Genomic DNA, 57,671 nt, shown 5'->3' on the forward strand with positions numbered 1-57,671 from the left:
TGCCCGGCGATAGTCCCAGGCCATCGCGCGGTGGTACTCGCGGCGGTCGATCGTACCATCACTGTTGCGGTCCCAATTTGCGAACAGGATATTGCGTGCGGCCTGAAACGCCTGCTGTCGGCCCTTTTCATCGGCGATGAACTCAAAGCCGAAGTCCCATTGGGTAAATTCGCCGTGCGAGATGGCACCATCTTCATTGCTGTCAATGGAGACGAAAATCGAGCGACCGAAGTCCACGAATTGCCCCATGTCGATTTCAGTCGTCGAGTCGTCGCCGATTGATCCATAGATCAGGTCCGACAGCTCCTGACCGGGGGTGGTTTCAGTGGACTGGGCGGCAAGAGGAGCTGCGACCGGCGCAATCAAGGTCAACAGCAGGGCGAGGGTGGATTTTGAGTTCATCATTCTAGCGCTCCTTCGGGTTGATTTTATAGCGAGCCATTTATTTTGTTACATGCATTCCGAATCATCGTTGCTGTGGTATATTATATAGTGAGCTATTTATAAATAAATAGCCTGCAATGCAATTTAATTGGGGATGTTATGAAACCGCCAAGAGAGACGTCTGCCGGATATCTGTTCAACCATCTGGCGCGGCTGTTTGCACAGGCGCTGCAAGAGCGGATACAGCCGTTGGGACTGTCGATTGGTGTGTTCCCGATCATGCTGCACTTGTGGGAAGAGGAGGGGCTGACGCAGAAACAGCTGGTCCAAAGGGTTGGGATTGAACAGGGCACCATGGCCAATACGCTCAAACGGATGGAGCGCGATGGTCTGGTCTTCAGTCAGCGGGATCTGAGTGACGGGCGGCGGCGGGAAATACGCCTGACAGAGCACGGATGGTCTCTGCGTAGCCCGGCATTGCGGATTGCGGCGGAGCAGAACACCTATATGCTGTCTGGTCTCACAAAAGAGGAGCAGGCGCAGATCCTGGCTCTCGTCACCAAGATCATCCGTAGTGTCGAAAACTCCGTGATCAGCGAAAAAGAAGCCCGTGCTGACAGGGCCAGTTCTCACAGGGCCAATGGAGAGACGCGGTGAGCCGCGCTTTGCGGCGTTATTGCATTCTATGCTATGCACTGCTACCGGTGGCGCATGACCTTTGATAAAAATACCTCAGCCGGATATCTGATAAATCAACTGGCGCGGCTTGCCTTTGAGGGGCTGCGCAGGGAAATCGAACCGCTGGGCATTGTGCCCGGGCAGTTCCCGGCGCTGCTGGCGCTTTGGCAGCGCGATGGTCAGACCCAGCGTGAACTGGTGGCCAAAACGGATGTCGAACAGGCAACCATGGCCAATACGCTGAACCGGATGGAGCGGGATGGGTTGATTGTGCGGCAGGCGCATCCTGAGGATGGGCGGGCTCGGGTGATCTATTTGACGGAGAAAGCCAAGGCGATCCGTGATCAGGCTTACCGGGCGGCCGGGGATGTGAACGGCGTAATGCTGGCCGATCTGTCGGAGGCGGAACGCCGAACATTTATCGACCTGCTTCAGCGGATGGTCAAAACCCTGCGCGCGGGGGATTTGGGCTGAGGCTGTCCGCCCCCTGATGGCCCGGCAGCAGCCGGAGCAAGGGGGGCAGACCAGTTTCACGTTTGTCAAAAGCTCCTAGTAGCCGGTGAAGGATTCAACCCGGATATCCTGCTCTGCCACGCCGCAGCGGCGGTGAGCATTTTCTGCGTGGCGGTCACCATGCCCGCAGGGCCGACGCAATAGTAGATCGGCGCATTGAGATCGCTGAGGTGGCGGCGGAGCATGTCCTGATCGATCTGGCGGGTCTCACCGCTCCAGCTGTCATCGGCGTCCAGATCGGTCATGGTGGCGATCAACTGGACGTTTGAATTGGTCTTCTGCAGGTTCTCCAGTTCGCTGAGGAAGGCAGAGGCAGCGGGGGCGCGGTTGGAATAGAACAGTGTGATTTTGTGGTCGCAGTTGGTCGCCGTGACGTCCCGCAACATCGACATGAACGGGGTAATCCCGATGCCACCGGCAATGAAAACCGCAGGTCGGCTGGTATCTTCGTGCAGAGTGAAGGTGCCGGAAGGGCTGGCGACCGTCAGCTCAGCCCCGTCGGGCAGCGTGCTGAGGCTGCGTTTAAAGGCGCTGTCGCTCAGCCGGGTGGCGACAGTGATCTGCGGCTCATCCGGTGCGCTGACGATGGAGAGGATGCGGGACCTGGCTTTGCCATCCTCTGCGGCATTCGCGATGGTCAGGCGGATCCATTGGCCCGCCTGATGCTGAAATCCCGCGGGTTTGGTCATGTGAAACGCCATCGTTCCGGTTGCGATTGTCTCGCTGCTGGTCAGTGTGACCTGAGTGGCTGGCGCGGCCTTTCCTGACAGGCGAATGCCATCGCGCATGTTCAGCCCCATCAGGACCAGATTGGTTGCCCCCGCCAGCAATTCGACGACCTGCAAGCTGTAGAAGGTGGCATCGAATTGTCCGGCTGCGGCCCGGGATTCGAGAAAGAAGGCCATCGGCACCAGCACCAGCAGACCGTTGGCGCCAATAATAGGCATCCGCTTCTTTTTGGCCGAAACCAACGCCTCATTGCGCCCGCTGGCCAGCGAGAACCCGGAGCCGCCGACAATCGCCATTGCCGGGATCAGGATGAACATGCCCATCAGTATGGCTGATTTTACGGTTGCGACGGTCGCGTGAGAGCCAAACAGTTCAGACAGGACAGTGGATGTCCAGAACAGCAAGATGGTCAGAAAGCCGATCGTGCCTGCGATGGCGTGGATGCGTGTTTTCATGGCGGGTCTCCATGCTGGGTAAATTACAATGCCTGCTATTAATATAAATAGCAAACTATGTAATTGCAATGATGTTTCGTCGCTGTTTTCGAAGGGGCGCGCTGAGCGAGCTGTTCCAACTCCGATGACCGAAGGTGCGGTGACAGGTCAGCGTTTCTGTCCAATTGTTTCGCGTGCGAAACATTCGGGCAGGGGTGTTGATACTTTTTCTGGGCGTTGCGCAGGGGGCGGGCGCAGATATCTGGTGACGCTGCAACAGATGTTTCGGCGGGGTTAACCGGACGCGGCCAAAGGGGACGATTGCTACTTTGCGATCTTATGGTGGTGTGGGCGTGGTTTGCTGCGCTTGATGCGTGCGAAACTTGCGGTTTCTGCACCGGCTTCAGAGCTTTTGCAGCCGGGATTGGTATCAGGTCTTGCCAGCAGAACTCAGCCCGGCTAACCCCCAATCACCCAGCGAAAAGTCAGGCAGAACATCAACCGCAAAACAAGCGGAGACGGGACATGATTCTGCGACGCACTGCTGTGTCGACCTTTGCCCTGCTGGCCTCTGTGCTCGACAATGGCTGAAGTTGTCGAACTGGAACCAATTATTGTAACTCAGGACTCCGGGGATGCCTTCTTTGGCAAAAGCGTGTCCCTTGATACCGGCACGGTAGCCAAAACCGGGGATGCCATTGCCGAGACGCCGCGCTCGGTCACGGTGGTCACCGCTCAGGAGCTGGCGGAGCGCGGTGCCCAGAATGTGGAACAGGCGCTGCAATATTCTGCCGGGGTTGTTGGCGGCCAATGGGGGCTGGACAGCCGCGCCAACTGGTATCTGGTGCGCGGCTTTGACGCCAGCACCCTGCACGACGGGCTGCCCGCGCGTTACGGGTTTTACAATGACACCAAGCCGGAACCCTTCCTGCTGAACAGCGTCGAGGTGCTGAAAGGCCCGTCCTCCGGGCTGTATGGCAGCGGCGCAGTGGGCGGGGTGGTGAACACCACATCCAAAACCGCCGCACAGGAGGCCGAAAACCTGTTTCAGCTGCAGGTCGGATCCCATGATCGCAAACAGGCGGCGGTGGATGTCAGCGGTGATCTGAACGCCAGCGGCACCCTGCGCTATCGCTTTGTCGGTCTGCTGCGGGATGCCGAAACACAGGTCGATCATTCGCAGGATGACACGGTTGTTCTGGCGCCCTCGATCACCTGGCGGCCCAGCGAGGATACAGAGCTGACCATTCTGGCCAACTACCAGAAAAGCGATGGCAGCCCGCTGATCCAGTTTGCCTCGATGGCGGGTACGCTGTTGCCTGCAACTGGCTTTGGCAATGGTGATTACCTGCCCAACAGCCTGTTTGTGGGGGAGCCGGGGTTTGATACGTTCAATACAGAACAACGGGCCATCACGGCGATGTTCAAACATCGTTTCAACGCGGTTTGGAGCCTCAACGCCAATGCGCGCTATCTGGAGAGCGACGGTGAATACCAGCATGCCTGGTGGGCCTTCGATAACTTTGGCTCTGGGCGCTACAACCCGGATGGCACCATCAACCGGACCTTCTACCGGGCTGAAAACACGCTGAAGACCTGGGGGCTTGATGCCTATGGCACGGCGGAATACCGGCTTGGTGGTTTCGATATGCGGACCATTGTCGGAGCGAGCTATACACGCGGCCATTATGACAGCGACACAGGTTACGGCGCACAGGTTGGCCCGATTGATCCGTTCAACCCGGTTTATGTCGGTTACCCGACGATTGCGGTGACGGACACACCCGGGACATCCATCACCGAAACCGGCGCGTATGTGCAGCAGCGTGCCAGCTATGATGACCGGCTGTTTGTCGATTTTGGTCTGCGCTATGGCAAGATCGAGAGCGGGCCGAGCAATGGCAGCTTTGGTGCGACCAGCACCGCGGCCAGTGACAGCGAATGGACCGGCAATGCGGCGGTGATGTACCGCTTTGACAACGGCATCGCCCCCTACATCAGCTACGCCGAAAGCTTCCGTCAGGATGCGATTGGCAGCGATGTGAATGGCAAGGCGTTTGAGCCGACCCGTGGTGAGCAGTATGAACTGGGTGTGAAATTCCAGCCTGCAGGCAGTGATACGCTGCTGACGGCGGCGGTGTTCGATCTGACCAAATCCAATATGACGGTGGCGGATCCGGGCAATCCGGGCTTTCAGGTGCAGACCGGTGCCGCCTCGGCCAAGGGGTTGGAGCTGGAACTGTTCCACCGCTTTGGTGATCTGACAGTGGATGCGGCTTATACCTATCTTGATAGCGAAGATGCCGAGGGCGATTATATCGCGCAGGTGCCGAAGAATGCCGCCTCGCTGTGGCTGAACTACGCCCCCGAAGCGGGTGCCTTGCAGGGTTGGAGCTTTGGCGGCGGCGTGCGCTACAACGGCGAAGCGTGGGGGGGAACCGGGACCTATCTGACGCCGTCCTATACGCTTTATGATGCGGCTGTTTCCTACGGTCAGGACAATTGGCTGGTGTCGCTCAATGTGCAGAACCTCACCGATGAGCGTTATGTCACGACCTGTCAGGGCGGTGCCTGCTACTTCGGCGACGGGCGAAACATTGCCCTGACACTGACATCGAAGTTCTGAGCCTTAGCCACGGCTAAGGGGAACGGCAACTGCGTCCGCAAGATCTGCGGGCGCAGTTTTTTTGTGCCGTTTGGGCCACTTGGGTGAGCAGAAAAGAAAACGGCCCGCATGAGAATTGCGGGCCGTTTGGACATTGCCATGGACCTGACGGGTTATTTGGAGAAGGTCATCGGCAGGTTGAAGGTCATCTGGTTGAGAGACAGCTGCTTGGGGGCGGCAGGGAACTTGCGGGCGCGGGCAACGGCCTGAAGGGCGGCCTGGTCCAGCGCTGCATTGCCGGAAGATCTGGCGATCCGGTGGCTGATTAGCTGGCCGTTGCGCGCCACGGTGATGCGCACAATGACCTTGCCATTGCCTCTGGCGCCAGAGGGGTAGCGTTTGCGCCGTTCGACGCGGGCGCGGATTTTTGCGCCCCAGATGGATTTGAGTTTCGCCTGTTGCCCGGCCTGTGCCGTGGCAGCGGCGGCGCGTCCGGCCTGACCGGCCTGAGCACTACCACCCGATCCGGCGGCGCGCTGGGCCGCGCGGCCTGCGGAGGTCTGCTGGGCCTTTTGGGCGGTCTGGGGGGGCGGTTCCTGTTTGGGGCGCGGTTTGGCGCGGGGGCGAAGATCGGGATCGGGTTGCGGCTCTGCCTTTGGCGGTGGCGGAGGTGGGGGAGGCGGTGTTGTGTCCAGTTGCAGCTTGTCGTCCGGCGTGGGCTTGGCAAGGGCGATCTGCCGCGCGGCACTGGGCGCCTGGGCCAGTTCGAACTGGGGCACCACAGGCGCTGTCGGGGCGGTCTGCGGTGGTGTCAGGGCGGTGTCGATCTGCGGTTGGGTCTGCGGCGGGCGCTCCCAGGTTTCGACCATCTCGGCGACGGTGGCGCTGGCGGCCTGCACCGAGACCATGGCATCGCCGCCCCCGCCGCTGGCCTCAGCACCGGATTTGGGCGCACTGGCAAAGAGCGCCACGTGAATCACCGTGGCGATCCCGGCAAAGACGGTGAGTTCGGCTGCACGTTTCATTGCGGGTTCACCACCAGTTCGGCGTGGCTCAGCCCGGCCTCGGCCAGCTGGCGCAGGATCCGCGCCAGTTCTGTCGCCTGCAGTCGCGCATCGGCGCGCAGCTGCACGGTTTTGCCGGGTGCGCTGGCAAGTCGGCTGAGCGCGGCGGGCCCTTCACTGCCATCGAAATGCAACCGACCCGTGGCGTCGATATAAAGCACATCGTCGGATTTGGCCTCGCCCTCCAGCCCGGCGTCGGGCGGGGTCACCTCGAACGGGTCAGGCTGGGCGAGGCGCGAGGTCATCAGGAAGAAGATCAACAGCAGGAACACGACGTTGATCATCGGCACGATGGATTCACCACGCGCGCGGCGGGGGGATCGGTCAGGTCCATAGGGCCTCCTCACTCCACCAGAACAAAATTGGTGAACCCCGCCTGCCGCAGCAGGCTGGTCACATCGGTGATGCGTTGCAGATCGGCCTGATCGCGCCCGCGCAACACCAGCATGTCGCCGGGGCTGTCCATCAGCGGGGCCAAGGCCTCGGCCAGGTTGCTGTCGGCCACCGGCAGCCCGTTCAGGTCCAGATTGCCCGCGCCGATACCGATCAGCCGGGGCGGGCCGGTGTAGCTGCCGCCCTGACCTGCAAGCGGCAGGTCCAGCACCGCATCGGTGCCAAAGCGGGACGCCAGCATGAAAAACACCAGCAGCAGAAACACCACGTCGATCATCGGCGTCAGGCTGGGTTTGCGCCGGGGTTTCGGAGCTTGGGTGAACTGCATCGGGTTACTCAGCGGCGAGTTTCAGCGACTGCGGCTGATGGGCGACAAAGATGCGGGTGGCGCTGTCTTCGACGTCGCGGCGGATGCGGGTGATCACGGCCTCAAACCAGGTCAGCGCGGCGGAGGCTGGGATGGCCACGGCCATGCCGGCAGCGGTGGTCAGCAGCGCCTCCCAGATGCCGCCGGCCAGCAGCGCGGGATCGGCCTTGGACCCGGCGGCCTGCAAGGCCTGAAAGGCCGCGATCATGCCCAGAACCGTGCCCAGAAGGCCCAGGAGTGGGGCAATGGTGGCAATCAATTCCAGCGCGCCAAGGCCGGTGCTTGGCCGAGGCCAGATGCAGCTTCGCCACGCGGGCGGTTTCCTCGCGGGCGCGATCTTCGGGCAGGGTGCAGACGGAGGCCAGTGCGGAGGCGACGACTTTGGAGCGGATGCCCCGCTCGGCCCCGGACGATGTCGCGGGCGGCGTCCTGTTCGCCCCTCTCAAAGGCGGCGACGGCGCGACCCGCCTTGCCCCGCGACCAGGCGCCGATCAGCGCCAGCCGCCAGATTTTCCACAGGATCAGCGCCAGCGTGATCACAGAAAGCGCCGCAATCGCCCAGATCGACGGCCCGCCGTCGCGCAGGAACTTGACCGCTTGCGCCGCCGCGTCGCTGGCGGTTTCAGCCAGCATCTCCGGCTGGGAGAGCGGTGCCTCGGGTTGGGGCGCGGGCGTTGCTGCGGGCGTGTCATTGAGCGCGGGGCTGGTGTCGGCTGCGGGTGTCGTCTCGACGGTGGGGCCTGCTCCATCGGCAGTGGTGGTCGCGGGGGCGCTGGTGCCGGAAAGGCCCGGTGTTGGCGTTTCACCCGAGACGGCTGGCGCCGCAGACGTCGATGTGCCCGCCGGAGCAGCCGGGGCAGCGGGTGCGGCGGGGGGCGTGGTGACTGGGGCAGCGGGTGCGGCGGGGGGCGTGGTGGCTGGGGCCGTGGTGGCTGGGGATTGTGTGGTGATTTGCGGCGCGGATGTGGTCGGGGCGACGGGGGCCTCCTGCGCCACAGCCAGCGAGGGGATCAGCAACAGCGCGGCAAGGGCCGCTGGTCTGCGGATGGTCATGATTGGCTCCAATAGGCAGCGATATAGCTTTGTCCGGGGGCGGGTTTGTCCTGCTTTACCGCGGCGCGCAGGCGCTGCACGTCGGATTTTTCGCAGGCAAACCACAAAAAGTGGTCGGGGGTCCGCGCACGAGCAGTCAGGGCCAGATCGCACAGGCTCTGCTGGTCAGCGTGGCGCAGCCAGGTGACGGAGATGCCTTCTGGCGCGGTGATGGGATAGCCGCAATCGGCCCCGTCTGCGGCGAGGAGGACCGCCGCTCCGCGACTGTCACGCGGCAGGGTTTCCAGAATGCGGGCGGCTGCGGGCAGAGCGGTTTCATCGGCATAGATCAGGATTTGCGAGGTCTGCGGAATGCCACCACCGCCGGGGCCTGCAATCCGAAGCGTGTCGCCGGGTTTGGCGCCCAGAACCCAATTGGTGGCGCGGCCACCATCGTGCAGGAAGATGTCAAAGGTCATCTCTGCGGCGGCATGATCGATATCGCGGGTGGTATAGACCGGGCGGTGCAGCGCCTTGTCACCCAGGGGCCAGACAGTGGCGCCGTTTTCAGCCACGTGAGGCCACGCGGGGTCAGCGCAATCCGCAGCGGGCAACAGCAAGCGGAAATGAATGGCGTCCTCCTGAAAGCTGCTGAGATCCGCCGCCTTCACCCGGACCCGCAGGAAGGCGCGGCCCACCGGGGTGATCGACATCACGGTGGTGACATGCACGTTCGGGGGAAGCGCGCCGACGGTGGCGGTGTCGGACCAGCGCAGGGTCTGGGACAGGCCGGGTTGCAGCTCCTCCAGATGTTCGGCAAAGCCATCCTTCAGCATATGCAGACGGTCGGGCAGGGCGGCGGAGACGCGGATTTCGATCCCGTCACCCTGAGCGCTGAAATGATAGTGGCCAAAGCTGGGCACCTCGACCGTGACGGCGCTGTCGCTGTCTTCGATCACCGGCAGCTCATGCTCCTGCGCCATGGCGACAAGGGGCGTGCGCAGGGTACCAAAGGCCAGCGTGGACAGGGTGGCGGTGGTCTGTAGCGGGAAGGTCGGGTTGATGGTCATGGGGTCTCACTCACTCCGGGATGACATGCGGGCTGCCGTGGACGGGATCGGCAATGATCCGGCAGGGCAGGGCGAAGACGGAGTGCAGGACGCCTTCGGTGACCACCTCCTTCGGGGGGCCTTCGCAGAAGACCTGCCCGTCTTTCAGCGCGATCATGTGGCTGGCAAAGCGCGCGGCCAGATTGATGTCATGCAGCACCATGACCACGGTGCGCCCGGTGTCCCGGTTGAGCTGCTGCACCAGTTTCAGCAGTTCGATCTGATGCGGCAGATCGAGATAGGTCGTGGGTTCATCCAGCAGCAGGATGTCAGTGTCCTGCGCCAGCGCCATGGCAATCCAGGCGCGTTGGCGCTGTCCACCGGAGAGCGCCTCAAGCGGACGATCCGCATGGGGTGTCATCTGGGTGAGGTCGAGTGCGCGGGTGACCGCCTCGGCGTCCTGTCTGGACCATTGGCGCAGCGGCGATTGATGCGGGGTGCGGCCGCGGGTGGCCAGATCGCGCACGGTCAGCCCCTCTGGGGCGGTGGGGGTCTGCGGCAGGATCGCCAGGCGCTGTGCGACGGCGCGGCTGCCCTGTCGGTGGATCGCCTTGCCATCCAACAGCACCTGACCCTTGCCCGCAGGCTGGAGCCGGGCCAGCGCCCGCAGCAGGGTGGATTTGCCACAGGCATTGGGACCGACGATCACGGTGAGCGCGCCATCGGGGAGATCTGTGGACAGCCCGTTGAGCACGGGCGTGCGGCTGTAGGACACCGAGAGATCCTCGGCGCGCAGGCGGGCGGTGGCAGCCATCACAGGGCTCCTTTTCTGAATTGGGCCAAGAGCAGCCAGATCAGCACCGGGGCGCCGATCAGCGCGGTGAAGACACCGGCAGGCAGCTGGATCATCGGCACCGCGCGGGCGGCGGTATCTGCCAGCAGGGTGATCAGCGCGCCGGTGGCTGCCGCGGCCAGCAGCACGGGGCGGCCATTGGGGATCAGGCGGCGGGCGATGGGACCGGCGGCAAAAGCCACAAAGGGCAGCGGCCCGGCGGTGCTGACAGCCAATGCGGCAAGCAGGATGCCGGTGCCGGTGAGTGCAAGTCTGAGCGGTGACAGCGCCATCCCCAGCCCGGTTGCGATATCATCGGCCATGCCCAGCCGGGTGAGCGGGAAGTGCAGCCAGACCAGCGCCGGAGCCAGCAGCAGCAGGCCGCCCCAGATGAGGGCAACATCGCTCCAGCTGCGGGCGTTCAGCGTGCCGATCAGCCATTGCGCCATATCTGCGGCGGTCTGGGCATCCATGCGGCTGATCAGCAGATCGCCTAAGGCGGTCAGCATGAGGCTGGCCCCCACACCGGTCAGGATCAGCCGATAGGGCGGCAGGCCGCGCGACCAGGCCAGGAGGGTGACAACACCGACGGTGATGAGCGCGCCGACGATGGCACCGGGCAGCACCATGCCACCGGTGAGCATCATCGCCACCAGCGCGCCGCAGCTGGCCCCGGCGTTGAAGCCGATCACATCGGGAGAGGCCAGCGGGTTGCGCATCATGGTCTGGAACAGTGCACCGGAGAGGCCGAAGGCAGCGCCTGCCCCAAGTGCGGTCAGGATGCGTGGCATCCGATGGTCCAGCAGGATCATCTGCTGGATCGCGGTGCCGCCGCCGGTCAGGATCTCTCGCATGTCCGCAAGGCTCAGCGGGTAGCTGCCCAGGGTCAGGGCCAGCACCGCAGTCGCCAGCACCACGCTGAACAGCAGGGCCGCAGTAAGTACCGCGCGGCGTGAGATTTGCAGCGACAGGGCAGAGAGGCGGAGGGTCCAGATCATAGCTTGCGCACCCCGTTGCGGCGAACCAGCCAGATCAGCACCGGTCCGCCAATCAGCGCGGTCATCACCCCGGCCTGCATATTGCCGCCAAACAGCGCAAGCCGCCCCAGAAGATCTGCCGCGATCAGCAGCAGCGCGCCGAACACGGCAGAGAAGGCAAGCGACCAGCCAATCGCGGGGCCTGCGGCCCAGCGGGCGATATGCGGGACGATCAGCCCGGCAAAGGCAATCGGCCCGGCCATGGCAACGGTTGCGCCACACAGGAGCACAATCGCGGCCCCGGTTGTGAGCCGTGTCAGCCCGGTGCGCACGCCCAGCCCCTTGGCGGTATCCTCGCCCAGCATCAGTGCGTTGAGGCCGAACCCTGCAACAATGGCCAGCAGCGCGCCCAGAATGAGAAACGGCAGCAGAGACTGGAGCGTCGCTGGCTGAATGCCGTCGAACCCGCCCAGCACCCAGAACCGATAGACATCCAGCGTCTGTCGGCTGACCAGCAGCAGGGCACGGGTGAGTGCCAGAAACAGCGCGCTGACCGCAGCCCCGGCCAGGATCAGCCGCAGCGGATTGGCCTGACTGCCACCGCCGAGGAGGAACACCAGCACGGAGGCGGCCAGACCACCACCGAGGGCCACCCAGATGAATTCAGCCGGGTCGGTCACGCCCAGAACAAGAATGCACAGCACAACCCCAAGGGCTGCGCCACCGTTGATGCCCAGAAGGCCGGGATCAGCCAGCGGGTTGCGGGTCATCGCCTGGATCAGCGCGCCCGACATGCCAAGAGCCGCCCCCGCCAGCCCGGCCCCGATCAGTCGCGGCAGGCGCATATTGCGCACCACGATATGATCGGCATTGTCCGGATCATAGCTGGTCAAAGCGCCCCAGATCTCAGCCCCGCCGGTGGCGCGGGCACCAAGGCTGAGGGCGGCAATGGACAGCAGGCCAAGCGCAAGCAACGCAGCCCCAAACCACAGCAGCCGCAGATCGCCAGTGCGGGAGTGCCGAGGAAGCGAGAGTGTCGATGCGGTCATGTCAGGAGCCTCCCTTCGCGAGTAGCCCGGCATTTGCAGTGCTGCTCACCACGGTTGCGGGGTCGCCATCCGCCGCCGCCTCCAGCAGGGGCACCAGCTGGTCGAGCGCATAATCAAGGCTGAGCGGGCTGGAATGGGACAGCGCGGCGGACAGCAATTTGTCGGCATAGATCTCGCGCCCCTCACGATAGGCCCGTGTGGTATGGCGCAGCGGCATCCGGGCGAGTTTTTCAACATTGCGCCCAGTGTCCAGCCAGATCAGCGCATCCACATCCATTGCCGACGGGTCTTCGGCGGGAAATTCAACGTAAAACCTGTTGAGCGCATTTGGCCCGCCCGGCGCGTCCGGCACCGAAAACCCTAAGGCGGTGAGGAACTGGCCGCGAATATCGGCACGGGTATAGGCGCGGGTGTGACCGGCCCAGGCCATCATAGCGCTGGCGCCTTGCCATTCGGGATGGGATGCACGCAGCTCGGCAAAACGCCCCTCGATCCGGGTGACAATCGCCTCAGCGGTGGTGCGCTTGCCGGTGGCGGTTCCCAGTCGCAGCAGCATCTGCTGCCAGGGGGTGCCATAGTCGCCATCCTCGGCGCGCGGCGGGAGGGTCGGGGCGATTTGCGACAGCAGCGCATATTGCTGTGCGGTGATGCCGGACCACTGCGCGGCGATCAGATCAGGCTCCATGGCCGCGATCCGTTCGATGTCGATCTCGCCCCGCATCACCACCGGTTGAGCCTCCCCAAGCGCATCATGCCCCCAAGGCCAGACGCCATAGGGATCGCTGCCGTACCATTTGCGCAACGCATAGGGGCGCTCTCCCAATGCCAGCAGAAAATCATGCCCGATGAAGCTGAGCGAGACGATGCGGGTGGGTTTGGCGGGTACCGTCGTGGTGCCGTAGCGGTGGTCGATCACTGCCGGAAAGGGATCCGCGCTGCCGGGCAGCGGCAGGAGGCCCAGCACCAGCGCGGCCAGGGGCGCTGCACAGGCCATCAGGGGGGAGCGCCAGCCTGATCCACGCTGGGCAAGCCGCATCGGGCCGTGTTTTTTCCCTGGTTTTCGAGATGGTTGGGCCTGTCTCACGTGTCTCTCCAGCCAGCGGCAGGGGGCTGCCGCAGTGTTGATCATTCTGTTGATCGGGGATGGCTGGATTTCGGTGCCGCGAGAGGCGCAGAATCTTGCTGAGAGCGCCATTTTGGGCGCGTTCCGTCACCTATTTAACCTTAGTTCTTTTGTCAAGTTAAGGGAGGGGCGGCCTGTTGCAGATGTCAGGCAGGCATCGTGCAAGCCGAACAGATATGACCGGTCTGTCGCATATCGCCGAATGGTAAAGGCGTGCTGGCGATCCCTGAAGGACTCGAACCCTCAACCTGCTGATTAGAAGTCAGCTGCTCTATCCAGTTGAGCTAAGGGACCGCTGGCGCCAGTTATGACAGGACGCGGGGAAGGGTCAAGTCGCGGCGGGCAGGTCGAGGCGCATAAAGAGCGACCAAGGGTCTTCGGTATAGCCTTCGAACGGCGGACATTCGACAAAGCCATAGCTCTCGTAAAGCCGTCTTGCGGCAAGAAAATCGGGTGTGGAGCCGGTTTCCAGATAGATCGCTGTTGCCTGTTCCGCACGCGCCCTGTGCAGCAGAAATTCAAGCATCTGACGCCCGGCGCCGCTGCCGCGGGCCTCGGCAAGGGTATGCATGGATTTCAACTCACGCCCGCCGTCTGACAGGGTTTTGAGGGCGCCCATCGCAATAGCCTTGCCCTCGCGCCGCAATAGAAAGAAGGCCACATCCGGGGCGTCAAGCCCGCTGCCGTCGAGCGCGTGGCAGCTCTCTTCAGGGGATTGTGCGGCCATCTGGTCCAGATGACGGAGGATCAGCGATCGGGCCTCGGGCTCTGCCGGGCTGGCGCGGGTGATGGCAATCGTGGCGGGCATTGCGGGGTATCCTCTGGTCTGGCCTTACCCCGCTTTGGGGCCGGTATTGCTGCCCGCAGGGTCACCAAAAGTGCGTCGCGGCGCAAGCGGTTATGCGGTGCTGAGGTGACAGGGTGCTCTGCGGGCAGCGCTTTGCCTAAAATTTAGGCAGGTGGCGGCAGGGCGGCTGACCTGCCGCCCCGGTCTCTCAAGGGGCGGCCATTTCAGAGGCGAGGAAGGCCTCGGGACTGGCGACCTCCTCCAGGCGGCGACCGCGAGATCTGCCAGAACCGATTGCCAACTGCGCGCAGGAAGCTGCGGTCGTGGGTCACCAGCAGACAGGCGGCACCATGGGCGACCAGCTCTGCCTCCAGCGCTTCCTGCCCTTCGATATCGAGATGGTTTGTCGGCTCATCCAAGAGATAAAAATTCGGGTGTTTAAGCCGCAGAAGCAGCATCGCCAGCCGCGCCTTCTGCCCGCCCGAGAGTGTCGCAACCGGGGTATCCTGCAGGGCGAATTTGACCCCGGCACCCGCCAGCAGGCTGCGCGCGGATTGGTCGCCAACATCTGACGCCGCCGTGACCAGCGCCAGCGGGGTTTCCGGCCCGGACAGCTGGCTGAGGTGCTGATCCGAGTAGGCCGGGACAATCGAGGGCGCGCATTTGATGTCCGCGCGGGCGCCGGTCAGGGCCTGCTGGATCATTCGGACCAATTGCGTTTTGCCAGTGCCATTGGCGCCCAGCAGCACGATGCGGTCACCGGGGGTGATCCACTTCTGCCCCGTGCTGTAAAGCGGCCGTCCGTCCGGCGTGTCCACCGTGAGATCATCCAGTGTGATCAGGGCCTTGGCGTGGGTGCCGCTGTTGCCGAGCCGGATGTCACCTGCGGAGTGTTCGCGGTGCGCCGGGGTGGCCGCAGCCTCCAGCCGGTCGGCGCGATCCGCCAGCTGCTTGGTCTTGGTCAACAGCAGATCGGAGCCGGAGTTGGTGCCGACGTTTTTCAGCTTGGCCGCCTGCTGGCGCAGCTGCTGGGCCTTCTTCAGGTCGTTGCTGTGGCGGCGCGCCTCAGCGGCGTCATGGTCGTCCAGAGCGCTGCGGGCGGCGGAAAACGGCAGCTGAAACACCCGCGATCCCTCTGCCCGCAGGAACAGGGTGCGCGTGGTCGTGGCATCCAGAAAGGCGCGGTCATGGGAAGTGATCACCATCGGCAGATCGCGGGAGCGCTGCGACAGCCAGCCTTCGAGAAAGGCGATGCGTTTCAGATCCAGATGGTTGGTCGGCTCATCCAGCAGCAGGAGATCCGGCGTATTGATCCAGGCGGCAGCGAGCATGGCGGTGCGCTGCCAGCCGCCGCTGAGCGTGCCCAGCGGCTGATGCTGGAAGTCATACGGCACCTGCAGCTCATCCAGCACCACATCAACGCGCCAGCTTTCGTAATCGGCTTGATCGGCGGGCAGCGCGGCCTGCACCCAGTCGTACAGCGCGATTGGCAGCGCGTCTGCGGGCAGGCTTTGTGTCACATGGCCGATGCGCAGGCCACGGGCGCGGGTGATTTCGCCTGTGGTTGGGGCCAGCTCATTGGCGAGACAGGCCAGAAGGGTTGATTTCCCGCGCCCATTGGCGGCGACCAGACCGATACGGTCGCCTTTTGAGAGGGTCAGGGAGAGGTCGGAGAACAGCGGATCGCCAAGGGTGACACCCAGGGCATTGAGATTGATGACAGACATGGAAAACTCAGCTCAAAAAGATATGGCCGCGGCAGCGGCAATAGGCAGACCAGTTTCTGAGACTTTCCTCTGGCCAGCCCTGCAAACGGATTTACAGGGCCAGACGGGGGCCGTGCTGAAGTCGCCGGATGATACGCATGTTCAGCTGATGCCCTCCCATTGTGTGTGTGACCGTTATCGCAAGGCTAGAAAACTGAGCGGTGCTTGGCAAGGGGGCGGTCGCTGAGGCGTGCTGGATGTGCCGTGACGCCTTTACCAATTCTTAGACCCGCATGGAGGATAGTCGCGATCAAGTGCATTTGCCTCAAATAGGGAAGACTAAAAATTGCTCAAAATACAAACGCCGAACCCTGCTCCGCGCTCCTCTCAAACGGCGCGTGCGGATGCCGGGACATTTGTGCAGCTTGCAAAAACGGCCTCCCTTGCGGATGGCGGGGTGCAGACCTCGCAGCTGTTGGCAGAGGCGTTGCAACTGGACCCGCATCACCATGAGGCGCAGATTCTGCAGGAGCGGCTGCATCAGACGTTTGTGCCGCGTTGGCATTTTCCCATGCTGGCAGATCAGGCACGCAACCGCGCCTATGCCGAGGCCATCGCAATGAAGGTGAGGCCGGGCGATATCGTGCTGGACATCGGTTGCGGCGCGGGGCTGACGGCGATGCTGGCGGCGCGGGCCGGGGCCAAACATGTCTATACCTGCGAACAGCAGCCGCTGATCGCGGCGGCGGCCACGCAGGTGATTGCCGACAACGGTCTGAGCGACCGCATTACGGTTCTTTCGAAGTGGTCGCATGAGATTGTCATCGGCGTTGATATGCCGGAACAGGCCGATGTGGTGGTCTCTGAAATCGTTGATACGGTGCTGCTGGGGGAGGGTGCGCTGGATACGCTGAGCCATGCGATGGCTGTGCTGGCCAAGCCGGGTGCGCGGGCCATCCCGGAAACCGGGACATTGGTGGCCCGGTTGGTTGAGAGTGAGGCGCTGCTGCAGCAGTGGCGGCCGCAGACGGCGGAGGGGTTCGACCTCAGCGCGTTTCATCATCTGGCGCGGGTCGCACAGATTACGCCAGGCGATTTTATGGCCTGCGGGCTGCGGCCTCTGGGGCCGAGCACCGATCTGTTTCAGTTTGATTTTACCCAGCCCGATGTGGCCCCGGCGCGCAGCAACGCACGGTTGGGCTGCACTCATGGCGGTGTGGCTCATGCGGTCTTTGTCAGTTTCGAGATGCAGCTGGCACCGGGGATTGCGCTGACAAACGGGCTTACGTCGGATGGGCATTGGGGGCGGACGGCGTTTCTGCTGGATGCGTCGCGGCGGCTGTCGCCCGGCGATGAATTGCAGGTGACAGCGCAGCACGATGCCGCCGCGCTGAGCGTGTCGGTCCATGATGCAGAGACTGCGGCGGATCGGGCGCAGGTCTGGCTGGAGCCTGCCTGGCGGCTGGAGGGGAACCCGTCTGAGCCGACCCCTCCGGCGGCGCTGAGCTACCCGGGCTGGACGCCGACGCAGAGCGCATCGGCTGAGGCACCGGTTCGCGCCTGTTCCTGACCCTGGCGCGCAGCCTGTGCCAAGGCTGCGCCTGCCTGATGGGAGCGGCTGCGATGAACACCTGTGGTGACGGCGGTTGTTGCCTCTCATGCAAACGAAAAGGGGGCGCGTCGCCGGAGGCCGCCCCCTTGTTGTTGGGAAAAGCAAATGCGCCTGCCGGACCATGCGGGTGTGGCGTAGTGGCGTGACGCCGCGCTTGACCAGATAGCTGAGCGGTGGGGCGGGACTTTGGGGCTGCGCCTGCCGTGGCGGACTGGCGTCGCGGGGCTGGCGTGAGCAATGGGATACCACAAAAAAGGCGCGCCTGATGGGGCGCGCCTTGTCAGTGTGTCGACCGCAGGAGGATCAGAAATCCTCCCATCCGGCAGCGGCCTTAGCTGGGCTGGCGTCAAAGAAATCATCATCACCATGCGCCGAGGGCGCCGGGTTTGCCGCCGCTGCTGGTGCGACGGCTGCAGTTGGCCGGGCTGGCGCCGGGGCGCTGGGGGCCATGGCCACCACATTGCCTGCCGCCTTGCGGGTTTTGAACACAGAGACCTGACGGGCCAGTTCATTGGCGTCGTTGCGCAGGATCTGGCTGGCTGCGGTCGATTCCTCGACCATGGCGGCGTTGTGCTGGGTCACCTGATCCAGCTGGGTGACGCCGGTGTTGATCTCGCCCAGTGTGGTGGATTGCTCCTGCGCGCCAGTGGCGATGCCGCTGACATGACCGGAGATGGTGGCGACCCGGTCGATGATCTGTTTCAATTCCTCGCCGAGCGCGACCGACAAGATCCACACCTTCGCCCACGTGGCTGGTGCTCTCGCTGATCAGGGCCTTGATCTCCTGTGCGGCATCCGAGGAGCGTTGCGCCAGCGCGCGGACTTCGGATGCGACGACGGCAAAGCCACGTCCAGCCTCGCCTGCGCGGGCAGCCTCAACACCCGCGTTCAGGGCCAGAAGATTGGTCTGGAACGAAATGTCGTCAATGACGGAGATGATCTGAGAGATCTTTTCCGACGAAGTTTCGATCTTGGACATGGCATCCACGGCGCGGGTGACGACCTCGCCGCTGTTGACGGCCGTCTCTTTGGCCTCGGATACGATCCCCTCGACCTCACGGGCGCCATCGGCGGCGGATTTCACGCTGACAGTCAGCTGTTCCATCGCGGCGGCGGTCTCTTCCAGCGTGGCGGCCTGCGATTCCGTGCGCTGTGACAGATCCCCGGAGGACTGGCTGATTTCCTCGGCACTGGCGCGAATGCGTGAGGAGTTTTCGATCACCGCGTCAATAATGCCGACCATCTTGTCGACGGTCTTGTTGAAATTCTGGCGCAGGCTTTCGTAATCGGCCGAGAATTCTTCGTCGATGGTCTGCGACAGATCCCCTTCGGAGAGGGTATGAAGCCCATCGTTCAGGCGGTCCACAACCAGCTTCTGTGCGGCCTGATCGGCATGGCGCTGTTCTTCGACGGTGCGGGCCGCGGAGAGTTGCGCCTTCAGCGCCTCAATATGGCGTGCAATCAGGCCGATTTCATCGCCGCGCGTCTGGTGTTCGGTATCGTGGTCATAATCCCCGTCGGCAAGACGGTTGATGGCGGTGGCGACATCGCCAAGGGGGCGGGACATCATCGACCGCAGCGCAACCACGGAGAGGCCGAGCATGACCACAAAGGCGGCCCCCGCAAGGAGGAAGGACAACAGCTGGTTCGGGGCCACTTCGGCAAAGGCCACATCCGGCGACCAGACCATGCCGACAGCGCCAACCACAACGGTGCCTTCGGCGCCCGCTGTTGCGGGTGCAGCGACCAGATAACCGTTCTCGCTATACTCCATCTGATTGGATTCCATCGCTTTTTGTGCGACGAGCGTCAGTTCCGCGATTTCAGCCTCTGTCGCGACACCGGTGGAGGCGACGGTCTTGCTTTTGCCGTTGATCGCAATGCCGTGGCTGGCGCGACCGTTCGACAGCTCAATCAGCGATTCTAGATCGCTCTCGAGACGTTCGGTGTCGCCAAAGCGGATGGCGCCGCCGCTGCGCGCGGCCACGGTTACGGTGACACCTTCGGCCAGCGTCCGCACGCCGCTGTCAACGGCTTCGCCCAGAATTTTCTGGTTTTCCCAGGTTAGAAACAGGGTGACCACAAGGGTGGACACTGCAATGAGCAGACTGCATTTGGCAAAGACAGAGAGCCTGTTCAGGGCCGCACGTGCAGGGTTTCGGAATTTCATTTCAGCACCTTTCAGTCGCCGTTGCGCGGAACCGGCGCGCGGGCGGTATTTGAGTCGGACTAATACCGACAGCCCCCAATAGGCAGCCGCGCCATCGGGCTGCCTCGCTTCACGATGGGATTGACCGGAATTGGACACCCCAGAAAACCATGCCCGATTGGGGGCGGCGACATGGTGAACACAACATGGCATGCCTTTGCACAGGCTCGGATGCCGGTAGTCAGCAAGCGCGAAATAGCGCTGCCCCAATTGAGACAAAAAACGACAGGAAAAGGCGCGGCGACTTTCCGGAACAACTGCAGACACCGCCCTGTAATGGACGTGCAGTGTGCGTATCGCGGTGTAACAGGCCGCAACGAGACTGGTCGGCCCACAGCAGGCCGGGCCGTTACAGGGCGCGGAATCGCTGTGATCGTGGCCTGCATCTGCGCGATAACCAGCTTGAGGTCCGCCCGTCGTTCCAAGGTCCGCTCCTTTTCATAACATGCGCGTCTGCACATATTCGGCGGGTAGCATAGCCATCAGGACTTACCGGTGAATTAATGGCCCAGGCGGCAATGACGGACGCCCCATCGGGCCGGGAATTTTGCGCTGTGATAACGGCGTGAGATGACGAAATTTCACGCAAGGTGATGTTTCAGTTGCGGTTTTGCATCGCGCAGAGGGCAGCGTTTTACAGTCGCGGTGGCCTTGAAGAAGCCTTGCTTTACGGCAGGCAGGTGCGAAATTTTCTGTCATGAAGTCCCCGCAGGGTGGTATTTTATCTATATTCCATCGTATTTCGCATCATTTAAAATTTATCTGGTTTTTTATTTTCCGCTGATTCTCCAAGCCGTTGGAAGAATTCGCCGCGTTTGGCTTCACTTTCTCCTGCACGGACGGGTTGAAACCTAACGCCAGACATTTACTAAGGGGCGTGGTGACGTTTTTGGGGAACGAATGCGGGCAAAACACCTTGACAGAGGGTTTTGCCGCCACCGGAGGCTCATTTTGCCGCTGACGTAAGGAGACTATTGTTGGATACATATTCCGGATCACCCAAGACAGAGGCCGCTGAGGCTGCGGATCAGATCGCGCATCAAGGGGCGGAAGACGATCTGAGCGATTTCGAATTTGCCTTGATGCGGACCTTTGAGGGCTTTGCGCGCTGGCAATCAGAATGCTTGGGTCTGGTGTCGGATCTGGCGGCCTCCGGCCCAGAAATCACCTTGTTGAACGTGATCCGCATGAATGACCGGCCCAAGACGATCAAGGAACTGGCCCGCGTCACCAATCGGGATGATGTGCCGAATATTCAGTATTCGCTGCGCAAGCTGGCCTCGGCAGGGCTGATCCGCAAGACCGGGTCCGGGCGTGGCGGGGTGACCTATTCGGCGACCGACGAGGGGCTGGAGATAACCGCCGCCTATGATGTGCAGCGTCGCAAGCTGCTGCTGCAGGCGCTGGAACAGGTGCCGGGGGTGGAAAACCGCGTGGGTGAGGCGACGCGGGTGCTGAACATTCTGACTGGCATCTATGATGGTATTGCCCGCTCGGCAACGGCGCAGCGGCAAATCTAGGACCCGCGTAGCGCTGCCCCGTCTGCCGGTTTCCGCTGACACCTATCGCGATCTCGACAGCGAGCGAGCTTCGGTGCAGGGTGACCTGCGCCCTTGCGTGTTCGGCCTGTTGCGTCATTGGTGACGCACGGGCAGAGATCAGGGCGCCCCGGCAGCAGCAAGGACGTAGAGCGGTGATTGAACTCAAGGATCTGAGGTTGTTGAGCGCCCTGGCGCGCCATCGGCATTTTGCCAAGGCGGCGCAGGACAGCGGCATGTCGCAACCGGCGTTTTCCATGCGGATCCGCAATCTTGAGGACCGTCTTGGCGTGTCGATCGTGCGCCGTGGGAACCGCTTTCAGGGTCTGACCGAAGAAGGCATGATGATTGTGCGGCGGGCGCGCAGCATTCTGGATGATGCCAAGGCGTTGGAACAGGAAGTGGCGGCGGCGCGCGGGGAGGTCACCGGAACGCTGGTGCTGGGCGTGGTGCCAACGGCGACGGCGTATGCAGCGCAGCTGGTGGACCGGTTGCATCTGGCCCACCGGCGGGTGCTGGCACGGGTTGAGGTGCTCAGCTCGCTGGTGATCCAACAGCGGCTGTTTGATGGCACCATTGATGCTGGCGTGACCTATCACGACAGTCTGGGCCCGGATCAGGTGAGCATTCAGCCGCTCTATGAAGAGGCATATGTTCTGGTCGCGCCAGCGGCTATGGTGGCGGAGCGTTCTGCGGGCGCCGAGGGCATCACCTGGGCGGAGGCGGCGGATCTGCCGCTGAGCCTGTTGGAGCCGCAAATGCAGAACCGGCGTATTCTGGACCGGATCTTTGCCGATCAGGGGTTGCGGCCTGAAGTGCGTTCGGAATCCAGCGGGTTCATGGCGGCGATGGTGATGGCGCGGGCGGGATCGGTTGCAACAATCCTGCCGCAGGCGCTTGTCGAGGCGCTGGGTACGCTGGACGGGACAACGGTGCTGCCGCTGACGGACCCGGCCCCAACCAAACCGATTGCCATGGTGACGCTGGACCGTCAGCCTGCCTTGACCACGGTGCAGGCCCTGCGGGCGGTGGTTGACGATTTCGTGCAATAAGCGTTCGTTATCGTACCTTCGAAATTTCCGATTTGACGATAGGCTTCTTCAATGGAATGCCGCCTTAACTGGCGACGCGAAGTGGAGGTCATTGTGGCACCTTTGGACAATAGCAAGGGCGTGTGGAAATCTGGCAAAGGCAAGGGGCGCAAAACCCCCAAAGGCTAAGCAGCTGGAGGATCAGGCGCATAGCGAGGTTCTGGACCTGATTGGTGACCAGCCGCGCAATCGGGATTTGCTGATCGAATTCCTGCATCTCATTCAGGACAAATACGGCTGTCTCAGCGCGGCGCATATTCGCGCCCTCGCTGAGGAGCTGCGCACCGGGCAGGCGGAGATCTATGAGGTTGCGAGTTTTTACGCCCATTTCGATGTCGTGCGTGAAGGCGAGACACCACCACCGGCGCTGACCATCCGGGTTTGCGACTCGCTGTCCTGCGAGTTGGCGGGTGCCGAAGCGCTGCAGAAGGCGCTGGAAGACGGTCTGGATGCAAGCCAGGTCCGCGTGCTGCGCGCGCCCTGCATGGGGCGCTGCGACACCGCGCCAGTGCTGGAAATCGGCCACAACCACATCGACCATGCCACGGTTGAAAAGGTCGAAGCGGCGATCGCGGCGGATGATACCCACGCGCATGTCCCCGAATACGAAACCTTTGCAGCTTATGAGGCTGAAGGTGGTTACGCCACGCTGAAAGACCTGCGCACCAACGGCGACTGGGAAGCGGTTCAGGCGAAAGTCAAAGAAGCCGGTCTGCGCGGTCTGGGCGGTGCTGGTTTCCCGTCCGGCACCAAATGGGGCTTTGTGCGCGCCAATGAGGGCCCGCGTTACCTGGCTGTAAATGGCGACGAGGGCGAGCCGGGCACCTTCAAGGATCGCTACTATCTGGAGCGCACGCCGCATGTCTTCCTTGAAGGGATGTTGATTGCCGCCTGGGCGGTCGAGGCGGAGAAAGCCTTCATCTATATGCGCGACGAATATCCGGCGGTGCTGGAGATTTTGCGCCGCGAGATCAGTGCGCTGGAAGAGGCGGGCATCGTTGAGGCGGGTTACATTGACCTGCGCCGCGGGGCAGGGGCCTATATCTGCGGTGAAGAAAGCGCGATGATCGAGTCGATCGAAGGCAAACGCGGCGAGCCGCGCCACCGCCCGCCCTTTGTGGCGCAGGTGGGGATCTTTGGTCGTCCGACGCTGGTTCATAACGTCGAGACGCTCTACTGGGTTTGCAAGGTCAACCGTGAAGGGCCGGAGTGCCTGAACGCGGTTGAGAAGAACGGCCGCAAGGGGCTGCGCAGCTATTCGGTGTCGGGTCGGGTGAAGAACCCCGGCGTGCATCTGCTGCCTGCTCAGCTCCACCATCACTGACATCATTGAGGCCAGCGGCGGGATGCTGGATGGCCACGCGTTCAAGGCGTATCAGCCGGGCGGTCCATCCTCCGGCCTGCTGCCTGCGTCGATGCATGATATCCCGCTCGATTTCGATACGTTGCAGCCGCATGGTACCTTTATTGGCTCCGCTGCCGTTGTGGTTCTGTCTGATCAGGACTCGGCCCGCGATGCGGCGCTGAACATGCTGCGCTTTTTCGAGGATGAAAGCTGCGGCCAATGCACCCCCTGCCGGGTGGGCTGTGAGAAAGCCGTCAAGCTGATGAGCGAGAAGAAATGGGATCAGGGCCTCTTGGAAGAGCTGAGTGCCGCCATGGTCGATACCTCGATCTGCGGTCTGGGACAGGCGGCGCCCAATCCGATCCGTCTGACCATCAAACACTTCCCCGAGGAGGTATAAGCCATGAGCGATCACATTACTTTCACTCTCGATGGCGAGCAGGTCACAGCCGAGGCTGGTCTGACCATCTGGGAAGTTGCCAACGGCCGTGGTCTGAAGATCCCGCATCTGTGCCACAAGCCGCAGCCGGGTTACCGCCCGGACGGCAACTGCCGCGCCTGCATGGTGGAGATCGAGGGAGAGCGCACGCTGGCCGCCTCCTGCATCCGCGAACCTGCCGAGGGCATGGTTGTCACCACCAATAACGCGCGCGCGGAAGGTGCCCGCAAGATGGTGATGGAACTGCTGGTTGCCGACCAGCCGAAGCAGGAAGAGGCGCGCGATAAGTCCTCGCATCTGTGGGATATGGCAGAGCTGAACGGGGTTTCAGAGTCGCGCTTTCCGAAGCTGGAAAAGGACCGCATCCCGCTCTTGGACGACAGCCATGTGGCGATGAAGGTCAATCTGGACGCCTGTATCTCCTGTAACCTCTGCGTGCGCGCCTGCCGTGAAGTGCAGGTCAATGATGTGATCGGTATGGCTGGTCGCGGCCATGATGCCTATCCGGTGTTTGATATCGCGGATCCGATGGGCGCGTCCTCCTGTGTGGCTTGCGGGGAATGCGTGCAGGCCTGCCCGACTGGGGCGCTGATGCCTGCGACCGTGATGGACGACAATCAGGTTGGTGACAGCAAGGATTACGACAGCGAGACCGAAAGCGTCTGCCCGTTCTGCGGTGTCGGCTGCAAGGTGTCGCTGAAGGTCAAGGACGGCAAGGTCAAGCACGTCGAGGGCATCAATGGCCCGGCAAACGAGGGCCGCCTGTGTGTGAAGGGGCGCTTTGGCTTTGACTACATTCATCACCCGCACCGGCTGACCAAGCCGCTGATCCGCCGTGACGATGCGCCGGCAAAAGGCCTGAACGTTGATCCCGGCAATCTCTCGACCCATTTCCGCGAAGCGACCTGGGAAGAGGCGATGGATCTGGCGGGCAAGGAGCTGATGCGCTTGCGGGACGAAGACCCGAAATCGGTTGCTGGCTTCGGCTCGGCGAAATGCACCAATGAGGAGGCCTATCTCTTCCAGAAGTTCATCCGACAGGGCTTCAAGCACAACAACGTCGATCACTGCACCCGTCTGTGCCATGCCTCGTCGGTTGCGGCGCTGATCGAAAATGTCGGTTCAGGTGCGGTGACCGCGACCTTCAACGAGATTGAAAACGCAGATGTGGCGATCGTGATCGGCTCCAACCCGATCGAGAACCACCCGGTGGCGGCGACCTACTTCAAGCAGTTCACCAAACGCGGCGGCAAGCTCATTGTGATGGATCCGCGCGGCGTCGGCCTGCGCCGCTTTGCCACCGAAATGGTGCAGTTCCGCCCCGGTGCCGATGTGTCGATGCTGAACGCGATCATGAATGTGATCGTCGAAGAAGAGCTCTATGACAGCCAGTATATCCATCGCTGGACCGAGAACTGGGAATCTGAAAAAGAGCATCTGAAGCAGTTCACACCTGAGAAGATGTCGGAAATCTGCGGCATCAGCCCGGATCAGCTGCGTCGTGTTGCACGCATCTTTGCCGGGGGGAATGCGGGGCTGATCTTCTGGGGTATGGGCATCTCCCAGCACATTCACGGGACGGATAATTCGCGCTGCCTGATTTCGCTGGCGCTGATGACCGGTAACGTGGGCAAGCCGGGCGCCGGTCTGCATCCGCTGCGTGGCCAGAACAATGTGCAGGGTGCGTCTGACGCGGGCCTCATCCCGATGTTCCTGCCGGATTATCAGACCGTGACCTCGGATGATGTGCGAAAATCCTTCACCGATGTCTGGGGCGGCGGCGACTTCTCGAATGAGAAGGGCCTCACCGTGACCGAGATTGTCGATCAGGCTTATGCCGGCAACATCAAGGGCATGTACATTCAGGGTGAAAACCCGGCGATGTCCGACCCGGATGCCGACCACGCACGGGACGCCTTTGCCAAGCTGGAGCTGATGATCGTTCAGGATATCTTCCTGACCGAAACGGCGAACTATGCCGACATCATCCTGCCGGCGTCGGCGCTCTATGAAAAGAACGGCACCGTGTCGAACACCAACCGTCAGGTGCAGCGGGTGCGCCCCGCTGTGGCGCCTCCGGGTGAGGCGCGTGAGGACTGGAAGGTGACGGTTGAGCTGGCGCGGCGCATTGGTCTGCCGTGGGACTACAAGGATGTCAGCGAAGTCTTTAACGAGATGAAGCTGAACATGAAGTCCCTGAACAACATCACCTGGGAGCGTCTGGAGACCGAGACCATCACCTATCCGTCGCTGCATGAGACAGACCCCGGTCAGGCGATTGTGTTTGGTGACGGCTTCCCGCGTCCCGAAGGCCGCGCCCGCTTCACCCCGGCATCGGTGATCCCGCCGGATGAGGCGCCGGATGCGGACTATCCGATGATCATGACCACGGGCCGCCAGCTGGAGCATTGGCACACCGGGTCGATGACCCGCCGGTCATTGGTGCTGGATGCGGTGGAGCCGGAGGCGAACTGCTCGCTCAACCCGCGCACGCTGAAGCTGATGGGGGTTGAACCGGGCGAAATGGTGCGCCTGTCAACACGCCGTGGGTCGATTGAGATCATGGCGCGGGCTGACCGCGCCATCGCCGAAGACATGGTGTTTGTGCCCTTTGCCTATGTGGAAGCGGCCGCCAACATCCTGACCAATCCGGCGCTGGACCCCTACGGCAAGATCCCCGAGTTCAAATTCTCGGCGGTGAAGGTTGAGAAGATCGAAGGGCAGATCGCAGCCGAGTGAACCGGCGGATCTGACTGAGACAGTAGAGCGGGCGCGGAACCAGAGGTTCCGCGCCCGTTTTCTCTCGTGGCGCCGGGCTGACGCCCGGCGCGGGCGTGGCCCGTTGCTGTGTTGGAAGCCAGAGCGGAGCAAATGGGGCGCATGAGATGTGGCCGCGCGCGACCTGCGCCGGGCCCAAGGGGCGCGGCGCCACGCCCAACGGCAGCTGGTGGCACTGCCGCCAGCCGACGGGCGGGGGTCTCTGCCTGGGGTTCTGTCAGGCCAGAAGTGTAATCGCGCTTTTGCCTGCGCGCTGGCGCAGGGCGTGCGTCTCCTGCAAATCGGGATCATTGATCCAAGCCTTGGCGGCGTCGGCGTTGGCGAATTCCAGGATGACACCGATACCGGTGGCATCACGCGTGCCTTCGATCACGGTTTGCCGCGGGGTGGAGACCAGCACTTTTGCCCCGTGTTTCTGCAGAGCCGCCCCGGCTTTCTCGCGGTAGGCGGCCATGGTGTCGGGGTCTTTCAGCAGGAGGTTTACATATACATAGGCCATCGTCTGTCCTTTCAGTGTTGATATGAACCTGATGCCAAGAGGTGATCCGCAAGAAAACACATGCATTTGCGTATTGCTCATGCGAAAACGCATGTATGCAAATCAACTGGGACGACATGCGGACCATTCTGGCACTGGTGCGGGCCGGATCTCTGGCCGGGGCGGGGCAGGCGCTCTCCGTCAGTTACACCACCGTTGCGCGCCGTGTGCAGCGGGCCGAGGATATGCTGGGGCGACCGTTGTTTGAACGCCGCCCCGATGGCTATCTGGCCACGGCGGAAGCTGAAGACCTGGCCGCTGCGGCCCGGCGGATGGAGCAGGCGGAGCAATCGGCGTTACGGAACCTCTCTGGGCGCGATCAGAGCCTGTCGGGGGAGTTGGTGCTGACGGCGCCCCAGCTGTTGATCCAGTCTCATCTGGCGCCATTTCTGGCGGAGTTCTGTGCGACCCATCCGGAGGTTGCGCTGACCGTGCGGGCGACAAACGAGGTGCTGGACCTGACCCGGCGCGAGGCGGATCTGGCGATCCGGATCAGCAAGACGCCGGGCGACACGCTGGTGGGCCTGCATCTGGCCGATCAGAAAACCGCCTGCGTTGCGCGGCCCGATCTGGTGGCGCAGGCGGCCGCCGATCCGGAGGCGCCGCTCGACTGGGTGATCTACAGCGGATATGGCGCGCCACCAAAAGCCGCGCTGCAGCACTATCCCAATGCGCGGATACGGGCACGGTTTGACGATATGACCTCACTGATTGCGGCGGCCAAGGCCGGAATGGGGGCCGTCAGGATGCCGGTGTACTTGGGACGGAGTGATCCGGATCTGGCGCCGCTGCCCGGGATTGCGCCGCAGGACTATGCGCCGATCTGGGTGCTGAGCCATCAGGATTTGCTGCAATCGGCCAAGGTCCGTCACTTCAAACGCGGGTTGAAACAGTTCTTTCGCAGCCGACAGCGAGAGTTCACCTCCTTTGATGCGGAGAGCGCGTAGTAAAAGGTGCGGGCTGTGGCGATGTCGCCTGTGTCGTCGATGAGTCCTATCGGAGTCGGAAATTGACCTGACACATCTGTCCAGAGTTGTGATCATACTGGGGAATCTGAAGCCAAACAAACGGCTGTCTTGTCGCCACAGGAGCCTGTTATGTCCAACGACCCTTTGCTGCAGCCCTATCAGCTGAAACACCTTACCCTGCGCAACCGGATCATGACCACCAGCCACGAACCAGCCTATCCGGAAGAGGGTATGCCCAAGGAACGCTATGCGGCCTATCACGCGGAACGGGCCAAGGCGGGTGTGGCGCTGGCGATGACGGCGGGCTCTGCTGCGGTATCGCGTGACAGCCCGCCGGTGTTCAACAATATCCTGGCCTATAAGGATGAGGTGGTGCCCTGGATCCGCAATCTGACCGATCAGCTGCATGAGCATGGTTGCGCGGCGATGATCCAGCTGACCCATCTGGGGCGACGCACGGGCTGGGACAAGGGGGATTGGCTGCCCTCAATCAGCTCCTCGCGCCACCGCGAACCTGCGCACCGCGCTTTTCCAAAGCTGGCGGAGGATTGGGACATCACCCGCGTCATCGCCGATTTCGCAGATGCGGCGGAGCGGATGAAGGCAGGCGGCATGGATGGGATCGAACTGCAGGTCTATGGCCATCTGCTGGACCAGTTCTGGTCTCCGCTGACCAATGATCTGGATGGGCCCTACGGGGGTCAGACGCTGGACAGCCGGATGGCGCTGCCGATGGCGGTGCTGACGGCAGTGCGTGACCGGGTCGGCAGCGATTTTATCGTTGGCCTGCGGTATACGGCGGATGAGGCGCAGACGGGCGGGATCACCCCTGAGGAGGGGCTGGAGATCTCCAAACGTCTGGCCGCCAGCGGGATGGTCGATTTCCTGAACGTGATCCGGGGCCGCATCCACACGGATCCGGCAATGACCGATGTGATCCCAGTGCAGGGGATGGCATCGGCACCGCATCTGGATTTTGCCGGTGAGGTCAAAAAGGCCACAGGCCTGCCCACCTTTCATGCCGCGCGGATCCCCGACGTGGCCACCGCGCGTCATGCCATTTCGGACGGTCTTCTGGACATGGTGGGCATGACCCGCGCCCATATGGCTGATCCGCATATTGTGCAGAAGATCACCGAGGGGCGCGAGGATGACATCCGCCCCTGTGTCGGCGCCACCTATTGTCTGGACCGGATCTATCAGGCGGGGGAGGCGCTGTGCATTCACAACGCCGCAACCGGGCGCGAGTTGACAATGCCGCATGTGATCCCTCGGGCTGAGGCCCGTAAGCAGGTGGTGGTGGTCGGCGCAGGCCCCGGCGGTCTGGAGGCGGCGCGCGTTGCGGCAGAACGCGGTCATGCGGTCACCGTCTTTGAGGCCGCCCCCGATCCCGGCGGACAGGTCCGGCTCACCGCACAAAACCAGCGCCGCCGCGAGATGATGGGCATCATTGACTGGCGCATGGCGCAATGTGCCGCACGGGATGTGCAGTTCCGCTTCAACACCTGGGCGGAGGCAGAGGATGTGACCGCTCTCTCTCCTGATGTTGTGATCATTGCAACCGGCGGGCTGCCGAATATGCAGCTATTCGAGGCGGGCGAGGAGGCAGCGCATGTTGTTTCGGCCTGGGATATCATTTCGGGGGATGTGACGCCCGGCGGATCGGTTCTTATATATGACGAAAGCGGCGATCACCCGGCGCTTCAGGCGGCCGAGGTTGCCGCCAAGGCGGGGGCAACGGTTGAGGTGATGACCCCGGACCGCGTCTTTGCCCCCAATGTGATGGCGATGAACCTGGTTCCGTATATGCGCAGCCTGCAGGAGCGGGATGTGACGTTCACCGTGGCCAGACGTCTGCTTGGAGTGGAGAAGGAGGGCAACCGCCTGCGAGCGGTGCTGGGAACCGACTACAGCGCCCATCACTCCAGCAAGCAGTATGATCAGATCGTGCTGAACTACGGCACCCTGCCGCTGGATGATCTCTATTTTGATCTGAAGCCGCTGAGTGTGAATGGCGGAGAGGTTGATTATGACGCCTTGATCGCCGGGAGGCCGCAGCCGCTTGGGACGGCAGAGGCTGGGCAGGGGGGATTTCAGCTCTTTCGGATCGGAGATGCGGTGTCTGCCCGCAATACCCACGCCGCCATCTATGACGCGCTGCGTCTGATGAAGGATATCTGACCTGCGTTTTTCGGTGATTTTGGTTGGTTGGCTTGTTTGTGTGTTTTGCGAGTCTGTGGATATGTGGGGCGAGTCTGTGGGTAAGTTGGGTTTGGGTGGATTTGGAGGAGAGTATTGGCAGGGTTGGGGTGGATTTCGGGTCAGGTATGCTGACTTTGTTGGCGTGTAACTATCTGATTTTGTTTGATTTCACGTTTTTCTCTGCGGAAACTTTGATTTTCTTTGATTTTGGTGTTGCGGCCATCGGTAACTCACCTTAGAACCCCCTTCACCGGCGGCGCTGAGGCGCTACTGAGACACACCGGACGGGACGGCGGCGACGCTGGGATGGACGGGAAACGCGGCGGAGAGACGCTGGGACGGGCTGGAGAGACGGTCGGACGCATCGGAAAGACGGTGGCATTTATGGGGTTTTGATCGGCGGGCGCGTCAGGAATTTGGCGCATCTGTTGGTTTTTGTCTCTGGATGTATGCTCTTTGACATTGATGATATCTGAAGAGATATGTGGGCGGTTTGGTTCATTCGATGGATCAACCTCTTCATATCAACGCTAGTAGGGCTTTTGTCCGATGATCTAGTGTCAGCTTCACTGTTTGTCGGCTTTCTGTACCTTTGGTACTGAAGCACGAGAAACAGAGAATGTTGGATGTTCGTTTCGAGTTCCTAGCCGGGTTCGAAGCCGTGCTGTTTGAGGCCCGTCCTCAAGTAGCGTCAGCGGTAGGACATCCAAAGATGTGCAGAGGTTCGAACGTCAAGGATAAGCATGTAAGTGCTTTTCAACTTGAGAGTTTGATCCTGGCTCAGAACGAACGCTGGCGGCAGGCCTAACACATGCAAGTCGAGCGCACTCTTCGGAGTGAGCGGCGGACGGGTTAGTAACGCGTGGGAACGTGCCCTTCTCTAAGGAATAGCCACTGGAAACGGTGAGTAATACCTTATACGCCCTTCGGGGGAAAGATTTATCGGAGAAGGATCGGCCCGCGTTAGATTAGATAGTTGGTGGGGTAACGGCCTACCAAGTCTACGATCTATAGCTGGTTTTAGAGGATGATCAGCAACACTGGGACTGAGACACGGCCCAGACTCCTACGGGAGGCAGCAGTGGGGAATCTTGGACAATGGGCGCAAGCCTGATCCAGCCATGCCGCGTGAGTGATGAAGGCCTTAGGGTCGTAAAGCTCTTTCGCCAGAGATGATAATGACAGTATCTGGTAAAGAAACCCCGGCTAACTCCGTGCCAGCAGCCGCGGTAATACGGAGGGGGTTAGCGTTGTTCGGAATTACTGGGCGTAAAGCGCACGTAGGCGGATCAGAAAGTTGGGGGTGAAATCCCAGGGCTCAACCCTGGAACTGCCTCCAAAACTCCTGGTCTTGAGTTCGAGAGAGGTGAGTGGAATTCCGAGTGTAGAGGTGAAATTCGTAGATATTCGGAGGAACACCAGTGGCGAAGGCGGCTCACTGGCTCGATACTGACGCTGAGGTGCGAAAGTGTGGGGAGCAAACAGGATTAGATACCCTGGTAGTCCACACCGTAAACGATGAATGCCAGTCGTCAGCAAGCATGCTTGTTGGTGACACACCTAACGGATTAAGCATTCCGCCTGGGGAGTACGGTCGCAAGATTAAAACTCAAAGGAATTGACGGGGGCCCGCACAAGCGGTGGAGCATGTGGTTTAATTCGAAGCAACGCGCAGAACCTTACCAACCCTTGACATCCTAGGACCGCCAGAGAGATTTGGCTTTCACTTCGGTGACCTAGTGACAGGTGCTGCATGGCTGTCGTCAGCTCGTGTCGTGAGATGTTCGGTTAAGTCCGGCAACGAGCGCAACCCACATCCTTAGTTGCCAGCAGTTCGGCTGGGCACTCTAGGGAAACTGCCCGTGATAAGCGGGAGGAAGGTGTGGATGACGTCAAGTCCTCATGGCCCTTACGGGTTGGGCTACACACGTGCTACAATGGCAGTGACAATGGGTTAATCCCAAAAAACTGTCTCAGTTCGGATTGGGGTCTGCAACTCGACCCCATGAAGTCGGAATCGCTAGTAATCGCGTAACAGCATGACGCGGTGAATACGTTCCCGGGCCTTGTACACACCGCCCGTCACACCATGGGAGTTGGGTTTACCCGAAGGCCGTGCGCCAACCTTTCGAGGGGGCAGCGGACCACGGTGAGCTCAGCGACTGGGGTGAAGTCGTAACAAGGTAGCCGTAGGGGAACCTGCGGCTGGATCACCTCCTTTCTAAGGATGTATCTAGCTAGATCAGAGCTTGCTCTGTCTCGTGATACACTTAGCATAAGATCAGTAATCAAAACTGATCACATCCGGACCAGGCCGTCCTCATATCTCTTCAGAACTGTCATGATCTTGCCCTGGGGCAGGATCTAGCAAGGGGCCTTAGCTCAGCTGGGAGAGCGCCTGATTTGCATTCAGGAGGTCAGGAGTTCGATCCTCCTAGGCTCCACCACTCATGCGAACGGCCCACATAGAATGGGTCGGTAGCTCAGGTGGTTAGAGCGCACGCCTGATAAGCGTGAGGTCGGAGGTTCAAGTCCTCCTCGACCCACCATTCTTCAGACTATGATTTGATCATCAAGCACTTGCTTTGAGTGTTTGATCGTCCAATCGGACCGGATCGATGTTCCTTCGGGAAGGTTGATCACATTGACATCGTTTAGAGAGATACAATCAACAACACTGTTGGTCACCCGCGTAAGGGATCGACCTCAGTTTGGTGCTGAGGACCGCTTCGGTGGTCTGATGCGAGCCTTTGCATCCGCCCTTTTCCTCGGGCGCGCGAAGGTCTGCCGGATTGAAACCACAGTGTTGTCCAAGTCAAGTACACTAACCCGGTTCATATTCCGCAAGGTTTATGAACCAATGTTCACTTCTTAGGAAGTGAGCGGGAAAGTATGCTTTTGGTTCAGAATAAGGCCACAGTTTCTTACCAGCTTCTGTGGCGTGACAGTTCACTGTCTTTTTCTGGACCAGATCAAGCGCGAGAAGGGCGTTTGGTGGATGCCTTGGCAGTAAGAGGCGATGAAGGACGTGATACTCTGCGATAAGTCATGGGGAGCTGAGAATAGGCTTTGATCCATGAATTTCCGAATGGGGGAACCCACCTGACAGTTTGTTATTGTTAGCTTTGCTATCAATAATGAGCTTAATCAGGTACTTAAGACCTGAATACATAGGGTTTTAAGAGCAAACCCGGGGAACTGAAACATCTAAGTACCCGGAGGAAAGGACATCAATATGATACTCCCCTAGTAGCGGCGAGCGAACGGGGACCAGCCGAGCCTTGAGTGTGAATAGAATGTGTTGGGAAGCACAGCCAGAGTGGGTGATAGCCCCGTATATGAAGCATGATAGGACGTATTAAGTAGGGCGGGACACGTGAAATCCTGTCTGAAGATCGGAGGACCACCTTCGAAGGCTAAGTACTCCTTACTGACCGATAGCGAACCAGTACCGTGAGGGAAAGGTGAAAAGCACCCCGACGAGGGGAGTGAAACAGTACCTGAAACCGAACGCCTACAATCAGTTGGAGGCCCCTTGAGGGCTGACAGCGTACCTTTTGTATAATGGGTCATCGACTTGGTCTCACGAGCAAGCTTAAGCCGTTAGGTGTAGGCGCAGCGAAAGCGAGTCTTAATAGGGCGCATGAGTTCGTGGGATCAGACCCGAAACCGAGTGATCTAGGCATGGCCAGGTTGAAGGTGCAGTAACATGCACTGGAGGACCGAACCCACATCTGTTGAAAAAGATCGGGATGAGCTGTGCCTAGGGGTGAAAGGCCAATCAAACTCGGAGATAGCTGGTTCTCTGCGAAATCTATTTAGGTAGAGCGTCATCCGAATACCCCGGGGGGTAGAGCACTGGATGGGTAATGGGGCCCCACAGGCTTACTGATCCTAACCAAACTCCGAATACCCGGGAGTACTAGATGGCAGACACACTGCGGATGCTAACGTCCGTAGTGGAGAGGGAAACAACCCTGACCTACAGCTAAGGCCCCTAATTCATGGCTAAGTGGGAAAGCAGGTGGGATGTCCAAAACAACCAGGAGGTTGGCTTAGAAGCAGCCATCCTTTAAAGATAGCGTAACAGCTCACTGGTCTAATTAAGACGTCCTGCGGCGAAGATGTAACGGGGCTCAAGCCATGAGCCGAAGCTTAGGATGCACATAGTGCATGGTAGCAGAGCGTAGTGTGACATAGCTTCATGTCTCCTTAGTGTCCTCGGACACATCGGAGACACGAAGCTTTCGATGAAAGCGGGCGCGTGAGCGATCCCGTGGAGAGATCACTAGCGAGAATGATGACATGAGTAGCGACAAAGAGTGTGAGAGACACTCTCGCCGAAAGTCCAAGGGTTCCTGCTTAAAGCTAATCTGAGCAGGGTAAGCTAGCCCCTAAGGCGAGGCCGAAAGGCGTAGCCGATGGGAACTAGGTTAATATTCCTAGGCCAGGAGGATGTGACGGATTGTGAAGGTAGTTCATCCTTATCGGATTGAATGGGCTGCTGATCAGTCCCTGGAAATAGCCCTCCATGAGACCGTACCCTAAACCGACACAGGTGGACTGGTAGAGAATACCAAGGCGCTTGAGAGAACGATGTTGAAGGAACTCGGCAAAATACCTCCGTAAGTTCGCGAGAAGGAGGCCCGGTTCCAAGGCAACTTGGAGCTGGGGGCACAAACCAGGGGGTGGCGACTGTTTATTAAAAACACAGGGCTCTGCGAAGTCGCAAGACGACGTATAGGGTCTGACGCCTGCCCGGTGCCTGAAGGTTAAAAGGAGGGGTGAGAGCTCCGAATTGAAGCCCAGGTAAACGGCGGCCGTAACTATAACGGTCCTAAGGTAGCGAAATTCCTTGTCGGGTAAGTTCCGACCTGCACGAATGGCGTAACGACTTCCCCGCTGTCTCCAACATCGACTCAGCGAAATTGAATTGCCTGTCAAGATGCAGGCTTCCCGCGGTTAGACGGAAAGACCCCGTGCACCTTTACTACAGCTTCGCACTGGCATCAGGATTGTGATGTGCAGGATAGGTGGTAGGCATCGAAACCGGAACGCTAGTTCCGGTGGAGCCTCCCTTGAGATACCACCCTTCGCACTCTTGATGTCTAACCGCGGTCCGTTATCCGGATCCGGGCCCTGCGTGGCGGGTAGTTTGACTGGGGCGGTCGCCTCCTAAAGCGTAACGGAGGCGCGCGAAGGTTGGCTCAGAGCGGTCGGAAATCGCTCGTTGAGTGCAATGGCAGAAGCCAGCCTGACTGCGAGACTGACAAGTCGAGCAGAGACGAAAGTCGGCCATAGTGATCCGGTGGTCCCAAGTGGGAGGGCCATCGCTCAACGGATAAAAGGTACGCCGGGGATAACAGGCTGATACTGCCCAAGAGTCCATATCGACGGCAGTGTTTGGCACCTCGATGTCGGCTCATCTCATCCTGGGGCTGGAGCAGGTCCCAAGGGTACGGCTGTTCGCCGTTTAAAGAGGTACGTGAGCTGGGTTTAGAACGTCGTGAGACAGTTCGGTCCCTATCTGCCGTGGGTGTAGGATACTTGAGAGGAGTTGCCCCTAGTACGAGAGGACCGGGGTGAACGATCCACTGGTGGACCTGTTGTTGCGCCAGCAGCAGTGCAGGGTAGCTATGATCGGACAGGATAACCGCTGAAGGCATCTAAGCGGGAAGCCCCCCTCAAAACAAGGTATCCCTGAGGGCCGAGGTAGACCACCTCGTCAATAGGCCGGAGATGTAAGTGCAGCAATGCATTCAGTTGACCGGTACTAATCGCCCGATAGGCTTGATCTGTTCCAGTAACAGTCAGTGACACAAGAACCAAAAGCAAAACACAAAACTTGGACTTCATGTCGATTGTATCTCCGCGACGTCTCAAAACCCAAACGTCGCGAATATGGATTTTCCTCGGTTTGGTGGTCATAGCGCAAGTGAAACACCCGGTCCCATCCCGAACCCGGAAGTTAAGCACTGTTGCGCCGATGGTACTGCGTCTTAAGGCGTGGGAGAGTAGGTCACCGCCAAACCTAGAAAAATCCATAAACACAAACGATACCAATAAAATATACCTTCAGACACAAACATCTGAAGACACAGACGCTCAGTCACAACACGCGTGATCAAGCAGCGGCAGCCTCAGGCAACAAAACGCAATGAGGAAAAACTATACTGTCGCGGGATGGAGCAGCCCGGTAGCTCGTCAGGCTCATAACCTGAAGGTCGTAGGTTCAAATCCTACTCCCGCAACCAAATATATCTTATATTTATCAATGCACTAGCGTCCTATGGGGCGCTTTTTGCGTTGCCGCCTCGAGATTTGCGGAAGCACTGTGGAAGCAAACGGTAGCGCTTTGGTGGTGGTGCCAAAAGGCAACGCTGCCAAGTGCAGGGCGGGCGGTCCGTGCGACGCGTAGCTACGGCGCAGGTCAAGATGAACAGGGGCAGGGGGCGAGGAAAACGCGCGCCCGCCGCAGGCCCGCTGTTACAGCTGTCACAAACCGGTCGCCCCCGCTCTCGAAGCATAGACGACGGGCGGGGGTAGGGGCGCGAGGCTATTGCAAGCGCGGGTCAACCTTCCTAAGGCCCTACACGGCCCGCTCTCAGCCCAATCACGACATTCAGGTAGGGCGCAGCGCAGGCGCCGCTGCGAGCAAGATGAACAGGGGCAGGGGGCGAGGAAAACGCGCGCCCGCCGCAGGCCCGCTGTTACAGCTGTCACAAACCGGTCGCCCCCGCTCTCGAAGCATAGACGACGGGCGGGGGTAGGGGCGCGAGGCTATTGCAAGCGCGGGTCAACCTTCCTAAGGCCCTACACGGCCCGCTCTCAGCCCAATCACGACATTCAGGTAGGGCGCAGCGCAGGCGCCGCTGCGAGCGCGAAAGGTCTCCCGAAAGCGGACCTTCAAGTCTGTCCAATTGATCCAGGCGATGGTGCGATCAGTGTAGAGGTCAGCAACGCGGAGTTAGTGACATTTGCAAAGTTTCTGGATCGGCCAATACCAGACATTCGACCTACCTTCACGTTGCCGCGGCGCAGCCCGTCAAAGAGGACATTCGCTGCAACTGCAAAACCCATCCTTCGCGGACACACAGACCGCAGTCCTGGCCGACATTGCTCTAGCAGAGCAAAATCGCGACCTGAAACTGAAAAAGTGCAGCACGGCCATGTTGCAGTCCCAGCAGGCGCCATGAGAGCGGTCATCCTAGAGCGCTATCTAACTCTGTGAGTTTTCAGTTCAAATCCTTCAGGAACGAACCAGTAGACCGCTCATAACCATTTTCAGATTGCCTTCGACGAGCCGCTCAATATCTAGCGGCCCTTCTTCTTGAAACAGGTTGTGCCAAACTGGAGCGTAAACGTGCGCACCCACCAAAACGAGAGGGTCCATGTCGGCTGCGTCCTGGCGGAATTCTCCGCTTTCAACCCCCTTGCGCAAAGTTGACCTTATCAGCTCCAATCCCTCTTTAACAACATGGGCATGGAAGAACTTGATGAGTTGACTGTGTTGCTCCGGTGCTGAGATCATGAGCCTGATCAGCATCTTCATTTCCGGCGAAGCTTGTCGGGCGGCGATTATCCGAATGTGATGTTCGAGTAGCTCCTGAGCGCTACCGGTATGGACCTTCGCGACACCGCCAATCTGTTCCAGTGCCGGTAGGATTGCTGTTTGTATCACACCTTCCAACAGAACCGATTTGTTCTCAAAGTAGAGGTAGAGTGTCCCCTTCGCGACCTCTGCTTCCTTTGCGATGTCGATCATCTTCGCCGCTTCATAGCCATCCCGTTCAAAGACTTTTAGCGCAGCTTCGACGATGTCGTCGCGACGGCGACGCTGCGAGCGCGACAGTTCTTGGTCTGGCTCTGACTTCGAACCCAACATGGTTTCCATAGCTGCGATGCTCCCGCTGCTGCGCGTTCAATATCTTTTCTCTTGACAGAAGATGACCCTTCGGTCAATGAAGTGACCCACGGGTCATTTTATGACCAATCGGTCACTTTAGTCGGATCCTAAAAAATCTTTGGGAGTATCACACATGTCAAACATTCTCCTTTACACACGGCCTCAGTGTCATTTCTGCCAAAAACTCAAGGGCTTCCTTGATGAAAAGGGCCTTTCTTACGACGAGGTGAACGTGGCGGAGTCAGCGGAGATGCAGGCCGAGATGGAAGACAAAACGGGTGGCATTGGTTCTGTGCCGCAGTTGTTCATTGGCGAGCAGTACATCGGCGACTGCTTCACCGTTCTGTCTGACGCGGGTCAGGAAAAGCTCAATGCGGCCCTCGCTGGCTAAGCCACCACTTTCACCCAATAACGGACGCCAAATATGACGCTTCTCATTTTCTATCTGCTTGCTTTGACCGCCCTCGTTGTCAGTTTGGTGTTCATCCCGCTGATCCTTGTAACGGCTATTCCACTTTCGGCGGTCTACTACCACTCACTCATCCGAAAGCCGGTTGTCTGGGGTATCACTCTGTTCGTCGTAGCATGGCAGGGGTGGATGATTGTCCAAACAGGGGTGTTCCCCTGGACGCATGCGGTGCCCTTGGCGCTGATCGGTCTATCGGTGTTCATCATTTACAACCTCTACCCATCTGTGGCTTTCCCGGCTGTGGACTATCCAGAGATGTCTGACGACCCACGCGCATTGCCAATCAAGGACGACGCGCAGGTGGCGATCATCGAACACAACGGTATCACCAAGGCATACCCGCTCGACTACCTGATCCATGGCCACATCATAAATGATTGGTTTGGCGACCGTCTTGTCTCACTGACGTATTGCGCGCTGTGCCGGAGCGTTATTCCGTTCGATGTCACAGACATCGGGCCGCTCTATGTAGGGGCGATGAAGAACGGCAATATGGTTCTTGCGGACCGCAAGACCGGTACGTTCTTTCAACAAGGCACGTTTGAGTCGGTTATTGGTCCTCTTCATCCCCTGACGCTGGAGATGGTGATGTTCCAGTTCCTGACCTGGAAGCAGGTCAAGGAGCTAGATGAGATGCCTTTGATGCCACATGTGACCGAACACGACTTCCGTCCCTTTGCGCTGCCAATCCCAGGGGCATGGGAGAAGTTGACCAAAGGCGATTTGACACCGGGTTTATCGTCCGCAAAGCGGGATAAGTCGTTCCCCGCTCGAACGTCTGTTATCGGCATCACGGACCCGTCCGTCAGCCCACAGATCGTCTACGTGAAGGACGAAGTCTTGGAGAAGGGCGTAGTTAAGAATGACGCGCGCGGTCTGTTCCTCGTGGCGCAGGACAAAGCCGTCAACGCGTTTAGATCCTTCGCGAATGGCACGCCTATCGATCTGTCGCTCTCTGAGGGTAGTGACCTGAAAGATGTGGCAACAGGCACGATCTGGGATGTACGCGGCAAGTACAAGAGCGGGCCGATCCAATCCAACTTAGAGATGGTCATGACCTCCGACGAATACTGGTATTCGTGGAAGCTGTTCCATCCAAGAAGTGAGCTCATCCGGCTTTAGCGAGTTTCATCGCATTGCGCTGGCACCAAGGCCAGCGGCATCCGATGCCGCAACAGAGACACACTCAATTTTCAAACATCTATTGCGTGGCGCGCTGAGACTTGGCCACGACTGGGAAGGGATCACCCCGAGTTTGCGAAGTCCGCAACCTGCGCTTCGCTGCCATTGATGCTGAACGCAGACAGGTTCAGGATTACTTGAAGCGATACCGCGCGGCTGCCTTGCTTAGGCGTTCGGGCAGGGGAGTGGGGTGTTCTTCAGATAGTAGTTTCAGTGTTTCGATATGGCGATCCAGAAAACCTTGGAATTCGCTTGGCCGGACCTCTGACGCTGCTGCACGGGACACCAGCAGACCAAGGATTTGCCGGTCCAGCATCCGCATGTGTTCGGAACGGTTGGTCTCTATCACCTCACTTGGCAGCACGCCGGAACAATTCTCATGCAAATCATTGGCGATGACGCTGGTGACGTCGTGCCAGAGGTCATGCGTGGGCCATCGGGCGCGGTTGCTGTCACCGGAGGGCGTGGTGTAGCGGATCTTTTCGCAGAACTCGGTGTAGGCGTCGCCGACCATATCGCGTAGGTCTTGCCATGACCGCATTTCCCAGCGGTTGCGGAGTTGCTTGGCCCCCATACGTAATTCGAACCGCCAGACTTGGCTGGCTAGCCGGTCGGACAGATCCAAGGGAGTGCGGTTCAATTGGGCGCGAGCGTCGTTCCAGATGGTGAGCCAGCCCAGCTTGCCCTTTTGCATGACCTCTTGGCGCTTGTCGTAGATCGCCAATTGCCGGTTGGCGACGGCCCCGGCGCGCAGGCCGGTGACGCGTGCGCCAGTGGCATGGGTTTCGGTTTCATCAATGCCGGTGTGTTCCTGCACGCGGGTGCCGGGGGGGCACCACCAGCGCCTCGCGGTCGGGTTCAAACCATGGGGCGAGAAAGTCGATGGCATAATCCACGCGGGTCACGCGCAAGAGGTGCTCGGCATAGCGGATGCCAAACGCATCCATGCAATCCCGAAAGTGTTTCTCTGCGGCGTCCAGCCCGCCAGTCGCCAGCAGGAAGGCCCGGAAATCCACAGTGATGCCGGGATTGTTCGCAGGGCGGTTTTCCGGGTCGAGGAAGTACCATTCGGCTCCGTATTCGCCAGTGTGGGCAGAAAAGGCAGACCCGCCTGTGCGGCGCACTGAGAGGGCCACAGGACCGAACTCTAACAGGGTCTCGGCATTGGTCTGGATTGCCAGTGCTTTGGCTTCTGCAAGCGCGGTGCGCAGCTCTGCCGGAATATCAGTTTCAACGGTGAATTTAAGCCCATCAAAGCCTGAATGCAGGATATCCGCTTCCATTTGCGCTGGCCTTCGCTTTCGTATTCGTGGAGGGGGGTGTTACAAGGCCCCCTCCGGCGCGGCCTATTTTGCCGCCGTGTCTGTCGAGATGTTGGGAAAAGGGGCGGGGGTCTTTGACCCCCTTTCTGCCTCCGGCGGGGCAGCATGTGTTTTGGGGCCGGGCATGGCCCGGCGCTGGATCATTTGGCAGATATTTGACGGCCAATCCAGATCTCGGCGCGTTCCGCGCATTTGGCCAGATTGAGAAGGTCGGAATGGTGGAAACTGCCGTTATTACGCCACTCGCCCGTATCGGTCTTATAGCTGCGCGACAGGTCAACGGAATAGAATCCGTCATTCTGCCAGACGGTGGCCGTGATGAGGCCGATTTTGAATTTCTGTGCAGGCTGATTTGCCATGGTGGTTTGTCCTGTATCTGAATGAAGAAAGGGCGCGAGACTGTTTCGCCCGCGCCCTGCTGGAAGCCATCCGGCCCCAAAATCCCGCGCGGCGCTGCCAACCCCAACGCGGGCAAAACTCATGCGGCGCTGTAGCTGCTGGTGCTGCCGTGGCGACGACCGTTGGCCCATTCCAAGAGGTCGCTACGACGGTAGCGCACAGACCGGCGCGATTTATAGAACTTGGGGCCATAGCCGGTGACGCGCCATTTCTGGATGGTGCGGACACTCTGACACAAGAAATCTGCGGTGGTTTTCTCGTCAATAAAGCCGTTCAAGTAGTCTTGAGCGGCGGCGTTGGCATCGGGGGTCATTTCAGTGTTGAGCATCATTTTGTTCCGTTGTTGGATTTGATGCTCCAGTCTTCGCTCAACTGATTTCCTCTAAATACTCCTATAAAACCGCAAGGGATTTATAGTTTGGAGGATTTTCTTAAGGCGTTGAAATAATGTGAAAAATTCTTCTGCATGGTTTTGTCTGAGATTTCCTCAGCTGGCACGCTGAGGTTCGGAACATTCTGTTTCAGCCATGCTCGGACCTTCGGATAGTGGGATTGTTGGGAGGCGTCGACGTCGATTTCTCCTGCCTCTTGAAGGGCTGTGAATGCGGCCTTGATAGCGGGTCCAACTGTGGGGCGGCCAGCCGCTGGAGGGGCGGTATGATCCTCATTGCTTACGTTGAGAACGGTGTCGCGTAGCTGTCGCGAGACAACACGGATTTCAATAAGCTTAAGCCCTTGAGACGACAGGCTGGCCTTGTCCCATTGCATACGACCGTTCCAATAGGATGCTGGGATCTCGACGGGCTGGCTGTCCATTTTGCGGGGTGGCTCGAACCCATACCCAAACAGATTGCCCTGTTTCAGATGATACAAGATGAACGTGCGCATTCGATCATCCCATTCGGCCCGCGCGGACAGGATCTTTTGCGGTCCTTCCAGAATTTCTTGTAAGGCACTAGGGCCGTATCGCCCCTCTGCTTTCAAGTTGTCTACGGATGCTGCCATCGCGTCGATGGCAGATACTTTATGCAGGCGCTGGTGTTCTTCCTTGTCGGCTTTGGGGGCGAAGGAATAGGGCGCTTGGTTCAGGCGAACGCCGCGTTGCCAAAGTGCCAGAATGGGCGTGGTCATGATGGTCTCTTATGTCTTTGTTCAAATGTCTGTCAGAGCGTTTCGGCAATAGGATACATAGGCAATTGGTCTTGGTGCGCGGCCTCATCCATCCTACGTAATGTAACGTAACGCGTGAAGCACACGGCAGGGTGGAAAATATCCCCTACGTATACGTAACGTACCACCACGACGTAACTTATGGATCGGGCGCAGGTCTCGCGTCATACGTATAGCAACGCCCAGCTAGATGGCCCGCAACCTCGGACGTCCAATATCCCCGACCAGAGACCCCAAGCGCGCGGCATTTTCTTCTGCGGCTTGCCTGACCGGATCATCCGCCAGATGCGCATAGCGCATTGTGGTTTGGATCTGGGTATGGCCCAGCAATCGCCCGACCATCTGGATCGGCATTCCGGCAGAGACCGCATTGGATGCGTAGGTATGGCGCAGGTCATGAATGCGCACGCCAGAAAGGCCCGCCCGGTCTCGGATGCGCCGCCATGCGTGTTGGAGATCGGTGGCATATTGTCCGGGTAGCTTTCCTTCGATCACATAAGGATTGCCGGGGCTGCGCGGCAGGCGGGCCAGCACATCCCGCGCCGGTTGGGGCAGTGGGATGCGCCGCGCGCCGGTCTTACTGTCCGGCAGTTCCATGCCGTTGGCGGTGATATAGTCCCATTTCAGGGTCTGGATCTCACCCAATCGGCAGCCGGTCAGGATCAGCAGGCGGAAGGCGGCGACCATATGCGGCGTTTCGCTGCCTTCGCGTTCCACCTCGGTCAGAACCTGCCCCAGCCGTTGCAATTCCTGCTGGCTGAGAAAGCGTTCCCGCTTCACCTCGCGATACTTCGGGACGTGGCGGCAGGGATTAGAGCCATCCGGGCGCAGGCCCCAGATTTCAGCCAGATTGAACATCTTTGACAGAACCCCCAGCGTCCGGTTCGCTTGATAGGGCTTGTCGCGGAACTTGTGGTGCAACTCGGCAATGTCCCGGCGCTCTACATCAACCACTTTGAAACTGCCGATGGCCGGAATAATGAAAAGATCAATGGCGCGTCGGTATTCCTTCTGGGTGGAGGGCTTGCAGCGTTCCTTGGTGTGGGCCTCAAAGAAGCGCTCACAGAGCGCAGCGACGGTAGGAGCCTTGCGGTGCTGCGAGAGTTCCTCGGCGGGGTTCTCCACCCTTGGCGACCTGCCCCATGATCTCTTTGGCCAGCTTACGGGCCTCCTCAACGGTGATCTTGCCATGCCGCCCAACCGAGACACGCCGGGTTCTGCCACCCTCGCGATATTGGGCCTGATAGGTCTTTGCACCGGACGGCATGACCCGGACGCCAAAGCCCGCAATCTGGCTGTCCCAGAGGAAGTAATCCTTGGCCTCCGGCATGAGGGCTTCGACGGTTCGCTTGGTCAGTTTTGGCATGTCCGGTCTCCTCTCTGCTCCGCTTCCGTGGAAGCACTGTGGAAGCAAATGAACGCATATCTTGGCGTAAGAGGTAGAAGCCGGTGAAGTTTGGCGTCAATGAAAAATGAGCGATACCAATAAGATAGGGTAGGTGGGCGCAAATCTGGGCAGAGGGTGCGAGACGCCCTAAGCGCTCTCATAACCTGAAGGTCGTAGGTTCAAATCCTACTCCCGCAACCAGCTTTAGCGAACAGGCCGCACCCGAAAGGGTCGCGGCCTTTTTGCTGTCCGTAAAGCTCAGCAGTTCCAGAAGCTTACCTTGGATCTCAAGCTCATGATGTTCCTTTTGCTCATTCCAGCTCACAGCGACCGTGTCGATCAACGTGTGGAGTTCGTCAGCAGCGGAGCCTGCCACTACCTCATCCGATAGCGTGCTTGCGAGATCAGCCACGTAGGTTCTGTAGAGGGCGGGCAGGTCTTCGGGGAGATCGATGGGAGTGGGAACAAGGGCCTCCCGCTCGGCCTGCAGGGCCTTCAGCTCGGTATCCACCACATTCAGCCGCTCGATCAGCGCCTCTGAGAAGGCCCCACCCTCGACAGCGCGCATGAGGTTGGCGTGGGTCTTCTCTGTTTCCCGGATCCGCTCATCGTGGCGACGCAGGGTCTCGCCAGTCTCGTGCTCTTGGGCTCGCATCTTCTCGACAAACTTCTTCCGAAAATCCTCATAGGCGGCGTCTTGCATCAGGCCAGTGCGAAGACCGCTCAGGATGCTCTCGGCGGCGTCGGTCTCGGACAGGCCGGGCATGCCTGTGCAGACGGCCTTGCCCTTCTCTTTATGGTTGGCACAGTAATAGCGTCGGCGCGCGCCTTTGCCCGCAACAGTGAGGTTGCCGCCGCACTGACCGCAGCTCAACAGTCCTGAGAGCAGATACTTCCGTCTGCGCGCGCTTTGCGCGGCACCGGCTCCGGAGCGGCCCCCGGCTTCGGCCTGTGTGCGTTGGCCGTCTATTCCCTCTTGGCGTTCCTTCACCTTGCTCCAGAGGGTCTCATCGATGATTCGCAGCTCCGGCTTCTCAGTGATCAGCCAGTCTTCGGGCGGATTGGGCTTCGAGACGCGTTTGCCGGTCTCGGGGTGTTTGGAATAGCGTTGCCGGTTCCAGACGTGGCGCCCGGTGTAGAGTTCGTTGTTGAGAATACCTGTGCCGCGGGCCCGGTGGCCGTAGATCGTGTTGGCCTTCCAGTGACCGCTGCCTGCGCCGCGTCCGCGCGGGGCAGGGACGGAAGCCGCATTGAGGTCGGCCGCGATCTGGCGCGGGGATTTGCCTGCGGCGTATTCCGTGAAGATGCGGCGCACGATGGTGGCCTCTTCGGGGTTGATCTCCATGACGCTGCCGTCCGACTTTCCGTCGCGCTCAGGAAGCGCTTTCGAGCGATAGCCGTAGGCCCGTCCTCCAGTGTTCTTGCCCGCCTCCGCACGGCCGATGAGGCCACGACGGGTCTTGTGTGAGAGTTCTTCCAGGAACAGCTGTGCGAAGGTGCCGAGAATCCCGATGTCAAAGATCCCCAGCTTGCCACGATGGAGCTGGTGCATCTCAACATCGGCGTGGCGGGTCTTCTTGTAGAAGAGCATCAATACTTCAAGGTCGCGCGCCAACCTGTCGAGGTGCTCGAACAGGACGATGTCGCAACCGCCATCAGCTATGAAGTCCTGCAAAGCGTCAAAGCCCGGACGGCCGCGTGTCGCCCCGCTGATCGCCACATCCTGGAAGACCTTCACCACAGTCCAGCCGCCCTGTCTGTCCGCGTGTTGGCGGCACAGGCGCACCTGGTCATCGATCGATGTCGGGTTCTGCAAGTCTGTCGAGTAGCGCGCATAGATCGCAACGCGGAGGGGCTTGGCGGCGTGCAGCATTCAATACTTTCCAAAAAGGCGGGCGCGTCGAAGTCTTGCGCCTGGTAGCGGTTTTGTCCAGCCTCGCCCAAAACACGGTTACCGTAACCAAAGGCGGTGCAGGTTCCTTGTTTTGGCCAAAATCAGGGTCCAGTGTGATCTGACCTCGTCCGGAGTGTCCGCCTTTGCCTTGGCCTCCCGGGCCGCCCGCTTGGTGGTAACTTCGGCGATGAGATCGATCAAGTTCGTGAGGGCCATGGGCTTCTCCTTCGGCTGTGGACACCGAAAACCGACAGACCGGCGAGACCGTGCTCTCGCGTGTGATTGATGAGCCCGTGCGGGGATGACCTGCACGGGCTTCTTCTTTGTGGGCGCGCCGACACCTGTAGCAGCAGAAGGTTCGTCGGCGCGCCCTGACGCGGGTGTTCCGGCCCGCGTGTTCTGTCAGGCCGTACTGCGCAGCGCTTCCAAGGCCTTCTCGGCCTTCAGGATGTCGTGCACCGCTGCGAGGGTCGCATAGAGCTCGAAGAGAACCGCCACGGCGTTGGCCAGGCGGTCAGCTTCCGGCGTCAGCCGCTCCTTGCCCCAGCTCGTCTCCTCTGAGACATTCTCGGGGCTGTGGTCGTAGTGGGTCTCCACATAGGTTCCTTCGAGGACCTGGACATCCAGAACGCTCACCAGCCCGTGCAGCATCGCAAGGACGCCCTTCTCGAAGATTGCACCACGGCGCAGGACAGCCAGAAGGGCTTTGGCCTCACGCTTTGCTTTTGGTGCAACGAGTTCGAGCACGTCCTGTTCGATCCCGGTCGCAGCGGCCCGTGCAAGCGGGAAGCAGGACGCGGCCATAGCGGTGATCTCGTTGGCGGATTTGAATGGCATTTCCATTGGTCTTTTCCTTGTGTTGGTTTGAGATGGTGTGTGGGACGCGAAAGCGCGGTTCCTTATCGGAAACCGCGCGCTTCGTGTTACCATCGCACCTGTTCTGCGCGCTGTTCTTCGCGGTGGCGCGCAGCGGTGTCCGCCTCAGCCTGGATCCGGGCCCGGACAGCGTTCAGTCGCTCCAAAAGAGGCGCGTCCAGCTTCCCGATGATCTCCGGGCCATCGGTCTGGCCGTCAAAGCCGCTGTGATCGACGTGCACGATGATGCGCCGTGCGCCGACAAACCGCGTGGGCTTCGACAATCCGGCCGTATCGCGCGAGGCGGGGTGATTGACGATGACCTCGTAGCCGCGGTTGGCGCGGGTGTCTGCCGAGGTGCCATAGGCGATCTCGACAAAGCGATCGTCGCCGCTGCTCAGGGTGTTGAGCACCAGGCACGGCCGCCGCTTGGGGACGCCGGGTTCGGCGGTCTCGTCGTTGAGGGGAAAGCGGAACAGCACGACATCGCCGCGCTGAAGTGACGACTGACCTTCCGCTGCGGAAAAGGGGTGAGGATGGTGATACAAAGTGGCCTCCTGTGGCGTGGGAAACGACACCAGCGGGAAAAGCCAAAGCAAAAGGCTTCAGCTCAGCTGCGCGTCACAACAAACGCGCGGCTGAGCCGAAGCCGAAAAAACGGGAGAGCGCCGAGAGGGTGTCCCTCTCGGCAAAAACCGACCCGAGGGAAGAGTGAGGGGTGTTCATTCGGGGGCGGAGAACAGCGGCAGCCATTCTCTTGGTGATCAGATGAGACAACCGCCAGCAGCTTCGTTGGCTTCCAGTTTGTCCACGAAATGCCGAGCAAATAGAACCAGCCACTGCTTCTCAGCATCGCTGACGTGGGGCACATGCAATCGGGAAGCGAAGTCAACGATCTCGCGCATTTCACCAGTCGAATAGTTGCCTCCTGGAGGCACGGCCTCGGCATTCAGACACTTCGCCATGGCCCAACAAACTTGCAAAAACGCGTCATCTGAATCGCCTATGTGCGCCCAAAGAGCTCGCCCCTGTAACGTCTCTACGCGCAGCTCCTTGTCGTCTTTGTCTGCTTGGAAAAATGAGCTTGCGATAGGGCGTCTCTCGTCAGGCGTCATGCAACTGCTGGAAACGTTCACTCCCTGCGCAGCAACACGTTGTTCAGAAAGTCGGACGATATGCCAGTCCTTCTTGTTGCTGTTTTTGGCCGTCGAGTAGTTCATCCCGACGATATATCGAACTTTGTCCACGCCCCAATGTTTACTCCAATCAATCCAGTTGTTGGAAACAGCATTGGCAATCTGGGAAACCATGGAATCATTGATGCACATTGGACCACTTTTCAATGCTACCAATTCGACTGTGTCACCCACTACCCTTGCGCTGTCGATCTCGGACAGGACAGTGTGACCGGGTGAGTCAACCTGCTGCCACCCAAAGAATGGAGGAATGACGTCTTCAACCACACGGCCAGCCGCTGTCTCAATACTTGAGAAGACCTTAGCAGCGGCCACAATGTCGTCGACTTGTCTGAGCTGCTGGACGTCGAACAGTTCTGCATAGGCCGCAAGCACAAACGGGTTGGTCGACTTGCCGTCGATGGCAGGAGGCCGAGCATTAATCTGCCGCATTCTGGTCTCGAGCGCAGTACTCAGTTGGGCAATCTGCTGGAACTTGACCGTGCGTTGCGGAGACGTTGTTTCGTTGAGAAAATTCTGCACTTCGGTCAACGAAAGGGTCACCGGAACCGCATATGTCGAAAAATTGTATCGTTGCGTTGCGCGCGCCAAAATCGTAAACCCATTGCCTTAGTATAATGCCCCCTAGGAGACACAATCACTTGCCAGAGTCCAGAAAAAAGTCTGTTGTTTCTCTGTTCTCAGGTGCGCTTGGGATGGACCTTGGATTTGAGCTCCAAGGCGACTTCGAGATCCTCGCTTGTGTCGAAGTAGACAAGGCCGCGTGCGAAACTATACGGACGAATGCGAAGCAAGGGCACTTCGAAGGAAACCCAAAGGTCTTCTGCCGTGATCTGTTTGAACTTTCCCCGCAAGCGTTGATGGATGAAGTTGGCATCAAACCCGGTGAGCTTGACCTCCTTGTAGGCGGCCCGCCTTGTCAGTCATTCAGTACAGCGGGGCGGCGGCAATCGGTTCAGGATCGACGAGGAACCCTTCTTTGGAGGTACCTCGAATTTGTTGTTGCACTCCGTCCCAAAGTATTTGTGATGGAAAATGTGCGGGGCTTAATGTCCGCCGCGCTCATACACCGCCCTATTGCTGAGCGGCCGGAAAAAGGTGGCCGAGAACTCACCGACGAAGAAGTTCCCGGATCAGTCATTGCGAAGTTTGTCGATGACCTCAGGGAAAAGACAGATGGCCAGTATCGATTGGACGCGTTTGAGGTCAACTCCGCGAACTATGGCGCACCTCAAATTCGGGAACGCGTAGTCTTCATCGGTAACTCCTTTGGGGTTGAAATCGAGTTTCCACAACCGACTCATGGAGTCAGTGCCAGTAACGAGCAGCATGATCTCTTCAGCCGAGAAGGTGGCGAACTCGTCCCGTGGGCAACCTTGCGTGATGCAATAGGCGACCTCCGAGAAAATGATCTCGAATTGATGGATTTTAGCCCAAGGAAAAAACGCTTTCTTTCACTTGTTCCAGAGGGCGGGAATTGGCGATCTCTGCCAGTCGAAGTGCAGCAAGAATCAATGGGGCGGGCTTGGTTTGCAAAAGGTGGACGCTCAGGCTGGTGGCGGCGTTTGAGCTGGGACTTTCCTTGCCCGACTCTTGTCACGATGCCAAACCACGCAAGCACATCGCTGTGCCACCCGGACTACGTTCGGACCCTTTCCGTAAAAGAGTATGCACGCATTCAAGAGTTTCCGGACGAGTGGGTTTTCTGCGGCAAAACGTCTGAAAAATATAAGCAAATCGGAAACGCGGTTCCAGTTCGGCTTGGCAAGGTGACCGCTCAGGTGGTTTCAGACTTGCTAAATGCTATGAACTCCAACGATAGCTCCCGATACCAACGTAGCGCTGAGCCATTCCGCAGAATATACATCAAGTCGCATGTCCGAACGCGCCGATGGTTTAAGGCGGGCGAAGTTTTCGCGGGTACTGATGGTGAACAGTTGACCTACGCGGGGAAGTAAGGTCGGGAGTCGCCGATATTAACCTGCATGTTGGCGTTCGCTTCCGTCTCGTCGGGCAACATGTGCCAAGTCGAAGCGTCCATTGGTTCGCACTTGCGGAGAATGTGTTCTTAAACGGCCCGCGTGGCAGCATTCCAGCACGTCGGAGAATGTCTTCTTGGCTTCCGTTGTGCTGCGTTCAGTGCAAAGGCCAAGGGGTGCAGGGGGGTGGCGAACGGCCCCTGCGAGCAGGCGGGGGTTTGGGGGAGGAGTGCGGAACGACCTCTCCTGGGAGCAGAGGTTGCAAGGAGAGTGCGGAACGTCCTCCTTGCCGCCCTCCGCGCAGGAGTGTCCGCCGCATAGGCGCCCCCGGCGGGCGGGGTTCCGGGGCAGCGCCCCGGGCGAGCGGGTAGACCGAACATAGGCACCATAGGTGCCGGAGTGCGGTCTACTTAGTGAGTACTTTACCCTGCGCCTCCGTTTGCGCCAGCTTCAACACATTTCTCCGGCCCGCCAAAACATCGACCCATTTTCTGATCTCAACCTCTGGAGATCAAAAATGGCGACCAACAACCATCCCATCGTTCTGCGTTTTGAGGGCCTGCGCCCGGAGCAGCTGTCCCGTTTCGAACTTCATCGCCTTCGAAGGCAGATGGATCGGAACGAGTTCGAGCCACGCCGAACCCGTTTCAATAAGATCCTGATCGGTAGCGATAGTTGGGCTGAGGATACCCTCGCAGAGATCGACGACATGCGGATGGAGAACTTTGCCAACGAGTTGACGAAGCTCAAGAAAAGGAAGCGTGTCAGTGAAATCGAAAAGCGCATGATTGAAGGCCCGAAGGATCCTTGGCGGCCTTCGAAACATGGCCCGATGCGCGAAGTCATCATCACCGCCCATGCTGATTGGTTCGAGTCTGCCGGGGATCAGTCCACCTGGCGCGGCATGATGGCAAAGCGCAGGCGGGAAAAGCAGTTTGAGGATCTCGCTATCGGCTGGCTGACCTACAACTTCGGAGAGGACGTGGTGCACGCCCGCGCTGACCGTGATGAGAAAACCTATCACATCCATGCCGTGATCCTGCCCCGGGGCAAGGATCAGCACGGTCGGCCAATGTTGATCCCATCCAAACACGACGCGATCCGGTCCTATGAGCACGCCCAAGACATTGCGGGGATTTGGTTCGCCCAGGCCGGATTAGCGCGGGGAGAAGCGCGGGCTTTCGCCGCGCGGCAGGCGAGGACTGCGGGTATGAAAGGGCCAGACCCGGTCAACCACAAGCCGACATGGAAATGGCGGCAGGAGGTTGCGGCGGAACTATGGTCTGAACGCGTTGAGCTGAACGCGCGGGCTTCGGAGCTCGATGGGCGCGAAGAGGCCGTGGAGGCGGAGGCAGCACAAGTGGAGGCGCGCACGGTGGCGGTGGCAGCGCGCGAAGCTGCCACAGAGAGGGCGGCGAATGAAGCCGATGCGGTGCTCGCAGTCGCGGAAGGCCTCGCCTCAAATTACTTCGAGGTAAAGGATGCTTCCGGCCCCCCGCGCTTGGCCGTGACAGAAGCTGGCAAGGCCTCCGACCACGCCAAACCGATTATCCAACGCGTCGCCAAGTCGCGGAAGGGGCGGCAGCGCGCAGAGGGTCTCTTCGGTCGTGCCTGGTCTGCGATGCGAGAATTTGCGCGAGGCGAGGCCGAGGAGCGCCTGAGGGACGAGTTCGCAGAGATCGAAACCACGCAGGAGGCGCTCTTGGATGTCGTGAAGGATCTTCCACCGACCATTCGTGAGGGCTTGGGAACGACATGGAGGACCGTGAGCAAGCAGGTTGTGGGGTTGCGGAGATTGTTGCTCAAGCGTGGGCATTTGGGCGAGGGAGCAGGCCGATCAGACGCAGCAAAGCCCAAAGGGGATGCCTCGGATGAAAAATGAATCTATTGATTACAGTGGTTTGCGAAGTTCTTCCGAAGAAAATCCGGATTTTGGCGACCACATCGCCGGAAAGATTGCGAGATAATTTTTAGCCGCAGTTGTTTCCAAGATGCAACGCCAGCGGTTGCCCCAAACTGGACCAAAAAAGGAGATCCTCATGTCCAAGCCCAACCACAACGACCTGCACCGTCAGTTCCTCGGAGCCGTGGCGTCGAACACCACGCAACCTGCCGCCGCCGCCGTCTCAACTGACCCGCGTCGCACCATCCAGGCGATTCAATCCGGCGTCGTGGCAAAGGCCGCAGTGAATGAGTTGAACCGCGCCTTGTCTTTTGCCAATGCCATTGGTCAAAACTTTGCGGCGGTGTTGCCGACACTCGGTGAACAGACCCGCATTGAGGTCGTCGCAGCCCTGGCCTGTGCTGCATCCTCTAAGGACCGCCGCTCCATTATGGAGCATCCGCAGTGCCCTCCGGAAGTTGAGGCCATCGTAGAAGCCTACGATGCGGCCAAGGCGGAAGCCTCGGACGCCCGCAAGGCTGAGCGGGCGGCGGAGCGCGAAGCAAAGGAGCGCGCGAAGTTCGAAGAACTACGGCGGAAATTCGAGACCGGCAAAGCCACTGTCGAAAACACCGCCGTCGCGGAATGACCCTCTGCAATCGGGCTACCGCCATTTAACGGTCTCTTCCGTTCGCCAAAGGCCAAATCTTGCTCCCGTAACCAAATATTACCAAGCAATGCCAATTACTTACAGCCGCCTCCGGGCGGCTTTCCGCGTTTGGATCAAGCCGCGCTGAAAGCATAAGAATGCAAAGGGATACGTTTGACGTGACCTGCTCCCCTTGGAGTCCGCTAATTAGTGTTAGCTCTGTCCAGGTTTTGGTCTCCATTTGACCGGTTATCATATTCTATTGGCGTCAGGCCAGCGAGGCTGGAGTGAGGCCGGTTGTGATTGTAGTCGGCGCGCCATGCCGCAATCATGCGGCAGGCATGGCGCAGAGACGGGAACAGGTGTTCGTTGAGGCACTCCTCTCGCATCCTCCCGTTGAAGCTTTCGACCAGGCCGTTCTGCATGGGCTTGCCGGGGGCGATGTAGTGCCATCCGACCTTGCGGTCCTCCTGCCATTTCAGCATCGCATTGCTGGTCAGTTCTGTGCCGTTGTCACTGACTACCATGCAGGGATAGCCGCGCAGTTCAGCGATACGATCCAGCTCGCGGGCGACACCTGCCCCACCTATGGATGTGTCCACCACGGCGGCCAGATATTCCCGACTGAAGTCATCGATCACATTCAACACACGGAACCTGCGCCCGTCTTCAAGCGCGTCTGACATGAAGTCGAGCGACCATCTCTGGTTTGGGCCTTGCGGGATCGCCATCGGTGTTCTGGTGCCGACAGCACGCTTGCGTCCGCCCCGTTTGCGAACCGTTAACCCTTCTTCGCGGTAGAGCCGATACAGCTTCTTCCAGTTCACTTGCCATCCCTCGCGCTTCAGCAAGATATGCAGCCGTCGATAGCCGAACCGACGCCGCTCGGACGCCAGTTCCTTCATCCGCGCCCGCAGTTCCCTGTCGGCAGGACGCTTCGACTTGCGCTGATACACACGCGGATCGATCCCGGCCAACGCACAGGCGCGTCTTTGATTGTATCCCTTGGTCTTCATCGCCCAGTTCACAGCGTTCCTCCTCGAACCAGGCTTCAGAAGTTTTTTCCAAGCATCTCTTTCAGTGTCGCCACATCCATCATCTGCTCGGCCAGCATCTTCTTCAGTTTGGCGTTCTCGCTTTCCAGCGTCTTCAGCCGCCGCGCGTCTGACACCTCCATGCCGCCATACTTGGAGCGCCACTTGTAGAACGTCGCATCGCCCCCTCTCGGTCATTGCTGCGCAATAACCTGCCGGTCAAAGGATCCCATGCTTGCGGCACAGCTCCTTCGCGCCCAGCACCAGCCTGGTGCTTTTTCAAAATACCAATGATCTGTTCTTCGCTGAAACGGCTTCTCTTCATCGCCTGTCTCCTCAGTTGGAAAACAGGTTAACTCTAAATGCCGGACATTTCAGGGGACCAGGTCAACACGAATGCGGCACGCGATATCCTGGACCGGGCTCTGAACCCGGAAAGTTACCGGCGGGGGGACACCCCATTGCTGGACGTGGAGGCTTCGGCATCGGCCGCCTGAGAAGCGTCAACTCGACTTAAACGGCAGCAGCTCGATGCCGCTGCCGTTTGATGGGAAATCCTCGTCCTTCAGGGCGGGGAAGATGTTAACTTTCGTTCGTCGAATCAGTTTCTTGCAGCAGGCGACAAGGCCACCTGCTGCAAACGTAGGTTATCAGGTCAGTCGGTCTGCAAAGCCTTGACCGGGCCCTTGTTCGCCGCAATGCGCGAGGGGAATAGCCCGGCAATGACGGTAACAAACACGCTTAAGCCGATCAGCAATACTGCGTGAAGCAATGGCAGGCTGGAAATGCTGCCCATGCCGAAATGCGCCCACGCCACGAGGTTCACGATTATTGAAACCAGAAAGGCAAATACCACACCGATCACACCAGCGGCCAGACCAACCAGCGTCGTTTCAGCATTGATGACACGCGCGATGTCAACTTTGCGTGCTCCAAGCGAGCGCAGGATGCCGATCTCTTTGGTCCGCTCCATCGTTGAGATATACGTGATGATGCTGATCATGGCAGATGATACGAGCAGGGAAATGGCCGCAAACCCACCCAGAACCATGGCGATGCCACCCATCATGGTGTTGATCTTGATCGAAACAGCCGCCGCCTTGTCAGTGTAGACGATCTCGGCGGCGTTTTCCGAGGTCTCCGGCCAGGCATTCAGGTGGTCTTTGATGGCTACGCTGGAAGCGGAATCCGCGGCAAAGATTCTGATTGACCCTGGAATGTTCGACCCACCCAGTTTGCGAATAAGCTCTCGTTTGTCATTTGAAGTCAGCGGGAACCCATCCAGCACACTATAATCAACGGCACGCTGTGCGGTGACAATTGCACTGTCTTTGGCATTCTGGTGGACATGATCCGCAAGCGTACGTAGATATCCGATCCCTTCGGGGAAGGAATGGGCAAGCCCTGAGAGGGGGTTGCCCGGATCGTTCAACTGCATGATACCTGAAACCTTTACCGGAAGGCCGCTATCATAGGAAGCCGACAAATCGTTAGTGATGGCAAAGCCATCGGCCGCGCTGCCTGTATAGAAGTCATCATTGTGGGCAATTACAAAAGTGCTGCCGGTGATAGCGCCAAAGTCAATCTCTGACGCAGAAGTGTCCAGCCCCATGATGGACAGCGCGGTTTCATTGACCTTTCCGTCATCATCAATAACCAGAAGTACCTCTGTATAGTCTTGTGGAAAATCGCCATGAACCATGCGGCCCAGCGTCAGCATCTGTGCCTCATCGAACAGTTCCGTAAACTCTGCCTCATCGGAGGTGGAGGCAGCCAGCTTGCCGTTATTTTGAGTGAGAATATTCATCTCCAGATCTGAGCTGATAACGAAATCAGTATAAAGGCTGGGGTCCAGATCTTGCACATAGGCTAAATATTCTTCGGTCAGCGTGTTTTGATGGATCACTCGCCGACTGGCAGGATCAAAGGGCACCACAACATTGTCTGAGCTTCGCTTCTTTCGCGTCGGCCTTCTTCCGCCCGGACCGTCAGTCGCGGCAATCACATCCCCATCATTGATACTGATTGCTGGCATGCTGGCGTACATGGCGCTCTGCATGTGATCGAGCTCTTTACTGACCCCGTTCTGGATCGACAGGACCAGCGCGATACCAAAGATCCCGATACTGCCCGCCGCGGCGACCGCCAGTGTGCGCTTCCATTTTGTCATGATGTTCTTGAACGACAGCTTTAGCGCTGTCGCGTGGTCCATCGCCGATCCGCCGATGTTCATGCCGGAAGTTGTCTGACTTGCCTGAACCGCTTTTTTACGAAGGACAGTATCGTTTGAAATTTGACCATCGAGCATCTCAACGATCCGGCTGGAATAGGCCTCTGCAAGTTCACGGCTGTGCGTGACCATAATGACGAGCTTGTCTCTGGCGATTTCCGTAATCAGATCCAGGATCTCAACTGCGGTTTTACTGTCCAACGCTCCAGTTGGCTCGTCCGCTAGGATCACATCAGGGTCATTGACGATGGCACGCGCAATGGCGACACGCTGTTGCTGCCCACCTGAGAGAAGGTTAGGTTTCTTGTTAGCCTGATCCGCAAGCCCGACGCGCTTCAAAGCCTCGGCCGCTTTTGTTGCTCTTTCGCTTTTGCTAGAACCGTTAAGAACCAGGGCCAATTCGACATTGTCCTGAACGGACAAATGCGTGATCAGGTTGTAGTTCTGAAATACGAACCCAACCGAGTTACAGCGATATGCATCCCAATCGCTTGGGGCAAAATCCTTTGTGGACTTCCCGTCAATGATCAGATCACCGCCACTGTAGTGATCCAGCCCGCCGATGATGTTCAAGGTGGTTGTCTTACCGCAACCCGAAGGTCCGACTACGGAAACGAATTCACCTCTTGAGAACTCCAAGTTCACTCCGTTCAAGGCCCGGAAGTGGCCTTCACCAGTTTCGTAGTCCTTGACGATATTCTCTAATCTCAGCACTTTCGTTGCCTTCCAAGTTCAAGTTTCTCCAGTCTGAACAAAGGGACCGTTGTCTGACCTCTCGGCCGGACAATAGGAGTTTTGCTCTCTGATGAAACGGACTTGGGGTGCCAACCTGAATCCAGGCTGAATGGTATGGTAGGCAAACGAAAAAGATAGAACTTCCAGTCTTTTAGACCGCGTCGGTCTCAGGCTGCCAGATTTCGAAGCGGGCGCCTTGCAAGGCGACGGCATCCACCACTGCGACCTTCAGGCTGTTTGCGTTAGCCAAGGATTGGACAACTGATAACCCAAGTCCCGCCCCGTGTACCGCGTTGCACTCAAGACGAACAAAACGTTCGAAAATCTTGTCACGCATGTCTTCAGGGATTCCAGGGCCGCTGTCTTCCACCGCAATTCTGCCAGAACTTAGACTGACCTGAATCTGCGCCCCCTGGGCACAGTATTTGATAGCATTTGAAAGGATATTGCCCATGATTGTTTGCAAGTCTTGTTGTGCGCAATGAAAAACAGATCCATCCGTCTTTGACAGTTCGAGCTTGATGCCTTTGCGTTCGGCAACGGGCAAAAGATCTGCAATGGACCTCCGCAGCACCGACGCGACCTTTACCAGGGACTGAGGTGCCCGGCCTTGATCGGCTTTCGCTTGATCCAGCAGGCTGTCGGCCATCGAGGCGGCCCGATCCACACCCAGCAAAATGTTGTCAAAGCGCTTTTGCGCATCTCCATCTAACGTGGACCTGTCGATCACTTGTATCTGCGCCTTTATCGCAGCGAGTGGCGTCCGAATTTCATGGGCGGCGTCATCAATGAATTCCCTTTCGCGACGCATAGCCTCTTGGATCCGGTCAAACAGCCCATTCAGGGAAGTAACGATCGGCACCAGCTCCTCCCCGCGCCCGGCCGTGTTCAGGGTGTCCAGCCGATCCGCCGTCCGATGTCCCAACTCGTTCGACAAATC

General features: G+C 59.5%; 38 protein-coding genes, 4 tRNA genes, 3 rRNA genes and 6 pseudogenes (2 of these 51 running past the window's edge). 21 read left to right on the forward strand and 30 right to left on the reverse strand.

What is annotated here, in order from left to right; all coding sequences use genetic code 11:
* Window positions 1-405, reverse strand: partial view of a signal transduction protein gene (locus L0Z65_RS01395; protein WP_405110086.1) — the 5' portion only. 93 nt of this gene lie to the left of the window's left edge; 405 of the gene's 498 nt are visible here — the first part of the coding sequence; it begins with the start codon at window positions 403-405; the stop codon falls past the left edge of the window.
* Window positions 406-543: 138 nt separating this feature from the next.
* Here L0Z65_RS01395 and L0Z65_RS01400 point away from each other — a divergent pair, with 138 nt between their 5' ends.
* Window positions 544-1,041: a MarR family winged helix-turn-helix transcriptional regulator gene (locus L0Z65_RS01400; RefSeq protein WP_405110089.1), complete on the forward strand. Its 498-nt coding sequence runs from the start codon at window positions 544-546 to the stop codon at window positions 1,039-1,041.
* A 54-nt stretch (window positions 1,042-1,095) separates the two neighbouring features.
* Window positions 1,096-1,536 carry a MarR family winged helix-turn-helix transcriptional regulator gene (locus L0Z65_RS01405; protein ID WP_405110091.1) on the forward strand — a complete coding sequence of 147 codons (441 nt, stop codon included), beginning with the start codon at window positions 1,096-1,098 and terminating at the stop codon, window positions 1,534-1,536.
* A 65-nt stretch (window positions 1,537-1,601) separates the two neighbouring features.
* On the opposite strand, the gene L0Z65_RS01410 is transcribed toward L0Z65_RS01405, so the two are convergent.
* Window positions 1,602-2,759, reverse strand: a complete 1,158-nt coding sequence (locus L0Z65_RS01410) for an FAD-dependent oxidoreductase (protein ID WP_405110094.1) — start codon at window positions 2,757-2,759, stop codon at window positions 1,602-1,604.
* Window positions 2,760-3,321: 562 nt separating this feature from the next.
* Here L0Z65_RS01410 and L0Z65_RS01415 point away from each other — a divergent pair.
* Window positions 3,322-5,364, forward strand: coding sequence for a TonB-dependent siderophore receptor (locus L0Z65_RS01415; RefSeq protein WP_405110097.1), 2,043 nt, complete (start codon window positions 3,322-3,324; stop codon window positions 5,362-5,364).
* 152 nt (window positions 5,365-5,516) lie between these two features.
* Here the strand turns inward: L0Z65_RS01415 and L0Z65_RS01420 are convergent, their stop codons facing one another.
* From L0Z65_RS01420 to L0Z65_RS01475, 12 genes and pseudogenes are all read right to left on the reverse strand, one after another.
* The gene (locus L0Z65_RS01420; RefSeq protein ID WP_405110100.1) at window positions 5,517-6,368 is read right to left on the reverse strand and encodes a TonB family protein; all 852 of its coding nucleotides are present in this window, start codon (window positions 6,366-6,368) and stop codon (window positions 5,517-5,519) included.
* A complete protein-coding gene (locus tag L0Z65_RS01425) occupies window positions 6,365-6,691 on the reverse strand; it encodes an ExbD/TolR family protein (protein WP_405112426.1) in 327 nt (108 codons plus the stop codon). The genes L0Z65_RS01420 and L0Z65_RS01425 overlap by 4 nt, the downstream gene beginning before the upstream one ends.
* A 59-nt stretch (window positions 6,692-6,750) precedes the next feature.
* Window positions 6,751-7,128, reverse strand: a complete 378-nt coding sequence (locus L0Z65_RS01430; protein ID WP_014875497.1) for a biopolymer transporter ExbD — start codon at window positions 7,126-7,128, stop codon at window positions 6,751-6,753.
* Between the two features lie 4 nt (window positions 7,129-7,132).
* Window positions 7,133-8,220, reverse strand: a pseudogene (locus tag L0Z65_RS01435) (MotA/TolQ/ExbB proton channel family protein).
* Window positions 8,217-9,269 (reverse strand): siderophore-interacting protein, encoded by a 1,053-nt coding sequence (locus L0Z65_RS01440; RefSeq protein ID WP_405110103.1) that lies wholly within the window; start codon window positions 9,267-9,269, stop codon window positions 8,217-8,219. The pseudogene L0Z65_RS01435 and the gene L0Z65_RS01440 overlap by 4 nt, the downstream one beginning before the upstream one ends.
* 10 nt (window positions 9,270-9,279) lie before the next feature.
* Window positions 9,280-10,062: an ABC transporter ATP-binding protein gene (locus L0Z65_RS01445; protein ID WP_040173515.1), complete on the reverse strand. Its 783-nt coding sequence runs from the start codon at window positions 10,060-10,062 to the stop codon at window positions 9,280-9,282.
* Entirely contained in the window at window positions 10,062-11,078 is a 1,017-nt protein-coding gene (locus tag L0Z65_RS01450; RefSeq protein ID WP_405110106.1) for a FecCD family ABC transporter permease, read from the reverse strand. The genes L0Z65_RS01445 and L0Z65_RS01450 overlap by 1 nt, the downstream gene beginning before the upstream one ends.
* On the reverse strand, window positions 11,075-12,106 hold the full coding sequence (locus L0Z65_RS01455; protein WP_405110109.1) for a FecCD family ABC transporter permease: 1,032 nt from the start codon (window positions 12,104-12,106) through the stop codon (window positions 11,075-11,077). Before L0Z65_RS01455 ends, L0Z65_RS01450 begins: the two co-directional genes overlap by 4 nt.
* 1 nt (window position 12,107) lies before the next feature.
* Entirely contained in the window at window positions 12,108-13,142 is a 1,035-nt protein-coding gene (locus L0Z65_RS01460; protein WP_405110112.1) for an ABC transporter substrate-binding protein, read from the reverse strand.
* A 304-nt stretch (window positions 13,143-13,446) separates the two neighbouring features.
* Window positions 13,447-13,523, reverse strand: a tRNA-Arg gene (locus L0Z65_RS01465).
* Between the two features lie 34 nt (window positions 13,524-13,557).
* Window positions 13,558-14,037, reverse strand: coding sequence for a GNAT family N-acetyltransferase (locus tag L0Z65_RS01470; RefSeq protein ID WP_405110115.1), 480 nt, complete (start codon window positions 14,035-14,037; stop codon window positions 13,558-13,560).
* 203 nt (window positions 14,038-14,240) lie between these two features.
* Window positions 14,241-15,743, reverse strand: coding sequence for an ABC-F family ATP-binding cassette domain-containing protein (locus tag L0Z65_RS01475; RefSeq protein ID WP_405110118.1), 1,503 nt, complete (start codon window positions 15,741-15,743; stop codon window positions 14,241-14,243).
* A gap of 325 nt (window positions 15,744-16,068) precedes the next feature.
* Here L0Z65_RS01475 and L0Z65_RS01480 point away from each other — a divergent pair, with 325 nt between their 5' ends.
* The gene (locus L0Z65_RS01480) at window positions 16,069-17,292 is read left to right on the forward strand and encodes a 50S ribosomal protein L11 methyltransferase (RefSeq protein WP_405110121.1); all 1,224 of its coding nucleotides are present in this window, start codon (window positions 16,069-16,071) and stop codon (window positions 17,290-17,292) included.
* Between the two features lie 345 nt (window positions 17,293-17,637).
* Here the strand turns inward: L0Z65_RS01480 and L0Z65_RS01485 are convergent.
* Window positions 17,638-19,504 (reverse strand): annotated as a pseudogene (locus tag L0Z65_RS01485) (methyl-accepting chemotaxis protein).
* Between the two features lie 1,016 nt (window positions 19,505-20,520).
* Between L0Z65_RS01485 and L0Z65_RS01490 the strand changes: the two are divergent.
* The 4 genes and pseudogenes from L0Z65_RS01490 to fdhF all read left to right on the forward strand — a co-directional run bounded on the left by L0Z65_RS01490 (window position 20,521) and on the right by fdhF (window position 26,695).
* Window positions 20,521-21,063, forward strand: a complete 543-nt coding sequence (locus L0Z65_RS01490) for a winged helix DNA-binding protein (protein ID WP_254683379.1) — start codon at window positions 20,521-20,523, stop codon at window positions 21,061-21,063.
* Window positions 21,064-21,236: 173 nt separating this feature from the next.
* The gene (locus tag L0Z65_RS01495; RefSeq protein ID WP_405110123.1) at window positions 21,237-22,133 is read left to right on the forward strand and encodes a LysR family transcriptional regulator; all 897 of its coding nucleotides are present in this window, start codon (window positions 21,237-21,239) and stop codon (window positions 22,131-22,133) included.
* A gap of 51 nt (window positions 22,134-22,184) precedes the next feature.
* Window positions 22,185-23,917: pseudogene (locus L0Z65_RS01500) on the forward strand (NAD(P)H-dependent oxidoreductase subunit E).
* Between the two features lie 3 nt (window positions 23,918-23,920).
* Complete coding sequence (fdhF, locus tag L0Z65_RS01505; RefSeq protein WP_405110126.1) at window positions 23,921-26,695, forward strand: formate dehydrogenase subunit alpha; 2,775 nt, start codon at window positions 23,921-23,923, stop codon at window positions 26,693-26,695.
* A gap of 256 nt (window positions 26,696-26,951) precedes the next feature.
* Here the strand turns inward: fdhF and L0Z65_RS01510 are convergent, their stop codons facing one another.
* Window positions 26,952-27,233 carry a DUF1330 domain-containing protein gene (locus L0Z65_RS01510; RefSeq protein WP_405110129.1) on the reverse strand — a complete coding sequence of 94 codons (282 nt, stop codon included), beginning with the start codon at window positions 27,231-27,233 and terminating at the stop codon, window positions 26,952-26,954.
* Between the two features lie 95 nt (window positions 27,234-27,328).
* Between L0Z65_RS01510 and L0Z65_RS01515 the strand changes: the two genes are divergently transcribed.
* From L0Z65_RS01515 to L0Z65_RS01550, 8 genes are all read left to right on the forward strand, one after another.
* Complete coding sequence (locus L0Z65_RS01515; protein ID WP_405110132.1) at window positions 27,329-28,219, forward strand: LysR family transcriptional regulator; 891 nt, start codon at window positions 27,329-27,331, stop codon at window positions 28,217-28,219.
* Between the two features lie 150 nt (window positions 28,220-28,369).
* Window positions 28,370-30,421, forward strand: a complete 2,052-nt coding sequence (locus tag L0Z65_RS01520) for an FAD-dependent oxidoreductase (RefSeq protein WP_405110135.1) — start codon at window positions 28,370-28,372, stop codon at window positions 30,419-30,421.
* A gap of 778 nt (window positions 30,422-31,199) precedes the next feature.
* Window positions 31,200-32,663 (forward strand): 16S ribosomal RNA (locus L0Z65_RS01525).
* Between the two features lie 150 nt (window positions 32,664-32,813).
* Window positions 32,814-32,889, forward strand: a tRNA-Ala gene (locus tag L0Z65_RS01530).
* Between the two features lie 25 nt (window positions 32,890-32,914).
* Window positions 32,915-32,991: transfer RNA gene (locus L0Z65_RS01535), tRNA-Ile, on the forward strand.
* A 421-nt stretch (window positions 32,992-33,412) separates the two neighbouring features.
* Window positions 33,413-36,240 (forward strand): 23S ribosomal RNA (locus L0Z65_RS01540).
* 118 nt (window positions 36,241-36,358) lie between these two features.
* A 5S ribosomal RNA gene (gene rrf, locus L0Z65_RS01545) occupies window positions 36,359-36,473 on the forward strand.
* The 16S, 23S and 5S rRNA genes sit together here with 3 tRNA genes alongside, the layout of an rRNA operon.
* Before the next feature lie 146 nt (window positions 36,474-36,619).
* Window positions 36,620-36,696 (forward strand) — tRNA-Met (locus L0Z65_RS01550).
* A 995-nt stretch (window positions 36,697-37,691) separates the two neighbouring features.
* Here L0Z65_RS01550 and L0Z65_RS01555 read toward each other — a convergent pair.
* On the reverse strand, window positions 37,692-38,336 hold the full coding sequence (locus L0Z65_RS01555) for a TetR/AcrR family transcriptional regulator (RefSeq protein WP_096871806.1): 645 nt from the start codon (window positions 38,334-38,336) through the stop codon (window positions 37,692-37,694).
* Between the two features lie 145 nt (window positions 38,337-38,481).
* On the opposite strand from L0Z65_RS01555, the gene L0Z65_RS01560 reads away from it, so the two are divergent.
* Entirely contained in the window at window positions 38,482-38,739 is a 258-nt protein-coding gene (locus tag L0Z65_RS01560; protein ID WP_096871805.1) for a glutaredoxin domain-containing protein, read from the forward strand.
* A gap of 33 nt (window positions 38,740-38,772) precedes the next feature.
* The gene (locus L0Z65_RS01565) at window positions 38,773-39,939 is read left to right on the forward strand and encodes a DUF3179 domain-containing (seleno)protein (protein ID WP_405110139.1); all 1,167 of its coding nucleotides are present in this window, start codon (window positions 38,773-38,775) and stop codon (window positions 39,937-39,939) included.
* 193 nt (window positions 39,940-40,132) lie between these two features.
* On the opposite strand, the pseudogene L0Z65_RS01570 reads toward L0Z65_RS01565, so the two are convergent.
* From L0Z65_RS01570 to L0Z65_RS01615, 10 genes and pseudogenes are all read right to left on the reverse strand, one after another.
* A pseudogene (locus L0Z65_RS01570) lies at window positions 40,133-41,282 on the reverse strand (hypothetical protein).
* Window positions 41,283-41,461: 179 nt separating this feature from the next.
* Window positions 41,462-41,680: a hypothetical protein gene (locus tag L0Z65_RS01575; RefSeq protein ID WP_405110141.1), complete on the reverse strand. Its 219-nt coding sequence runs from the start codon at window positions 41,678-41,680 to the stop codon at window positions 41,462-41,464.
* Window positions 41,681-41,799: 119 nt separating this feature from the next.
* Window positions 41,800-42,048: a helix-turn-helix domain-containing protein gene (locus L0Z65_RS01580; protein ID WP_405110144.1), complete on the reverse strand. Its 249-nt coding sequence runs from the start codon at window positions 42,046-42,048 to the stop codon at window positions 41,800-41,802.
* Window positions 42,049-42,131: 83 nt separating this feature from the next.
* The gene (locus L0Z65_RS01585; RefSeq protein WP_405110146.1) at window positions 42,132-42,851 is read right to left on the reverse strand and encodes a hypothetical protein; all 720 of its coding nucleotides are present in this window, start codon (window positions 42,849-42,851) and stop codon (window positions 42,132-42,134) included.
* Window positions 42,852-43,076: 225 nt separating this feature from the next.
* A pseudogene (locus L0Z65_RS01590) lies at window positions 43,077-44,256 on the reverse strand (tyrosine-type recombinase/integrase).
* Between the two features lie 178 nt (window positions 44,257-44,434).
* On the reverse strand, window positions 44,435-46,150 hold the full coding sequence (locus tag L0Z65_RS01595) for a recombinase family protein (protein ID WP_405110149.1): 1,716 nt from the start codon (window positions 46,148-46,150) through the stop codon (window positions 44,435-44,437).
* Window positions 46,151-46,228: 78 nt separating this feature from the next.
* A complete protein-coding gene (locus tag L0Z65_RS01600) occupies window positions 46,229-46,387 on the reverse strand; it encodes a hypothetical protein (protein WP_405110152.1) in 159 nt (52 codons plus the stop codon).
* Window positions 46,388-46,573: 186 nt separating this feature from the next.
* Window positions 46,574-47,014, reverse strand: coding sequence for a hypothetical protein (locus tag L0Z65_RS01605; RefSeq protein WP_405110155.1), 441 nt, complete (start codon window positions 47,012-47,014; stop codon window positions 46,574-46,576).
* An 80-nt stretch (window positions 47,015-47,094) separates the two neighbouring features.
* A complete protein-coding gene (locus tag L0Z65_RS01610; protein WP_405110158.1) occupies window positions 47,095-47,574 on the reverse strand; it encodes a hypothetical protein in 480 nt (159 codons plus the stop codon).
* A gap of 216 nt (window positions 47,575-47,790) precedes the next feature.
* Complete coding sequence (locus tag L0Z65_RS01615) at window positions 47,791-48,753, reverse strand: hypothetical protein (RefSeq protein WP_405110161.1); 963 nt, start codon at window positions 48,751-48,753, stop codon at window positions 47,791-47,793.
* An 86-nt stretch (window positions 48,754-48,839) separates the two neighbouring features.
* Here L0Z65_RS01615 and L0Z65_RS01620 point away from each other — a divergent pair, with 86 nt between their 5' ends.
* From L0Z65_RS01620 to L0Z65_RS01630, 3 genes are all read left to right on the forward strand, one after another.
* The gene (locus L0Z65_RS01620; protein ID WP_405110164.1) at window positions 48,840-50,180 is read left to right on the forward strand and encodes a DNA cytosine methyltransferase; all 1,341 of its coding nucleotides are present in this window, start codon (window positions 48,840-48,842) and stop codon (window positions 50,178-50,180) included.
* Between the two features lie 412 nt (window positions 50,181-50,592).
* Window positions 50,593-52,083: a plasmid recombination protein gene (locus L0Z65_RS01625; RefSeq protein ID WP_405110166.1), complete on the forward strand. Its 1,491-nt coding sequence runs from the start codon at window positions 50,593-50,595 to the stop codon at window positions 52,081-52,083.
* 157 nt (window positions 52,084-52,240) lie between these two features.
* On the forward strand, window positions 52,241-52,732 hold the full coding sequence (locus L0Z65_RS01630) for a hypothetical protein (protein ID WP_405110169.1): 492 nt from the start codon (window positions 52,241-52,243) through the stop codon (window positions 52,730-52,732).
* A gap of 203 nt (window positions 52,733-52,935) precedes the next feature.
* Here the strand turns inward: L0Z65_RS01630 and L0Z65_RS01635 are convergent.
* From L0Z65_RS01635 to L0Z65_RS01645, 3 genes and pseudogenes are all read right to left on the reverse strand, one after another.
* Window positions 52,936-54,091, reverse strand: a pseudogene (locus tag L0Z65_RS01635) (IS3 family transposase).
* Between the two features lie 330 nt (window positions 54,092-54,421).
* Window positions 54,422-56,710, reverse strand: coding sequence for an ATP-binding cassette domain-containing protein (locus tag L0Z65_RS01640; RefSeq protein ID WP_405110172.1), 2,289 nt, complete (start codon window positions 56,708-56,710; stop codon window positions 54,422-54,424).
* A gap of 172 nt (window positions 56,711-56,882) precedes the next feature.
* A protein-coding gene (locus L0Z65_RS01645) for an ATP-binding protein (RefSeq protein ID WP_405110175.1) crosses the window boundary here: on the reverse strand, window positions 56,883-57,671 show its 3' portion. It continues 555 nt past the right edge of the window; 789 of the gene's 1,344 nt are visible here — the last part of the coding sequence; its start codon lies beyond the right edge, outside the window; it ends in the stop codon at window positions 56,883-56,885.

Origin of the sequence: Phaeobacter sp. BS52, assembly GCF_045040595.1 — a bacterium.
In the GTDB taxonomy this organism is placed as follows: domain Bacteria; phylum Pseudomonadota; class Alphaproteobacteria; order Rhodobacterales; family Rhodobacteraceae; genus Phaeobacter; species Phaeobacter piscinae.

Coding starts and splice junctions, on each gene's coding strand:
- L0Z65_RS01425 (WP_405112426.1), bottom strand. CDS start 6,691: ATGATCAACGTCGTGTTCCTGCTGTTGATCTTCTTCCTGATGACCTCG.
- L0Z65_RS01630 (WP_405110169.1), top strand. CDS start 52,241: ATGTCCAAGCCCAACCACAACGACCTGCACCGTCAGTTCCTCGGAGCC.
- L0Z65_RS01520 (WP_405110135.1), top strand. CDS start 28,370: ATGTCCAACGACCCTTTGCTGCAGCCCTATCAGCTGAAACACCTTACC.
- fdhF (WP_405110126.1), top strand. CDS start 23,921: ATGAGCGATCACATTACTTTCACTCTCGATGGCGAGCAGGTCACAGCC.
- L0Z65_RS01400 (WP_405110089.1), top strand. CDS start 544: ATGAAACCGCCAAGAGAGACGTCTGCCGGATATCTGTTCAACCATCTG.
- L0Z65_RS01560 (WP_096871805.1), top strand. CDS start 38,482: ATGTCAAACATTCTCCTTTACACACGGCCTCAGTGTCATTTCTGCCAA.
- L0Z65_RS01555 (WP_096871806.1), bottom strand. CDS start 38,336: ATGGAAACCATGTTGGGTTCGAAGTCAGAGCCAGACCAAGAACTGTCG.
- L0Z65_RS01510 (WP_405110129.1), bottom strand. CDS start 27,233: ATGGCCTATGTATATGTAAACCTCCTGCTGAAAGACCCCGACACCATG.
- L0Z65_RS01585 (WP_405110146.1), bottom strand. CDS start 42,851: ATGACCACGCCCATTCTGGCACTTTGGCAACGCGGCGTTCGCCTGAAC.
- L0Z65_RS01575 (WP_405110141.1), bottom strand. CDS start 41,680: ATGGCAAATCAGCCTGCACAGAAATTCAAAATCGGCCTCATCACGGCC.
- L0Z65_RS01595 (WP_405110149.1), bottom strand. CDS start 46,150: ATGCTGCACGCCGCCAAGCCCCTCCGCGTTGCGATCTATGCGCGCTAC.
- L0Z65_RS01475 (WP_405110118.1), bottom strand. CDS start 15,743: ATGTCTGTCATCAATCTCAATGCCCTGGGTGTCACCCTTGGCGATCCG.
- L0Z65_RS01470 (WP_405110115.1), bottom strand. CDS start 14,037: ATGCCCGCCACGATTGCCATCACCCGCGCCAGCCCGGCAGAGCCCGAG.
- L0Z65_RS01600 (WP_405110152.1), bottom strand. CDS start 46,387: ATGGCCCTCACGAACTTGATCGATCTCATCGCCGAAGTTACCACCAAG.
- L0Z65_RS01580 (WP_405110144.1), bottom strand. CDS start 42,048: ATGCTCAACACTGAAATGACCCCCGATGCCAACGCCGCCGCTCAAGAC.
- L0Z65_RS01430 (WP_014875497.1), bottom strand. CDS start 7,128: ATGCAGTTCACCCAAGCTCCGAAACCCCGGCGCAAACCCAGCCTGACG.
- L0Z65_RS01450 (WP_405110106.1), bottom strand. CDS start 11,078: ATGATCTGGACCCTCCGCCTCTCTGCCCTGTCGCTGCAAATCTCACGC.
- L0Z65_RS01405 (WP_405110091.1), top strand. CDS start 1,096: ATGACCTTTGATAAAAATACCTCAGCCGGATATCTGATAAATCAACTG.
- L0Z65_RS01440 (WP_405110103.1), bottom strand. CDS start 9,269: ATGACCATCAACCCGACCTTCCCGCTACAGACCACCGCCACCCTGTCC.
- L0Z65_RS01620 (WP_405110164.1), top strand. CDS start 48,840: ATGCCCCCTAGGAGACACAATCACTTGCCAGAGTCCAGAAAAAAGTCT.
- L0Z65_RS01420 (WP_405110100.1), bottom strand. CDS start 6,368: ATGAAACGTGCAGCCGAACTCACCGTCTTTGCCGGGATCGCCACGGTG.
- L0Z65_RS01565 (WP_405110139.1), top strand. CDS start 38,773: ATGACGCTTCTCATTTTCTATCTGCTTGCTTTGACCGCCCTCGTTGTC.
- L0Z65_RS01415 (WP_405110097.1), top strand. CDS start 3,322: ATGGCTGAAGTTGTCGAACTGGAACCAATTATTGTAACTCAGGACTCC.
- L0Z65_RS01445 (WP_040173515.1), bottom strand. CDS start 10,062: ATGGCTGCCACCGCCCGCCTGCGCGCCGAGGATCTCTCGGTGTCCTAC.
- L0Z65_RS01605 (WP_405110155.1), bottom strand. CDS start 47,014: ATGGAAATGCCATTCAAATCCGCCAACGAGATCACCGCTATGGCCGCG.
- L0Z65_RS01455 (WP_405110109.1), bottom strand. CDS start 12,106: ATGACCGCATCGACACTCTCGCTTCCTCGGCACTCCCGCACTGGCGAT.
- L0Z65_RS01460 (WP_405110112.1), bottom strand. CDS start 13,142: ATGCGGCTTGCCCAGCGTGGATCAGGCTGGCGCTCCCCCCTGATGGCC.
- L0Z65_RS01515 (WP_405110132.1), top strand. CDS start 27,329: ATGCAAATCAACTGGGACGACATGCGGACCATTCTGGCACTGGTGCGG.
- L0Z65_RS01410 (WP_405110094.1), bottom strand. CDS start 2,759: ATGAAAACACGCATCCACGCCATCGCAGGCACGATCGGCTTTCTGACC.